The organism is Paenibacillus sp. SEL3, from assembly GCF_054602585.1.
Map to the genome: position 1 here is coordinate 6,509,213 of NZ_CM137725.1, position 57,671 is coordinate 6,566,883.

The 57,671-nt window shown below is 45.3% G+C and carries 52 protein-coding genes and 3 pseudogenes (2 of these 55 running past the window's edge); 16 read left to right on the forward strand and 39 right to left on the reverse strand.

What is annotated here, in order from left to right; all coding sequences use genetic code 11:
- From abc-f to ACYCS5_RS29335, 5 genes and pseudogenes are all read left to right on the forward strand, one after another.
- Positions 1 to 315: pseudogene (gene abc-f / locus ACYCS5_RS29315) on the forward strand (ribosomal protection-like ABC-F family protein); it begins 1,051 nt to the left of the window's first position.
- Positions 316 to 701: 386 nt separating this feature from the next.
- Complete coding sequence (locus ACYCS5_RS29320) at positions 702 to 938, forward strand: hypothetical protein (RefSeq protein WP_459760596.1); 237 nt, start codon at positions 702 to 704, stop codon at positions 936 to 938.
- Positions 939 to 1,248: 310 nt separating this feature from the next.
- Complete coding sequence (locus tag ACYCS5_RS29325) at positions 1,249 to 2,865, forward strand: spore germination protein (RefSeq protein WP_459760597.1); 1,617 nt, start codon at positions 1,249 to 1,251, stop codon at positions 2,863 to 2,865.
- 11 nt (positions 2,866 to 2,876) lie between these two features.
- Entirely contained in the window at positions 2,877 to 4,103 is a 1,227-nt protein-coding gene (locus ACYCS5_RS29330) for a Ger(x)C family spore germination protein (protein WP_459760598.1), read from the forward strand.
- Positions 4,104 to 4,132: 29 nt separating this feature from the next.
- Positions 4,133 to 5,230, forward strand: coding sequence for a GerAB/ArcD/ProY family transporter (locus tag ACYCS5_RS29335; RefSeq protein WP_459760599.1), 1,098 nt, complete (start codon positions 4,133 to 4,135; stop codon positions 5,228 to 5,230).
- Positions 5,231 to 6,101: 871 nt separating this feature from the next.
- Here ACYCS5_RS29335 and ACYCS5_RS29340 read toward each other — a convergent pair.
- Positions 6,102 to 6,854: a BclA C-terminal domain-containing protein gene (locus tag ACYCS5_RS29340; protein WP_459760600.1), complete on the reverse strand. Its 753-nt coding sequence runs from the start codon at positions 6,852 to 6,854 to the stop codon at positions 6,102 to 6,104.
- Between the two features lie 304 nt (positions 6,855 to 7,158).
- Here ACYCS5_RS29340 and ACYCS5_RS29345 point away from each other — a divergent pair, with 304 nt between their 5' ends.
- Together ACYCS5_RS29345 and ACYCS5_RS29350 are read left to right on the forward strand one after the other, a co-directional pair.
- Entirely contained in the window at positions 7,159 to 7,527 is a 369-nt protein-coding gene (locus ACYCS5_RS29345; RefSeq protein ID WP_459760601.1) for a hypothetical protein, read from the forward strand.
- A 121-nt stretch (positions 7,528 to 7,648) separates the two neighbouring features.
- Positions 7,649 to 7,786: a DUF6199 family natural product biosynthesis protein gene (locus tag ACYCS5_RS29350; RefSeq protein WP_459761358.1), complete on the forward strand. Its 138-nt coding sequence runs from the start codon at positions 7,649 to 7,651 to the stop codon at positions 7,784 to 7,786.
- 400 nt (positions 7,787 to 8,186) lie between these two features.
- Here the strand turns inward: ACYCS5_RS29350 and ACYCS5_RS29355 are convergent, their stop codons facing one another.
- The 7 genes from ACYCS5_RS29355 to ACYCS5_RS29385 form a co-directional block, all read right to left on the reverse strand.
- The gene (locus ACYCS5_RS29355; protein WP_459760602.1) at positions 8,187 to 9,644 is read right to left on the reverse strand and encodes a DEAD/DEAH box helicase family protein; all 1,458 of its coding nucleotides are present in this window, start codon (positions 9,642 to 9,644) and stop codon (positions 8,187 to 8,189) included.
- Positions 9,580 to 10,929: a terminase small subunit gene (locus tag ACYCS5_RS29360; protein ID WP_459760603.1), complete on the reverse strand. Its 1,350-nt coding sequence runs from the start codon at positions 10,927 to 10,929 to the stop codon at positions 9,580 to 9,582. The genes ACYCS5_RS29355 and ACYCS5_RS29360 overlap by 65 nt, the downstream gene beginning before the upstream one ends.
- Before the next feature lie 683 nt (positions 10,930 to 11,612).
- Positions 11,613 to 12,245: a stalk domain-containing protein gene (locus ACYCS5_RS29365; protein ID WP_459760604.1), complete on the reverse strand. Its 633-nt coding sequence runs from the start codon at positions 12,243 to 12,245 to the stop codon at positions 11,613 to 11,615.
- Positions 12,246 to 12,549: 304 nt separating this feature from the next.
- Positions 12,550 to 12,801, reverse strand: a complete 252-nt coding sequence (locus ACYCS5_RS29370; RefSeq protein ID WP_459760605.1) for an NPCBM/NEW2 domain-containing protein — start codon at positions 12,799 to 12,801, stop codon at positions 12,550 to 12,552.
- Positions 12,802 to 12,926: 125 nt separating this feature from the next.
- Positions 12,927 to 13,274: a stalk domain-containing protein gene (locus ACYCS5_RS29375; protein WP_459760606.1), complete on the reverse strand. Its 348-nt coding sequence runs from the start codon at positions 13,272 to 13,274 to the stop codon at positions 12,927 to 12,929.
- Positions 13,275 to 13,470: 196 nt separating this feature from the next.
- On the reverse strand, positions 13,471 to 13,725 hold the full coding sequence (locus ACYCS5_RS29380) for a hypothetical protein (protein WP_459760607.1): 255 nt from the start codon (positions 13,723 to 13,725) through the stop codon (positions 13,471 to 13,473).
- Between the two features lie 329 nt (positions 13,726 to 14,054).
- Positions 14,055 to 14,561 (reverse strand): MerR family transcriptional regulator, encoded by a 507-nt coding sequence (locus tag ACYCS5_RS29385; RefSeq protein ID WP_459760608.1) that lies wholly within the window; start codon positions 14,559 to 14,561, stop codon positions 14,055 to 14,057.
- 174 nt (positions 14,562 to 14,735) lie between these two features.
- Here ACYCS5_RS29385 and ACYCS5_RS29390 point away from each other — a divergent pair, with 174 nt between their 5' ends.
- A complete protein-coding gene (locus tag ACYCS5_RS29390) occupies positions 14,736 to 15,593 on the forward strand; it encodes an SDR family NAD(P)-dependent oxidoreductase (protein ID WP_165146758.1) in 858 nt (285 codons plus the stop codon).
- A 197-nt stretch (positions 15,594 to 15,790) separates the two neighbouring features.
- Here ACYCS5_RS29390 and ACYCS5_RS29395 read toward each other — a convergent pair whose 3' ends face one another.
- The 3 genes from ACYCS5_RS29395 to ACYCS5_RS29405 form a co-directional block, all read right to left on the reverse strand.
- On the reverse strand, positions 15,791 to 16,420 hold the full coding sequence (locus tag ACYCS5_RS29395; protein ID WP_459760609.1) for a hypothetical protein: 630 nt from the start codon (positions 16,418 to 16,420) through the stop codon (positions 15,791 to 15,793).
- 193 nt (positions 16,421 to 16,613) lie between these two features.
- Positions 16,614 to 17,225 carry a DUF421 domain-containing protein gene (locus tag ACYCS5_RS29400; RefSeq protein WP_459760610.1) on the reverse strand — a complete coding sequence of 204 codons (612 nt, stop codon included), beginning with the start codon at positions 17,223 to 17,225 and terminating at the stop codon, positions 16,614 to 16,616.
- A 199-nt stretch (positions 17,226 to 17,424) separates the two neighbouring features.
- Entirely contained in the window at positions 17,425 to 17,571 is a 147-nt protein-coding gene (locus ACYCS5_RS29405) for a hypothetical protein (protein ID WP_459760611.1), read from the reverse strand.
- Positions 17,572 to 18,184: 613 nt separating this feature from the next.
- Here ACYCS5_RS29405 and ACYCS5_RS29410 point away from each other — a divergent pair.
- The 3 genes and pseudogenes from ACYCS5_RS29410 to ACYCS5_RS29420 all read left to right on the forward strand — a co-directional run bounded on the left by ACYCS5_RS29410 (position 18,185) and on the right by ACYCS5_RS29420 (position 19,987).
- The gene (locus ACYCS5_RS29410) at positions 18,185 to 18,334 is read left to right on the forward strand and encodes a hypothetical protein (RefSeq protein ID WP_202984580.1); all 150 of its coding nucleotides are present in this window, start codon (positions 18,185 to 18,187) and stop codon (positions 18,332 to 18,334) included.
- A 118-nt stretch (positions 18,335 to 18,452) separates the two neighbouring features.
- A complete protein-coding gene (locus ACYCS5_RS29415) occupies positions 18,453 to 18,743 on the forward strand; it encodes an ImmA/IrrE family metallo-endopeptidase (RefSeq protein WP_445671530.1) in 291 nt (96 codons plus the stop codon).
- A 78-nt stretch (positions 18,744 to 18,821) separates the two neighbouring features.
- Positions 18,822 to 19,987 (forward strand): annotated as a pseudogene (locus tag ACYCS5_RS29420) (tyrosine-type recombinase/integrase).
- A gap of 66 nt (positions 19,988 to 20,053) precedes the next feature.
- On the opposite strand, the gene glnA reads toward ACYCS5_RS29420, so the two are convergent.
- From glnA to ACYCS5_RS29500, 16 genes and pseudogenes are all read right to left on the reverse strand, one after another.
- Entirely contained in the window at positions 20,054 to 21,382 is a 1,329-nt protein-coding gene (gene glnA, locus ACYCS5_RS29425) for a type I glutamate--ammonia ligase (protein ID WP_013310575.1), read from the reverse strand.
- A gap of 116 nt (positions 21,383 to 21,498) precedes the next feature.
- The gene (locus tag ACYCS5_RS29430; RefSeq protein ID WP_007430683.1) at positions 21,499 to 21,912 is read right to left on the reverse strand and encodes a MerR family transcriptional regulator; all 414 of its coding nucleotides are present in this window, start codon (positions 21,910 to 21,912) and stop codon (positions 21,499 to 21,501) included.
- Positions 21,913 to 21,995: 83 nt separating this feature from the next.
- A pseudogene (locus ACYCS5_RS29435) lies at positions 21,996 to 23,248 on the reverse strand (methionine gamma-lyase family protein).
- A 111-nt stretch (positions 23,249 to 23,359) separates the two neighbouring features.
- Positions 23,360 to 24,646, reverse strand: coding sequence for a GTPase HflX (hflX, locus tag ACYCS5_RS29440; RefSeq protein WP_029517891.1), 1,287 nt, complete (start codon positions 24,644 to 24,646; stop codon positions 23,360 to 23,362).
- A gap of 113 nt (positions 24,647 to 24,759) precedes the next feature.
- Positions 24,760 to 25,743 (reverse strand): AAA family ATPase, encoded by a 984-nt coding sequence (locus ACYCS5_RS29445; RefSeq protein ID WP_039271232.1) that lies wholly within the window; start codon positions 25,741 to 25,743, stop codon positions 24,760 to 24,762.
- A 115-nt stretch (positions 25,744 to 25,858) separates the two neighbouring features.
- Entirely contained in the window at positions 25,859 to 26,554 is a 696-nt protein-coding gene (locus ACYCS5_RS29450) for a YdcF family protein (RefSeq protein WP_029518114.1), read from the reverse strand.
- Positions 26,551 to 27,108 (reverse strand): ribonuclease FAU-1 family protein, encoded by a 558-nt coding sequence (locus tag ACYCS5_RS29455; protein ID WP_069010609.1) that lies wholly within the window; start codon positions 27,106 to 27,108, stop codon positions 26,551 to 26,553. Before ACYCS5_RS29455 ends, ACYCS5_RS29450 begins: the two co-directional genes overlap by 4 nt.
- A 165-nt stretch (positions 27,109 to 27,273) precedes the next feature.
- A complete protein-coding gene (locus tag ACYCS5_RS29460) occupies positions 27,274 to 29,934 on the reverse strand; it encodes a PBP1A family penicillin-binding protein (protein WP_165146788.1) in 2,661 nt (886 codons plus the stop codon).
- 190 nt (positions 29,935 to 30,124) lie between these two features.
- Complete coding sequence (gene hfq, locus ACYCS5_RS29465) at positions 30,125 to 30,370, reverse strand: RNA chaperone Hfq (RefSeq protein WP_029518117.1); 246 nt, start codon at positions 30,368 to 30,370, stop codon at positions 30,125 to 30,127.
- A gap of 20 nt (positions 30,371 to 30,390) precedes the next feature.
- Positions 30,391 to 31,371 (reverse strand): tRNA (adenosine(37)-N6)-dimethylallyltransferase MiaA, encoded by a 981-nt coding sequence (miaA, locus tag ACYCS5_RS29470; protein ID WP_029518118.1) that lies wholly within the window; start codon positions 31,369 to 31,371, stop codon positions 30,391 to 30,393.
- Entirely contained in the window at positions 31,355 to 32,203 is an 849-nt protein-coding gene (locus ACYCS5_RS29475) for a class I SAM-dependent methyltransferase (protein ID WP_318627205.1), read from the reverse strand. The genes miaA and ACYCS5_RS29475 overlap by 17 nt, the downstream gene beginning before the upstream one ends.
- 14 nt (positions 32,204 to 32,217) lie before the next feature.
- Positions 32,218 to 34,392, reverse strand: a complete 2,175-nt coding sequence (mutL, locus tag ACYCS5_RS29480) for a DNA mismatch repair endonuclease MutL (RefSeq protein ID WP_029518120.1) — start codon at positions 34,390 to 34,392, stop codon at positions 32,218 to 32,220.
- A gap of 63 nt (positions 34,393 to 34,455) precedes the next feature.
- On the reverse strand, positions 34,456 to 37,275 hold the full coding sequence (gene mutS / locus ACYCS5_RS29485; protein WP_318627204.1) for a DNA mismatch repair protein MutS: 2,820 nt from the start codon (positions 37,273 to 37,275) through the stop codon (positions 34,456 to 34,458).
- Between the two features lie 110 nt (positions 37,276 to 37,385).
- Positions 37,386 to 38,618 (reverse strand): putative amidoligase domain-containing protein, encoded by a 1,233-nt coding sequence (locus ACYCS5_RS29490; protein WP_459760612.1) that lies wholly within the window; start codon positions 38,616 to 38,618, stop codon positions 37,386 to 37,388.
- 133 nt (positions 38,619 to 38,751) lie between these two features.
- Entirely contained in the window at positions 38,752 to 39,309 is a 558-nt protein-coding gene (locus tag ACYCS5_RS29495) for an outer spore coat protein CotE (RefSeq protein ID WP_013310588.1), read from the reverse strand.
- A gap of 126 nt (positions 39,310 to 39,435) precedes the next feature.
- The gene (locus ACYCS5_RS29500; protein ID WP_459761359.1) at positions 39,436 to 40,332 is read right to left on the reverse strand and encodes a LysR family transcriptional regulator; all 897 of its coding nucleotides are present in this window, start codon (positions 40,330 to 40,332) and stop codon (positions 39,436 to 39,438) included.
- A 115-nt stretch (positions 40,333 to 40,447) separates the two neighbouring features.
- Here ACYCS5_RS29500 and ACYCS5_RS29505 point away from each other — a divergent pair, with 115 nt between their 5' ends.
- Positions 40,448 to 41,764, forward strand: coding sequence for an amino acid permease (locus ACYCS5_RS29505; protein WP_029518124.1), 1,317 nt, complete (start codon positions 40,448 to 40,450; stop codon positions 41,762 to 41,764).
- A gap of 21 nt (positions 41,765 to 41,785) precedes the next feature.
- Here the strand turns inward: ACYCS5_RS29505 and ACYCS5_RS29510 are convergent, their stop codons facing one another.
- From ACYCS5_RS29510 to ACYCS5_RS29530, 5 genes are all read right to left on the reverse strand, one after another.
- Positions 41,786 to 42,742 carry an aromatic acid exporter family protein gene (locus tag ACYCS5_RS29510; protein ID WP_029518125.1) on the reverse strand — a complete coding sequence of 319 codons (957 nt, stop codon included), beginning with the start codon at positions 42,740 to 42,742 and terminating at the stop codon, positions 41,786 to 41,788.
- Between the two features lie 119 nt (positions 42,743 to 42,861).
- Positions 42,862 to 43,695 (reverse strand): ABC transporter permease, encoded by an 834-nt coding sequence (locus ACYCS5_RS29515; RefSeq protein WP_013310592.1) that lies wholly within the window; start codon positions 43,693 to 43,695, stop codon positions 42,862 to 42,864.
- A gap of 8 nt (positions 43,696 to 43,703) precedes the next feature.
- Positions 43,704 to 44,516 (reverse strand): ABC transporter ATP-binding protein, encoded by an 813-nt coding sequence (locus tag ACYCS5_RS29520; protein WP_165146800.1) that lies wholly within the window; start codon positions 44,514 to 44,516, stop codon positions 43,704 to 43,706.
- The gene (locus ACYCS5_RS29525; protein WP_165146803.1) at positions 44,513 to 45,604 is read right to left on the reverse strand and encodes an ABC transporter substrate-binding protein; all 1,092 of its coding nucleotides are present in this window, start codon (positions 45,602 to 45,604) and stop codon (positions 44,513 to 44,515) included. The genes ACYCS5_RS29520 and ACYCS5_RS29525 overlap by 4 nt, the downstream gene beginning before the upstream one ends.
- A 128-nt stretch (positions 45,605 to 45,732) precedes the next feature.
- Positions 45,733 to 47,250, reverse strand: a complete 1,518-nt coding sequence (locus tag ACYCS5_RS29530) for a carboxypeptidase M32 (RefSeq protein WP_029518129.1) — start codon at positions 47,248 to 47,250, stop codon at positions 45,733 to 45,735.
- Between the two features lie 173 nt (positions 47,251 to 47,423).
- Between ACYCS5_RS29530 and ACYCS5_RS29535 the strand changes: the two genes are divergently transcribed.
- From ACYCS5_RS29535 to ACYCS5_RS29550, 4 genes are all read left to right on the forward strand, one after another.
- Entirely contained in the window at positions 47,424 to 47,987 is a 564-nt protein-coding gene (locus ACYCS5_RS29535) for a beta-class carbonic anhydrase (protein WP_029518130.1), read from the forward strand.
- 251 nt (positions 47,988 to 48,238) lie between these two features.
- Complete coding sequence (locus ACYCS5_RS29540) at positions 48,239 to 48,811, forward strand: PadR family transcriptional regulator (RefSeq protein WP_013310597.1); 573 nt, start codon at positions 48,239 to 48,241, stop codon at positions 48,809 to 48,811.
- A 154-nt stretch (positions 48,812 to 48,965) separates the two neighbouring features.
- On the forward strand, positions 48,966 to 49,421 hold the full coding sequence (locus ACYCS5_RS29545; RefSeq protein WP_039271220.1) for a hypothetical protein: 456 nt from the start codon (positions 48,966 to 48,968) through the stop codon (positions 49,419 to 49,421).
- Positions 49,422 to 49,424: 3 nt separating this feature from the next.
- Positions 49,425 to 49,703, forward strand: a complete 279-nt coding sequence (locus tag ACYCS5_RS29550; RefSeq protein WP_013310599.1) for a YxcD family protein — start codon at positions 49,425 to 49,427, stop codon at positions 49,701 to 49,703.
- Between the two features lie 144 nt (positions 49,704 to 49,847).
- Here ACYCS5_RS29550 and ACYCS5_RS29555 read toward each other — a convergent pair whose 3' ends face one another.
- From ACYCS5_RS29555 to ACYCS5_RS29585, 7 genes are all read right to left on the reverse strand, one after another.
- On the reverse strand, positions 49,848 to 50,762 hold the full coding sequence (locus ACYCS5_RS29555; RefSeq protein WP_341039450.1) for an STM4011 family radical SAM protein: 915 nt from the start codon (positions 50,760 to 50,762) through the stop codon (positions 49,848 to 49,850).
- The gene (locus ACYCS5_RS29560; protein ID WP_459760613.1) at positions 50,759 to 52,177 is read right to left on the reverse strand and encodes an STM4012 family radical SAM protein; all 1,419 of its coding nucleotides are present in this window, start codon (positions 52,175 to 52,177) and stop codon (positions 50,759 to 50,761) included. Before ACYCS5_RS29560 ends, ACYCS5_RS29555 begins: the two co-directional genes overlap by 4 nt.
- Before the next feature lie 69 nt (positions 52,178 to 52,246).
- Positions 52,247 to 53,029, reverse strand: a complete 783-nt coding sequence (locus ACYCS5_RS29565; protein WP_069010631.1) for an STM4013/SEN3800 family hydrolase — start codon at positions 53,027 to 53,029, stop codon at positions 52,247 to 52,249.
- A complete protein-coding gene (locus ACYCS5_RS29570) occupies positions 53,022 to 54,362 on the reverse strand; it encodes an STM4014 family protein (protein WP_459760614.1) in 1,341 nt (446 codons plus the stop codon). The genes ACYCS5_RS29565 and ACYCS5_RS29570 overlap by 8 nt, the downstream gene beginning before the upstream one ends.
- A gap of 67 nt (positions 54,363 to 54,429) precedes the next feature.
- A complete protein-coding gene (locus ACYCS5_RS29575) occupies positions 54,430 to 55,272 on the reverse strand; it encodes an STM4015 family protein (protein WP_340885669.1) in 843 nt (280 codons plus the stop codon).
- Positions 55,273 to 55,495: 223 nt separating this feature from the next.
- Positions 55,496 to 56,962 carry an efflux RND transporter periplasmic adaptor subunit gene (locus ACYCS5_RS29580; RefSeq protein ID WP_039271208.1) on the reverse strand — a complete coding sequence of 489 codons (1,467 nt, stop codon included), beginning with the start codon at positions 56,960 to 56,962 and terminating at the stop codon, positions 55,496 to 55,498.
- Positions 56,963 to 57,030: 68 nt separating this feature from the next.
- A protein-coding gene (locus ACYCS5_RS29585; protein WP_061831583.1) for a DHA2 family efflux MFS transporter permease subunit crosses the window boundary here: on the reverse strand, positions 57,031 to 57,671 show its end. Its footprint extends 877 nt past the window's final position; 641 of the gene's 1,518 nt are visible here — the last part of the coding sequence; its start codon lies beyond the right edge, outside the window; it ends in the stop codon at positions 57,031 to 57,033.

Genomic DNA, 57,671 nt, shown 5'->3' on the forward strand with positions numbered 1-57,671 from the left:
GCAGCAGAGCACAGAATTGACGAAAGCTTATTTAAGGCCGTGTTACGTAAGCTAGATTTCGCCCGCATCCAGTTTGAAAAGGATATATCGGCGTTTAGCGGCGGGCAGAAGAAGAAGGTTCTGATCGCGAGAAGCCTATGTGAGGAGGCTCATCTGCATATTTGGGACGAACCGCTCAACTTTGTCGACGTGATTTCCCGGATGCAAATTGAGGAGCTGTTGCTTGAGTACACGCCGACCATTGTATTCGTGGAACATGATCGGAAATTTCATGACCGTGTCGCCACGAAAACGATTGAACTCGGTGGAGATTAGAATTTTACAAAGTGACTTGGAGTAAGACATGATTTAAACGGCAGAAAGCTTTACACAACAACTTTTATGAAAAGGGAAGCGATTGAACTTAAGGGACACGAGAGTTCAATAGAACATCGGCAGTCTAGGATTTTATTTTCTCGTCCATGGCTGCCGTTTGTTTCTATTGGGGGCATTCTAATAGTTATTTCACTAAGACGGAGAGCTATATTATTCTACAGCGGGTTTTGCTTCCATAATATCGTCTACCCTTATAAAAGAGTAAAAAACCTCTCCAAATTGATGTGACCCCTGTCAAGTGGACAGCTATCAAAAAGCAATATTTAAGTGCTCTGCCTCCCTCACGGTAGCCAACGAAAAATGACATCTGGCAAGAATGTCTTTAAATGGTGATTTCCGGAGGACTTTTTTGTGCTTTAAATAACTTCGCAAGTGCTCCTCTTATGAGCCAGATGCTTCATTTGATTTTAATTCATTCTTTGCAACATGTATTAGAGCAGCCAACGATGGGAAAATCCACTTTTCCCGATGCCAGAGCATTTGCGCAGAAAATGATATATCCGGTAAATCCTATGGTAAAGCAACCAAATTTGTTCTCTGTGAAAGTCATCAACAATCAATGAGGAACGAGATGCCAGCAGATGATCTGGAGATACCACCATTCGAAATGACTCATCTTTCAAAAACTCTGAATGAAAGCCTTTGGCTACAACGAATTCATCCAATACAAAAACGACATCCGCAAGCCCTTCTCGTAGACTGTATCTATGCCGGCCAACATTTTTTGCCGTATGCCACTAACAGGGCTTCTACTATTTTAAACATAGTTGCAATGAATTGATATGCAAGCATCTTTTGGAAGGCCCGTACATATAAATCGTGGAATAGCAACATATTACAGTTAACCGCTATCTAGAAGGGAACTGTATTGCTATGGTTGACAAGTTAAAAAAATGGCTGTTTAAGCAGCCTTCACGATCCAAAAATGGCACGAGCTCTGAACCAGTTAATGATGAAAAGTCGACTGAGTTATCCAAGGAGCTGAGTGGCACGCTTAAGGACAACGTGACCTTGCTGAAGCAGGAAATAGGACATAGCACGGATTTCATTCTTCGTTGTTTGAACGATAAACAGGGCAATCCGGTTCTCGCTGTAGGTTTTCTTCAAGGCCTGATTGATCAGCAAATTTTAACGACACTGCTGGAGGAACTTACTGGAGGCATTCGAAATGGGGATCTCTCCGATCGTAATGTTGAAAGTTGGTTGATGGATCGTATTCCTATTGGGGGCATCACTTGCCTTAAAAATGAGAAAGCACTTATCCATGCCGTTCTTTATGGACAGGTGGTTCTCCTTGTCGAAGGCAGCACCAAGGCCTTTGCTGCTTCTATCAGCGGGGGGGCTAAAAGAGCTGTTGAGGAGCCAACATCGCAGACAGTAATTCGCGGTCCTAAAGAAGGGTTTACCGAGGATATTTCCACTAATATCGCACTCCTCCGGAGAAGGATCAAATCAACTGAACTCCACTTTGATTCTCGAATTATCGGATCATACACGCAAACGAAGGTATCGGTAGCATATGTTCGAGGCATTGCAGATCCAGAGGTGGTTAAGGAAATCTCCAGACGATTAGATTCCATTAACACTGATAGTATTCTCGAAAGTGGATATATCGAGGAATTTATTCAAGATGGGGTATGGACACCCTTTCCAACGATGGTTAACACCGAGCGGCCGGATACTGTAGCAGGCAGCTTGCTTGAAGGGTTAGTAGCGATATTGGTTGATGGGACTCCATTTGTACTGATTGCTCCCGTAACCTTTTTTCGTTTCATCGCATCCAGTGAGGACTACTACCAACGTTATGATCTAGCATCTTTTCTTCGGATCGTTCGGATGGCATCCTTTTTCTTGGCATTGCTTTTACCCGCGTTCTTTATTGCAACAACTACGTTTCACCAGGAAATGCTGCCCACAACAATGCTCATCACTTTGGCTGCACAGAGAGAGAATACACCTTTGCCAGCCCTGCTTGAAGCAATGCTAATGGAGCTGACCTTTGAGGTTATTCGCGAAGCAGGAGTACGAATGCCACGCGCCGTAGGGCCTGCAATCTCTATCGTTGGGGCATTGGTTCTTGGACAAGCTGCTGTACAGGCAGGATTGGTTTCTGCAGCTATGGTCATTGTGGTATCATTCACAGCTATCTGCAACTTTGTACTACCTGCGATTAATATGGCGGGGGCTGTTCGTTTGCTCAGGTTTGGACTCATGCTGTTAGCGGGTTTATTTGGATTATACGGCGTTTTGGCGGGCTTCGTTCCCATTCTCGTTCGATTAGTATCTGTGAATTCGTTCGGCGTTCCTTATATGATGCCGCTCGCACCTTTCTATACGAGCAATATGAAAGACCTGTTTGTGCGTGTACCTTGGTGGAAGATGAAGAAACGGCCGAAAATGATTGGGGATGTCAATCCAGTAAGACAGGCAACGGAACAGGAATCATTTGCAGAACAGGCGGGGGAACACGGCCGAGATCCTATGGCGTAAGGAGGACCGATATGTCCCAATTAGGAAGGTTTTTTATGATCTTGGTTGTGTTATTCAGTTTGGTGGGTTGCTGGAACCGAGTCGAACTGAATGAGCTGTGGGTAACTGCGGCTACAGGAGTAGATATGATGGACGATGGACAGTGGATGGTGTCCTATCAGATTATTGTTCCCTCCGCCCTTGCAAGTGGTACCGGAGGAGGAACCGGAGGGTCTTCCCAACCGGCATCCCATGTACTCTCTGTAAAGTCCAAAACCTATAACCAAGCGTTATCGTACAGTAACTTAAAAACATCAAGACAAATTTACGTAGCACATAATCGTGTTGTATTTATCGGTAAAAGAGCAGCTGAGAAGGGAATGGACCGTTTAATCGATTTTTATCTTCGTAATACGGAAGCAAGGGAGATGGTAACTATGATTGTAACGGACGGACTAGCATCCGATCTATTAAAGAAATTATTGCCGCCTGAAAAACTTCAAGGCGCCGCCATGGCTGAATTGGTCGACAAAGAGAGCGATATTTTATCGTTGTTTCCAAAAGTTAGGGTTTATGATTTCGTATTAAGCATGAACTCGGATTCCAAATCTATTGGAGTACCGGTCGCCGAGTTGACCGGAGAAAGGGACTATCAGGATGAGAAGGAAGCAGAGAGTCTGGATGTCTTCAAAAAAACCTCGGTCCCACTCAAGCTGGCATTGACTAAATTGGCGGTATTCCAAAAAGGAAAGCTCAAAGGGTTTCTCAACAAGGCAGAGAGTCTGGGTGTATCTTATCTGTCTCAAAAGGTTAAAAACACCGAAATTTCGTTCCCATGCAGCGAACAGCCCGGTAGGGATATGTACTCTTCCCTACTAGTAAACTCAGCTAATGTAAAGCTTACACCCAGAAAAACCAGTTCTCATTACACTATGCAGGTTAGAGTGAAAATTAACGGGACTTTAAATGAAACTACATGCACTAAGGATATTTCCAAGACGAAGACCATACATGATCTGGAAGAAGAGATTGCCAAAGAAGTGACCAGTACGATAAATGAGGGCTGGGCTAAACTTCAGGAACTTGGTGTAGACGCAACTGGTTTTGCTGACCGGATTCACCGGAGGTTCCCAAGGGAGTGGGAGACGGTGAAAAAAAACTGGGAGCAGGAATTCAAGAAGATAGAACTGGACATTCGAGTGGATGCACGGATTCAGCGTCCTGGCCTCCTACAGAAGCATATCGGAAGTCAAACCTAACCCATCTTGTATAAAGGGGCTTAAAAAGTATGAATAAAACCGTCACCAGGGTATCCGGGTTAGCTATCGCTTTTTCCTTGTTTCAGGTTGGCAGTACAACCTTATTTCTCTTGGGAGCTACAGCCAAACAGGATGCATGGCTTGCCATGCTGATCGGTGCACTTGTAGGCTTCGTCTTGCTAATCATGTATTTATACATGCATAAGATTGACCCACACCGGGACTTATATGAGCTCCTATGCCATTATTGGGGAAAATGGATAGGTAGTCTGGGAGGACTTTTGTTCATCGGTTACTTTGCTTATGAAGCTTCCAGGAGTGTCAGGGACATTGGTGAGCTCGGCGCTTTGACATTGCTGAACAGAACCCCTACTGAAGTCATTACGTTTATAGCGTTAGCTGTCTGTGCTGATGTGGTTTGGTTTGGACCGAGAGTCTGGTTCCTTCTATGTCATTTATTTCTGCTTCTGTTGGCGTTTGGTTACGGCATTCTACTCGTGCTTACTCCTTTTACAGGACTCATTCACTTTGAATTTTTATTTCCTGTATTGGAGAACGGTTTAACTCCCGTATTGAAGGCTGCCATTCCCGAGATCGTGTCTTTTCCCTTCGGGCAGACGGTTCTTTTTCTTGTGCTATTCAAAATCGTCACGGATAAACGTAAATTAAAGCGGTCGATCATCATTGTTTACTGGCTCACTGCTGTGTTCCTTATCGTTATGAATGAACTATCAGTCCTGGTTCTAGGTCCAGAATGGGCGGCATCAAGCACCTATCCCTTGTTTGAGGTTACTCAACTAATTCAGCTTCCAAAGATCGTTGAGAGAGCTGATGTCCTGTTTACGATGATTCTATTTATTGGAATCGGAGTCAAAACGGCGGGTTTTATGTTTGGTGCCGTCATAGGGCTTCAAACGATAACCCCCTTTAGATATAAGCCTGCGTTACTGTTGCTAAGCGTCATCATATATGCTCTTACGTTTCTCTCCCCTAGGTTAACCGAATTTTTGTGGTTTGGTCTTCATGTAGCCTTGGTTCGAGTCTGGCCTATCTTTCAGATTGCTCTGCCTGTCCTCCTTTTCCTGACCATGCTAATTCGGAAGAAAAAGAGAAGGACTTATAGTTAGCTATAGCCTTCTCAACACTGTCTAATTTCTTCTTTGTCTTAGCCACATTGGATTCTCTAATGACTAATGTTGAAGAACTTACTGATGTTTTCGACAATTTGTCAGCAATCTTTAGCTTCATGATTCAATTGCCTTTGCTGTTTTACTATGCTATGCCTTTACGCTTATCACTATGGCATTTTCAGAAAGAGAATTTCCATTTACCTTGAAGATGTCTTGGTTTATCTCACCTATGGGTCATATCCCTTAGAGCCCCAAGGGGTTTCACTATTTAGTAAAGCACAGATATTGATCACGTTCCCACTGGTGAACTTGTGTGCGATACAGATACAAGCAGTTCCAGCAAATCTTTATTAGTGTGATTCAGGTCAATTATTTACGCCCGCTGATGCTTTTTTGACAGCCAGTTAAAAATTCCCTACTCATTGGTGTTACTTGGAACTGTCGCCCTACCGATGCCGGATGGACTGCATTTGCAAAACTTCTATAAATACAGAACTACGTCTAACTTATCCAGATTTACTATTGATTTTCGAGCGAATAAACTTCTTTTTTTAATGTCACAACAAAAAGAAGGTTGGAAAAGTTTCCCAACCTTCTTAGCATTCATATTTCTATGTTTGAATAATATCATTGTTTTTTACAATTTTACTGCATATTTACCATTTTAACTTTAAAGATAGGCTTTGAAGTAGTGATAGTGTTTAATGGGTCTTATTCCTGCCACTACGTCCTCTTGCCATGCTACACAATCCCTCCCCCATAAATACGTCTGCTTACTATAAGTGAATTAGACAAACTGACGATATGAAATCGTACAGTCTTTTCTAAAGCGGCTACATATAATGTTCTATATATCATTAAAAATGGCTTAAACGGTCAACTTTAATATAGTAAGAGTAGTATTGGTAAAGTTATGAAGTTGGGCTGGGGTTGCATTTGCATTTACCAATTGAATAGTTGTAGGAACGACCCCTACAGTAATAATGACTTCTGCCGAAATTGGTCCGCCACCGTTACCCGTGAAGGGAACAGGGGTAACAGGGGTTCCATTTACGGTAAGGTTAAAGTCAGCATTGCCTTGGTTATGAATTGTAAAATCTATTAGATAGCTCCCCGTTTCGTTGATTGTTATCGTTGTAGATGGAGGAGTGAAAGTAAAAGCACCACCAACATTAGCCAAAACTCCAGTAAAGGTAATTGGTGAGTTACCTGGAACTGTGTCCGTTCCCGTACCAGGATCTGCTCGGAAAACACTTAAGAAGTCTGATATCCCGCCGCCTGCTGGCCCTGCTGCCCCCGTTGCTCCTGCTGGTCCTACCGCTCCTGCCGGTCCCACTGGTCCTGCTGGCCCAACTGCGCCTGCGGGTCCCACTGGTCCTGCTGCTCCTGCGGGTCCTGTTGGTCCGGGAATTCCTTGAAAACCTTGTAGCCCTTGCTGGCCTTGAGCACCTGGAACTCCCTGTGGACCCGGCAGTCCCTGCGCTCCCTGCGGTCCCTGAGGTCCTTGAGGTCCTCGGATCCCTTTAACAATAACTTTCGGTAAAACTTTGACCTTTTTAACTACACATCTTCTAAATTTTCTCCGATGCATTTTCTTTTGCCAATAATAATGTCTAAACATAATTAATGATCACCTCCAAAGTCTAGTCAAAGTAGCTTATTGTGCAATTAACCAAAAAGATTGGGCTGTTGACTTGATCTTGGGAAAATAGGCATAGGTCTGACCCTATCGTGTTAGATTATTACAGCTTATTCTTCTAAAGCTTAATAGCCCTACTATCAACCGATCCAGCCCCTGCACTGTATGTATCTTTCTATTTCCAGCTTGCAAATTCTTTACCCAAAAAAGGAGATGAGATAATGACTAGATTGTTAGATGCTCGAACATCTCAAAAGCAAGTTACGGCAATACGATCTCAATTCCCTTGCCAGCCAATACTCCTGTTGCCATCGCAGAGCTTGGCTTAGACGTGACGGGCGCTGGGGAAAATATGCGTGTACAATTATCAGGGATTGCTGAGCTTTCATTTCCCACTACTCCACCTTTTGACTCCGTTATTGCTATTTCTATTGTTAGAGGCACTCTCGACTCTCCTGTTGCTTACGCCTTTTACTCTGTTAGTGTCTCCGAAGCAAACCCAAACGCTGTACAGGTCGTTACCATTAATGCATCCGATTACAATGTCCCTCTACCACCATCAAATGAATTGGCGTATACCTTATATTTATTTTGCACAGCGGATGCCACCCGAATAGGAATAGAAAGTTTTAATGCGGTTGCCTATTCAGATTAACATTACACCATCATATGGAGGGCAAAGCCCTCTTTTTTCCATCTGTCCTTGAGGGACGACACTTTCCATCTGTCGTTCTTTTTTGGTATAGTTTACTTAAGGAGTTGATCAAATGGGATCCATGCTTATTTTTATTGCGATTATTTTTTTCTCACTTGGTATTTTAAGTAAACGAAACCCCACTTGGGGATGGCGTGCAAACGAAGCCTGGAAGATCAAAGGTGACTCAGAACCAAGCGACGGTTACCACGTTTCGTAAGAAATCCAGATTCGCTCTATGCAAGTAAACCCAGCAGCGTTGCTAGTAAAAAATCGTTTCTTAGTTGACCCGATGGAAAGTGCTATCACTAAGGTCCATCCCCCGTTGCCGATATAATCAAATTCCTCAGGTAGATACGTTGGATAATTTCCCTCTGCTGGCTATTCAACAGGTCCATCGCTTCAGTCAGGCCTGCATCCATCTTACGTTACCTGGCTTCTGAATCACATTCAAAATTCAATTTGTTCAGTTTGTTTATTAATTTCATTATTTAGATCCATACTCACTTGGACTGTTCCCTGCGTCACGCTTACCTCACGCTAGAAAAATACGATTTGCCGATACTGCCCAGCTATATCCTGATAAACTTCCATTACAAGGTGTGTCACTTAACATTTTATTATCTTTTTACTGCCACACTGCCTATTGAAGGAAACATAATATGTGTGTCTGGTTCCATCAAATATTCTCCAAATGTCAAAACAAAAGCGTCAACTCGGTCTGGTGACTTGAGCCCACGCTTTTTCATATCCTTCTTACTTTCAAGCAGCATTTTACCCTTGCTGGTCATGTTCCATTTACGTGCTGTAAGTTGGGTTATTAGTACATCATCATCAGGCAATTGCAGAACGCTTGGATCTCCATTCATAAAGTTGCTCATATTTTGTTCTAATTGTTCCTTAATGGATGCCCACATTTCAGTAACTAGGTTTCCATAGTGTTCATCTAATGAAGAGGAACCGTTGTTAATTGGTATGATTTCATATGGTAGTCCTTCTTCAGCTACGATTTCATTTAGTCGATCCGTTACTCCTCCACCTACACCACTATCATCAACTCTTATTCTGATTCGGTTTAAATATGGGTGAGCTTCATTTAGTTCTTTAGCTAGGCTGATCACCCAACCAGCAGTTACCATTGTGTCTTTCTTGAAATGATGGTGTTCTCCTACAACTCTTGGCCCTATACCAGCAAACATTGAGGTTTCATCATCACCAAATCGTGCAACGTCAACACCTATGGTTAGCATATCTCCGCTGGGTTCCAGCTTCACTTCTTTAGCTGCAAATTCAGCCACTTCCAACGAAATAAATGTATCCGATTCTCCACGGGGGAATTCACCTTCAACCCGGACTCTCCATACATCACTGCCTTCGCCATACTTCCGCTTGAGCATAGTGATATTATCCTTGCTAGTTCTCGGACTGTCCAAACATGAAACCTTGCGTGTTTTATAATCCGCTCTGTCCTTATTGTGTGAATCATAAAAAACACCCGACGTTTTTGTCGGGTTGCCACACATTAATATTTTATTGAATTCACCCGACAACGTACCTAAAATAGCTTCCATGATTGGATCAGCAACACCCGATGCCTCATCCACAATAAATAGCATGTAGTCCTCATGAAAGCCTTGCATATTTTCAGGCTTGGTTGCTGTCCGAGCTGTAGCGAACCAGCGTTCCTCATAGTTCTTCATGTATATTTTAGTCTTTGTCCACTTAAGGACTCGTTTCAGCACCGGACTTTTAGATTGCCATTTATTAATCTCTGCCCATAACACGTCATGTAGCTGCTGCCTTGTAGGAGCTGTACAAATTACCTTTGGATATGGGAAACAGGACAGAAACCATAATGCTGTTGCCGCTTCTAATCCCGTTTTCCCTACGCCCTGACCTGAACGTACTGAAACGCGCGGACTATTTGCTAAATCCATTAGAGTGCTTGCCTGCCAATCGTCAGGAAAGAATTTAAGCATCTCTTGGCAGAACAATGTGGGATTCTTACGATACTCAGGAATCCGTTTCTTGAATGCTTGAAGCCTCCGTTTCGTCTCCGGTGAGTCCTTCGTCTTCATTACCTACCACCGCCTCTACCCAGTCATCAATTAAATCGTCTTCTGAATTTCCTTCTCCCGTGACTTTTGCCCTTTCAAGCTCAAGTTTCTCACGCTGCATCTTAAGTTTTTCGTCTTCAACCATTCGTTTATGCTTATCTGGCAACAAATCCATATATTTAGTCAGCACGTCCAATGCCTTGGTTTTGTCGTGTAGCTTTACACTCACTCCGTCCTTACCCTGCTTGACTTCTGAAACCAGAGTTCCGTCAATTTCATCGCTGTTTTTAAAAGAGACATAATTATATCTGTACTTCTTCGTTTCCCCAGTGTCTGGATCAACTACGGGGTCTCCTTCTAAGCCAAGAACATCCTCTTCCCTCTGACCGAATTCTACGTAGTCCGTTATGTCTGCAAAAGCTATCTTCATGTACTCCATCAGTACGCGCTGAGCATTCAATCCTACTTCATCAATCATAGATTCCTTGTGCTGTCGAATAATGTTTTGAATTTCAACTTTCTTCAACAGAGCGAATCCAATCTGATAGGCAGTTTTCTTACTGTATCCTGCCGCAATCGCTGACCTGGTAGCATTGAAGTCTCGAAGGTATTCATAAGTGAATATCCTTTGCTTAGGCGTTAATCCGTCCTCATCGGGAATTTCCGTTTCAGGTTCTTCAACAGTCGCTGGAACACTCTGTACTTTTTCGGAACGTTCCATATTACCGGAGCGTTCCGGTATTTTTTTCGGAACGTTCCGTATTTCTGGAGCAGTGACTTTTAGCTCTTTAGAGAGCGCATCAACTGTAAGCGGGGTAGCATATACCTCTCTTGGCTTATCACCTTGATATGTACCAATGAATTTACGCCGCTCCATTTCATCAATCAGTCGGGCCGCTCTGGTATAACCTATCCTCATTCTTCTCTGCAATAAAGAAACCGAGGCTTGTTTGGCCTCGCCTACAATTTGGACGGCTTTTAGAAAAAGATCATCAGGATATTCTATTAGGTCTTCATCCTCATTTGGAGCTTCTTTTTTATGAAGCGCTCCATTTTCATTGGAACGTTCCGTATGTTCCGCTTCTCCAGCAAGTAAACTCTCCCACTTATCTTTAGCCTTCCATCCTCTTACCGTACCTTCAGATACACTAAGTTGAGAGGCTATATCTGTGAGACGTATATTTCCGGAACTTGTTTTGTATAAATCGAATGCTTCATCCCGTTTTGGATCTCTTTTTCGTCCCATAATCTTATTATTCACCCCTTTTGATAATGTATCTGAATCTAAGGAAAAGTTTCCTGACATACAAAAGAAGCCGCCTATTGGCGACTTCGACTTAACTGATACCCCACCATATTCGACTGCTAATATAAATCGCAGCTACTGAACCGATCACTACAGCAACTATTAAAAGAATCCTATATATTTCTCTTGTTAGACCCCTCGGTATGAATGTACACAAAATTTCACCTAGAATATAAATTACTACCGCTGTAATCGCTCCAATAATGAACGGGCCTGCATTGTCCCATATTCCTGTCCAAGTCATCATTTTATCCCTCCTGTTCTTTATTTCGTCAGGAGAGTAATAATTCATTAGTTGGTTATTAATTCAATAAAAAAGCCGCCCATTGGCGACCCGTATCTCTAAACATATCATTAGTAAAATTATCGACTGCACTTGATCTGCAAAAGTCTTTGTATCTTGCTTGACTTCTATCCAATCATTCATAAAGTTCCCTTAATTAATAATTTCTTCTGTACCATTATGCGTAATTTTAATCCCCGCATAAGCCGCAGGACTCCATTCATCGTAAATAACCGAAACAATCGGCAAGTCCATCAAAAATTACTCAACGTGATAACCAACTTAGCTTCATATCCCCCCTCTTTCTATTTGTCACCAATTATTTGGTGAACTTCTCAGGAGTAACAATAAACCATCCTGCATCGGGTGGCTTAAAAAAACTTTATATGACTGATCGTTACTATTTAATAGTAGGGTTAATAAAATCTATGACGCCATATCCGTCTCCTGTTATTTCAATGACAAGTTTTTGAACCCCTGTTAAATTAACAGCTATGTTTTCTTGAACACTTCCTCCGCCCAATGAAACTTGTTTTAGAACATCCCCATTTTCATTTTTAAAAGAGATATTCCTTAGCATTCCAGATTTTCTTAGTTCCTTATTATCATCTATACCCAAAGATAATTTTAACTCAGAATATTGATTGTTTAATGCATAATTTAGCTTAATATAATCAATTCCTCTTCCGTAATAATAAGTGCTATTTATTTTAAAACCCAAAGACCCGTACGATTTCCCGTTTATCACCATGCTTTCGTTACTACTAAGAGAAGGCTTATTCGAATAAGAAAGGTGGGAGTCTAAAAAGTCAGGAGTCCCTAAAGATTTGCCCTCGCCTTTTTCTCCTATTATTACACTTCTAGTATTTGAATCCCATGTAGTTTGAATCCCTACAAGGTCACCAACAACGGATAAAGGAACATACGTATTCCCATTTGCAATAAAAGGTTTTGCACTCCCAGTAGGAGTTTTGTCGATGCCATTCTGTATTAATTTAATCCCGTAGCTGACCTCTAGTTTTACCGTATTCATAGGCAACCCCTCCTGTTAGGAGCGTGGCACAAGCAAGGCCCAACACAAAGCCTTTAATTTCTTTTTTCAAAAGAATTTCCTCTTATTTTAAAAAACATCGGATAATAGTACCTTTTTCCAGATCGAATTATAGAAGAAAAGACTCATTTAATCCAGTATTTATTTTCCAGAAATTATTTTCTATCATAGATTTACAAAAGCTTTTTAACTTGCCGCAGTCATTCATGACAAATAGACCCGTGTATCCTACTTAGCTGTCACATATAAATAAAGCCGCTTTTCAGCGGCTTTATTTAATAATTTATTATTGCGTCAACATAGGATCAAAGAAACCGACCTGAACTGATCCGCTACCTTTTCTCTCAATCTTAATTTTCAACTTTAGTGCATTACTAACATCTAAGTTTAAGTCTTCTGGGAGATTACCTGGAGTGATTTCTTTAGAATAAATCTCTTTTCCATCAGCAGATATCGTTACTTGTGCAACACCGCCTTTATCTTTAAATTCATCTGTTACCCCAAGTTTTGCTTTGAACATTTTCATTTTCCCATTCAAAGGGTACTCCACATACTGCCAGGAATTTTCCTCAAGAGAATATGAGTACAATGTCATGAGCAAATAACTTGAATGTTCATTACCTACATTATCGGTAACTTTTTTACTACTCTTGTATTGAGCATCTAAAGAAGTTGTAGAGTCTCCATATTGTTATACTTTATATCTTTATCTAAATACAGCGTTTTGCTTTCTCCTGTTTCCCCACCAATATAAATAGTTTTAGAGATTCCATCCCATTTTGCACTTTGACCAAGAGCATTTGAAATGAAACCTAAAGGAACATAAGTTGTCCCGTTATACACGAATGGTCTACTGTCATCAGTTTTCATTTTTGAAACATTATTAATCTTAATATCTTTGACATTGTAGAAGACCTCAATCATTGATCCACTAGCAGCAAAAGCTGTAACACCAGTCATTAATGATCCTGCCACAAGTCCTAATACAAGCCCTTTTAATTTGTCTTTCATCTAAATATCCCGTCCCTTATACAGTGAGTTAGACCTAGTCTTAAAGTCATAATATAGGTTTCTCTTCCTCTCTGTACAGGAATTTTTTAACATCATTTTCTAATAACCCTTCACAGTAGGCGAATGACACACAGCGGAATCGAACCACTATAATCCTCTATGTGTCGTATATCCCGGACTAAGCCGGGAAAAGGTGTTACTTAAGTTGATCAGCAAGCTGCTTGAGTACGTTTGGTACCGCAATACTCTGGCCTCTAGCTTTGTTGCCTTTGATGTAGGCTGTACCTTCATTGGGATAATAGATTACACCTTCACCACCAATGATCGGGAAGCCGCTTTCGTCGTAAGCCAGATTTGTGCCTACATACTTGCCATGCTTGGCTGCTTCGCTTTCCAACGGATGAAGATGTAAAATACCTGCGTTGTCCAAGTAAGCATAACTTTGTGCCATATTTATTGCCTCCTAGAATGGATTTAATTTGTTCCTGAATAAAGTGTAAATCCTTTCTACTCCGTACCTACTACGGATTTGCTAGTTCCTACTATCAGCAGAAAATAAAGTAGTAGACTGAGCCTAGAAATTGAAACAGCGACAACCAAGGACGAAAAAAAGTCCTAGACTGTCGCTGTTCCATTGAACTAACGTACCCGATAGCTTAACGGTTTGCGGTAGGAAGTAGGCGCCTCGCATCGAAAACTAGAACACTTTCAAACAGACATTTTCACTAACGTTTTCCAGTGGTGCCAAGCCTCGTTGGTACTCCCTTAGGTATTGCGTGCTTATCTTACGGAAATCGGTGACTTACCCCCATTAGCCGATGCGGAAAAATAACTCATCTCAACAGGTGAGACGGGCTTCGCTTTCGGTTCTCCCATCATTTTCTCTGACATGCCGTCCTGAAATTCTTCCGAGCAGTCCCCTCGGTATCTCCCCTCCTCCAATTTCATGTCGATAAAATCGACGACTTGCTGCAGAGAGGCGATTTGGCTGACCATATTCTCCCGGTGGCTCCTTAAGTGTTTCACCAGTTCGGGATATTCCGCGGGATCTGCATCAGCGGAGACCGCCAAAAAAGGCCGCATTTCTTCCAGTGGCATACCCGTTTTTTTCAGGCAAGATATCAGCCGGATCGTATTGATATCCTCCTTCCGGTAGATGCGGTGCCCGTTATCCTTCCGGTCTGCCCGAGGCAGTAAAGCGATCTTTTCGTAATAACGGATCGTATCTTCAGAAATTCCGGTTTGCTTAGCGGTTTGCTTTATCGTAAAAATGTGCTCTTCCTTCATCCTGTCCCCTCCCAGAGATTTTTTTATGTGCATTATACATCTTGGTGCTGGCTCTAAGTCAAGTCCTTATCCTTAGGACAAAACATCTGTTTTCCCAGCTTGACTTGGAGCCGACTCTAAGTTATAGAATGTGCAATATCAGTGGAAATACCCGATATCAGGAGGAGACGTGCAATGAACAAGAGACAACATGAGAATATCGCATTAATTACAGGCGCAAGCGCTGGAATCGGGTTGGAATTAGCCCGGAAATTGTTGTCGGAGGACTGGCAGGTGGTTGCTTTAAACCGTTCCGACTTTCCGCCGGACGATATGAGAATCCAAAAAGCAGTCAAGAGTGGATGGCTTCGAATTTATAAAACGGCCGATCTTGCCGATTATGCCAGCTTGAGACGGACTTTGGAAGAAATCAAAAGCAAGGAGCAGCGGATCGATATTTTGTTCAACAACGCCGGCGGGTCCTTTCCCGAGCTGAGCTATTCGAAACAAGGACGCGAAATGCATTATGAACTGTTGACGATCGTTCCATATATCATTCTGATGGAATTGAAGGGACTTATAAAAAGCGGTCACTTTAAAACGGTAATCAATACCTCTTCTTCAGCGCTAAATTTCACGAAAAAGTTTAATATCGAAATCCTCGAGCGCCCCAAAATCTTCCGCAAGCTACTTGGTCCTTACGCTACCTCAAAGCTAGCGCTTTCACTGTGGACTCAGGCCATCGCGCTGCAGCTTTCCAAGGACGACATCAAGATCCGCAGTGTTGACCCGGGTAGCAACAATACGCTAAGAAAAGGGAAAAATTCCGGACTTCCCATATTGGTTAAAACGTTGATGAAGCTGTTTTTCTCTCCGCCTACTCACGGCGCCAACAAGCTGTATGAGGGTGCTCTCGGGGAACACCGTAATGAGACCGGCGTCTTTTTACTGAAAGGTCAGGTTGCGGAATTAAAATTTAAAGATCAAGCGCGGAACGTTTTGGAAAGGATTAATACGATTTACGAACACGAATTTTTACAACGTAATTGTTAACCTTACGGCTGTATTAACCTGCTGCCCGTTACTTCAAAAAAAAGGAGCAGCTGCCGGCCCCGCGGTAAACTGCTCCCTTACTTTGAACTAACGTACCCGTTAGCTTAATGAAGCATTGTCAAGAAAATAACTTTATTTTCCAGTCTAGAACTCTAGACACCTACAATAAAGACCGCAAAGGCTTAAGCCCTTACGGTCTAATTTACTTCTGGCATCCTCAGTCCAATTTCACCCTCTTTGTTTCGCCCCCGACCATAGTCGATGGTGACAAAATCCAATGTACGGTTTGTTTTTAGGCTGTTTGCTATGTTGACAATAACCCTACGCCGTTTATCTGCAAATGTAGTTGCTGAGATAGGAGGAATGTCCTTGCGATAACCTTTTTCCAAATATTGTTGAGCTTTGAGATATTTCATACCATCCATAAATAACAGCTTTGCTATCAATCCCTCGTGCTTATCACGCATATTATTTATTGCAAACTTAATGTTATTCGTAAGGAATTGATAGAATTTATAGTTCACATGTCGCTGGTCTTTGAGTAGCACGGCATTTGCTGTCACATCTGCTGTCAATTCTTGTCCCGTAACTCGTTTAGCAACCGATCCCTCTGCCGAAAGCAAATCATATGCAGCCATGCCGTTTTCCAATTGTAGAAGTGAGTATTCATAGTTTTTGATTACATCAATTAAGTCAGTATATTTGTCTAGCAGCCACTTTGTTTTTCTAATATCATCCTGTTCGATATCGTCGAAAAAGTTTACCTGAATAATTTTGTTATTGTCTTCAATTTCACCTTTTGTTTGTAGTATTTCATTACGTATCATCACAAAATCACTCCAATAGGATTAAAAACAATAGAAAAATTTTAACCAATATAATTTATTGCTTCATTCAGCAGGGACACCCGGGACATTATTCTCTATGTTCTCTACTGTAAGACTGGACAGGCACCGTGCGGACGCGGCACAGACGTAAACCGTTATGATTTTCTTCTTGTTTGGAGGAGGCTGTAAAGTTTTACTGTAATTCCTCAGGTGGGCGAGAATCATGCCCTCCTTTAATTACTTCGGTAAACAGATTATTAGTGTCTTCCTTCTGACCTTTCTCTATAACACCATCACCGTGCTCCCACTTTGTTTCGATAAGATTGATAAGTTTCTGAATATCTGCTTTAGTCGCTGGCTGTTTTTCTGCATTCAGTTGATACCCAAGCTGTCCACTAACTTCTAGTGTCGCCCACTCTACATCTGTGATATTGGCTATACCAGCTTGTCTAAGTCTTTGCTCCAGTTTATCAACTGATAATTTAACTTTCTTCATATTTTCCAGTATTAACTGTCCGTCTTGAATTACTGCTACCGCTTTACCAGTAACTAATGTTTCAAAAGCATCAAATTTAATTTGCGTATACTCTGTCACGATTAATAGCAAAGTTAATAATGCAGCTGCTCCAAACGTTACCCAGAGACCTTTCCCAGTTACAGGCTGAATGAGTAATGTTCCAATTGCAATCATCATTACAGTTACTGGTATTGACATTTGTGAAATGGACCTGCGTCCAGTTATACGTAAGAGAAGAACGCCTACAATAAAGATTAAAATTGTCTGCCATATCCATTCGTATTCCAAACCTGAAGACTCCTTTTTCATAAAATCATGTTTCCAGATTTATCTTTACCGAAATGGAGAAAAAATATCCTCAGTTTGGCTTTAAACATACACAATTTAGCCCAATCGTAATTGTCCATAGCTGTTTTCTTCCACTCATTATGAGAGTTCTCAAGTTGCTCATAAGTCATTTTCGGATACTTCTGTGGTAGTTTATCTGTCATTGTTGTTCCTCACCGCGCTTTACCAGTTCCAAAAGCTCTCTAAGCTCATTCGTTCCAAATACGTTTCCAAATTCACTCATTTCCGTTTCCCCTTCTTCCAGATCATGAATAAACGATTCTAGCACGCTGATCACCTGTGGCATCTATATATCCTCCCTTAGTGGGTGTAGGTCCTACACCCTGTATTGGTTTAATCCTCAAGTAAATTTATAAATCTAAGCCCCAAAATCAGGTCATTATGGTTAACACTAGTTTCAACGGAAGTCCATTCAGTGCTATAACCATGAGCCATCAATATAGACTGGATTTCCGCTATAAGTCCTCCTTGTTTATCTTGTGAGTTTGACATATCTATCATCCTTCCTTAGGCTTAATCCTTACTATCCAAATGCCTGAAATAATCAGGGTAGCTTTTGAATTTACCGTTCTTTATCAAATCATCTATTGCATCCCACCGCTCTTGCGTCAGGGTTATTGTAACGGATTTCTTGAGTCCAAGAGATTTGCGCCCTGCTCCTTTTCGGGCGCCACCTCTTTTTTCAACCTTTGCATCCTCCGCCTCGCGCCTTTTGTTGAATCCTATTGGATCAGCGCGAAAAACAGCGTAGTCTTTAAAAAACTTATCTTTTTGGCTTATTAAGTTGGAATACTTTGAACGAAGCGAATTAATCTTTACATCTTTATTTTTTACTTGGTAGAGACGAAAGCATTATTCCAGCATGGGCATCTTCCAAAGACAAAAGAGATTTTAAAACAATGCTGGAGGAAGATAGACCTGTAATGTTTGATGGAGTGCCAATCTCGGATGATGACAAAGAGAAAATAAAACGAGTCATGGAGGCCATGTTCTGGGACGCTAAGAAGAAAAACAAAGAAACCTACGGCCGAAAAAAGACAGAGGACTGACGTATGGACAAAACCATACAGACTCATTCGACGCCACAAAACTAACTGCCCTTTTGAGATAGCAGATAGGATGAATATACAGATATGGCATTGTGATTTAGGGGATAGCACACGCGGCATGTATTACCGTAAGCTGCGCAGGCGCTTTATAGTAATTCATTCGAAGTTGAGTGAACCTTGGCAGAAATTCATCTGCGCACATGAACTTGTCCATGATCGACTTCATCCAGGTATCAGCCGATTCTTTCTGGACGAACGGTCGTTTTCCAATGCCGGAAAATACGAGAGGCAAGCAAAACAATTTGCTGTCAAGTTACTCACGGCTACGTCCTCACCAGATCCGGGCGAGACTATAGAGCAATTCTTACGCAGATGCTCTATCCCACCTGAACTACATACATTCTTATGATAACTTGCGCTTATACCGCTGCGAGGCGGTTTTATATACACAAAAATAGGAACACACGTTCTTATTAGAGATATAAAGATGGCTAATTACAAGAAGCTGAAAAGTGGATGGAGATATCGGTTAAAATACACCGACCCTTTCACACAGCAGCAACGAGAAAAACTCAGCTAAACCTGAAGCGGAATTAGCGGCAGCTGATTTTCTAAAGAAGCTTAATCAAGGTTATGAACAAACCGATGTTGCTCTGACAGATTATATACGTAATTGGATTGATAACTATAAGAAAGGAGTTGTAAGAAAAAATACTATTAAACAGCACGAGAACAGCCTGAATACACACATTAAGCCTTATTTCAAACAACTAATGCTAAAGGACTTGAAACCGGATATGTACCAAAAGTTTCTAGACTCATGTCTCGAAAAAGGGCCAGAGCAGAAGATCTGTTGAAATTATTAATTCAACGGTATACGGGGCGATGGAACACGCATTGATACAAGGCAAATTAGAGCGCAACCCTTGTAAGGGATCAGTCATCAAAGGAAATAAGAAAAAGAACTCTATTGAGTTCATTGATTCAGGGGACATCCCTAAGTTCCTGCACGCCGCTAGGGGGTACGGATACGTGCACTGGATTTTTTATAAGACGCTTATTGAGACGGGGATGCGAAAAGGAGAAGCCGCAGCATTAAGATGGTCTGACATTAATTTTGATGAGAAGACAATCCATATTGACGAGACTCTCGATTTTCAACCGGATAGTGAAGATGAAATGTTTGGCGATACCAAAATGTTCAGATCAACTCGCACAATTACTATCAGTAGTACACTTGTTAACGATCTTAGGTATCACCAGGAGTGGCAGCAGCAAAACAAAGCCAATCTAGGTGAAGCTATGTACCGGCATGATCTGAATCTGGTCCTTTGCCGCAATGATGGAAGTCCTATGCCCAAGTCAACGCTGTTTAACTCATTCCAGCGTATTTTGAAGCGGGCAGAACTGCATGACGATTTACGCATCCACTCACTCCGCCACACTTATACTGTACTTATGCTTGAAGCTGGTGCAGACATTAAGTTTGTTCAGGAGCAACTGGGTCACGGCAGCGTACAAATTACATCCGATGTGTATGCACACATCTCTAAAAAGTTGGAAAAGCGCAGCATGGATAAATATGAGCAATACACAGCGTCTATTCTCGGTTCAGAGTTGGGGGATAAAAGGGGGACGCCTCAGAAGAATTAACACTCACTTCTAAAACGTCCCCCGAATTAACACTCCAAAATCCCTGTCACTACAGCATCTTGCATTTTAGTAAAGCGTCAGATATTGATCACGTTCCCATTGATGTACTTGGGTGCGATACATATCCCATTCAATTTCCTTAAGCTCATAGAAGTAGGCCAATGCATGGTCACCCAGTGCGTCAGAGATAACTTCGCTACGAATAAGTTCAGACAAAGCTTCTTTCAAGTCTGCAGGCAGACTTGGAATGCCTTCTTCAATCCGCTCTTCCTCAGACATCACGTAAATGTTACGATCAATCGGAGCTGGGAGAGCCAACTGACGTTTGATCCCATCCAAACCAGCTCTCAGCATCACTGCCAAGGCTAAATAAGGATTCGCCGCCGGGTCAGGGTTACGAACTTCGACGCGAGTGCTCAGACCACGAGACGCAGGAATCCGAATCATTGGACTGCGATTGCTTGCAGACCAAGCCACATAACAAGGCGCTTCATAACCAGGTACGAGACGTTTGTAGGAATTTACTGTTGGATTCGTGATCGCTGCCATTGCACGTGCATGTTTCAGAATACCAGCCATATAGTGGCGGGCCGTCTGGCTTAATCCGAGTTCGTCCGTTTCATCATAAAATACGTTTTCATTGTCCTTAAACAACGATTGATTGCAGTGCATACCAGAGCCATTTACACCAAACAAAGGTTTTGGCATAAAGGTAGCATGCAAACCATGCTGACGAGCAATCGTCTTAACAACGAGCTTGAACGTTTGAATCTGGTCCGCAGCTTTAATCGCGTCTGCATATTTAAAGTCAATCTCATGCTGACCAGGTGCAACTTCATGATGGGATGCTTCAATTTCGAAGCCCATCTCTTCAAGCTTAAGTACAATTTCACGACGGCAGTTTTCACCCAGATCCATCGGAGCCAGGTCAAAATACCCGCCCTGGTCATTCAGTTCTGTAGTCGGCTCGCCTTTTTCATCCGTTTTGAACAAAAAGAATTCAGGCTCGGGTCCGACATTCATCGAAGTGTATCCCAGCTCTTCGGCTTCCTTAAGTACACGTTTCAAGATGCCCCGTGGGTCACCTGCAAATGGGACTCCATCCGGCTTGTAAATATCGCAGATCAAACGAGCTACACGATCTGAGGTTACCCAAGGGAATACCACCCAAGTGTCCAAATCCGGATATAAATACATATCAGATTCTTCAATACGCACATAACCTTCTATAGAAGATCCGTCAAACATCATTTTATTATCCAATGCCTTTTCCAATTGACTAACCGGAATTTCAACGTTCTTAATAGTACCCAGCAAATCTGTGAATTGCAAACGAATAAAACGAACATTTTCCTCTTTCGCAATCCGAAGGATATCTTCTCTGCTATAACTCACTCTAACCTCTCCCTTTCTGTAATGACTATATACGAATCAGTTGTTCTATAAATTACTTAAATGATGAGACCAGGTTTTAAAGTAAGGCAACCTTATACAAGAGGTAAGTCAAGACATTATCTCTTATTGAAGAACCGTGATAATTCACCTTGGATCAGGGATACCTGTCCTGGTCTTTTGCCTGCAACAAGTTGTTGTTTCAGCAAGCGGTGAAGCTGAGTATCAGACATTTCACGGCGTTTAACTTCCGTATCTGCAGTAATAACCGTAGCTTCCTCCGATTCCTTGGTAACCGGATTCATGACTTGTTTAATTCCCGCAATGTTAACACCTTTCTCGATCAACGCCTTAATTTCAAGCAGACGCTCTACGTCATTAAAAGAAAAAAGACGTTGGTTTCCCGATGTACGGGCAGGAACTATCAAGTTATGCTGTTCATAATAACGAATCTGACGCGCTGACAAGTCCGTTAGCTTCATGACAATACCTATTGGAAATAAGGCCATATTTCTGCGAATTTCGTCGCCCATTTGTCATCAACCTTCCAGTGATCTATTATACACCTTATTGTACATTTAGCTGATGCAAAGTGTCAATGACATGTTAGAAAAACTCACAGTAATTTACGTTCTTTCATCGTTTGCAGAGCCATAAGCACTCCAAATTTAACATGAGAGTAGGTTAACCCCCCTGCATGTAACCAATATAAGGCTCACGAATAGGAGCATCTGCGGATAGTTCCAAACTTCCCCCTTGTATGAACGTACCTGCAGCCATGATAACTGGATGCTCATAACCCGGCATATCCCACGGCTCCGGCACCACATGGCTATCCACAGCAGCCGCACGCTGAATGCCCTGTACAAAAGCAATTAGATGCTCTGGTCCACTAAAAGAAATAGCCTGAATCAAATCCGTACGCTCTTCATGCCAGGCAGGTTTGGTCTCAAATCCCATCTCTTCAAAGACCGCAGCTGCGAATACGCTCCCTTTAACCGCTTGCCCAACCAGTGTTGGAGCAAGGAATAGTCCCTGAAATATGCCTCGTGTAGTACCTAGCATGGCTCCTACTTCTCCACCAATTCCAGGTGCAGTTAATCGGTAGGATGCCAGTTCTACATACTTTTGTTTGCCGCAGATATATCCACCCGTTTCTGCAATGCCACCACCGGGATTTTTAATCAACGAACCTGCCATCAAATCGACACCGACTTGAGTAGGTTCCAGCTTCTCGGTAAATTCACCGTAGCAATTGTCAACAAAGACAATGACGTCAGGTTTTATTTCCTTCACACGTGCTGTCATTTCTTCAATATCTGCTACACTAAACGAAGCTCTCCAATCATAACCGCGTGAACGCTGAATACCGATCACTTTGGTATTGGCATGGATCGCAGACTCCACCGCTTCCCAGTCCACTTTACCTTCCGCTGTTAGTGCGGTTTCTCCATAAGTAACGCCAAAATCCTGTAATGATCCTGTTCCGTCGCCGGGCTTACCAATCACTTTGTGCAGTGTATCATAAGGCCTCCCAGTAATGTATAACAGTTCATCCCCTGGACGTAGCACACCAAATAAAGCAGTGGCAATTGTATGAGTACCCGAAGCAAAATGCGGACGCACCAACGCTGCCTCCGCACCGAACACTTCCGCATAGACTTCTTCCAGCACCTCACGTCCCCGGTCATTGTAAGCATATCCCGTCGAACCCGCAAAGTGGAAATCGCTCACTTGCTTCCGCTGGAATGCCTGAATTACCTTCCACTGATTTGAATCTACAATATGATCTATGTGCTGTATACGTTCTTGTATTTTATGTTCTGCCGTTTCCTGAATTTGCTGTATTTCTGGACTAAAAACTACCATTTACTTTCTTGACCCTCTCTCTTACGCAGCCTTAGGCTATTCATGTTATATTATTGTTCACTTTGAACGATGAGCATTATCATTTTATTGACCCAAAAACATCATTAGATGTTAACCTTCTGTGAACTCGCTGAGCGCATGACCATACTTTTCGTACTCGCCTCTTTGAATTTCAACTTCATAAATGACATCATTGCCATCATACTCTGTCAGTAGTACATCTCCAATTCGATAAAGCACCGATGTTAAATCTCCACGTTCCGCAGGAATACGAAATCTCAGCGTATCACCACTCAGATGCTCTTGAATCAGTTCGCGAATGCCCAGCAAATCCCCTTCATCAAAAGCGCTGATTTTCAAATAACCCTCCCCGGAAGGAAGCATTTCGAGTTGCTCAGGAGTACAGGCATCTTTTTTGTTAAATAATACGATCTGAGGCTTGTCCGCAGCCCCTAGCTGCTGCAAGATCGTCTCTACAACTTTCATCTGTTCGTCTCGCATATCCGAAGACGCATCCACGACATGCAAAATGAGATGTGCCTCATTCGCCTCCTCCAAAGTAGCCCGGAAGGAAGCCACCAAATCATGAGGAAGATTTTGAATAAAACCGACCGTATCCGTAAGAATAACTTCTTTTCCACTCGGAAGTTCCATTGTTCTGGAGGTAGGATCCAGCGTCGCAAACAGTTGGTTCTCAATATATACATCGGCTGCTGTCAGTTGCTTCAACAGCGTCGATTTGCCCGCATTGGTATAGCCAACAAGTGCAACCTGAACAATACCGCTCTTTTGTCTGCGCTCCCTGTGCAAATACCGGTGACGGGTCACTTCCTCCAATTGGCGTTTCAGATCACTGATTCGGTCACGGATATGACGACGGTCTGTCTCCAGCTTGCTTTCACCAGGACCACGTGTTCCGATTCCGCCGCCAAGACGCGAGAGGTTTTTGCCATGTCCAGACAAACGGGGGAGTAAATATGACAACTGCGCCAGTTCAACCTGAATAATACCTTCCCGGGTTTTTGCACGTTGAGCAAAAATGTCCAGAATCAACTGTGTACGGTCAATAATTTTGAGATCCAGACTTTCTTCCAGATTCCGTACTTGGGCCCCCGAGAGCTCCTGATCAAAAATAGCTGTATTCGCTCCCAATTCTTCAGCAACTGCACGCAATTCCTCTACTTTTCCTTTACCAATAAACCATTTTGAGTCCTTGGCTTCCTTATTCTGTGTCAGGACGCTCAGTACCTCAACTCCCGCTGTCTCAGCCAGTTTCACCAGCTCATCCAACGAGTATTCCGTATTAATACCAGATCGTTTGACTTCATCCGTAATCAGACTGACCAGAACCGCCTTGTCCTGCATTTCGGTTTGTGTATCATGAGTGGAGTTCGCCATATTGTTTGCTCCTTTATTTTCATGTCAACTCTCGAACAGAGACCGACCTGATGTTCAGGTCGGCCCCCGTTCCATGTCATACCATTCGATGTGATTCAGATTCCTATTATCGCCTATCTTTTGTCCATTTTCAAATCCTCTGGACGCAGCGTCATCAATTCCTGTTTGCCGGGTTGCCCGCTCCTGTACTGATTAAGCAACCTGACAGCTTGGTGCCGAATCGCTTTTTCAATCACATTACGAACATAGCGTGCATTACTAAATGCATGAAGACTGTCATTACGCTCGTTTAGCAAATGCTCCTTCATTTTAATTATGGACTGAGGCATGAGAATATAATCCCGCTCCTTGGCCATCATCTCGGAAATTTGGATGAGCTGATCCACAGTATAATCAGGAAAATCCAACTGAATTGGAAAGCGAGAAGGAAGACCAGGATTCGTTCGTAAAAAAAAGTCCATTTCCCCCGAGTATCCAGCGAGAATCAAAATAAATTGATTTTTTTGATCTTCCATGGACTTTACCAAGGTATCAATCGCTTCTTTTCCAAAATCCTTTTCCCCTCCGCGTGCCAAACTGTAAGCCTCATCAATGAACAACACGCCGCCAAGAGATTTCTTTACCAGATCTCGCGTTTTTTGCGCCGTGTGGCCAATATACTCACCGACCAGATCAGCCCTCTCCACCTCAATCAGATGACCTTTGCTCAGTACCCCCATTTTTTGCAGCATTTTAGCGATAATGCGGGCCACTGTCGTTTTCCCTGTACCTGGATTTCCTTTAAAAATCATGTGATACACGTGGGCATTGCTCAACAGTCCTGCATCCGTGCGCATATGGGCGATCTGCAAAAAGGCATATACCTCAAATACCAGGTCTTTGATGTTATCCAAGCCGACGAGATGATCGAGTTCTTTCTGAATTTCCTGATAAAGACTGAGATACTGCGGTAGCGCCTGTGACTTGGTTGAAGCCACTACTTCCGTCTCGTCCACAGTCACCGAAGCTATCGGCTCCGGGCTACGCAGCACGACATTAATTTGTCTGGAAGGTCTCTCCTCCGACCGCTTGCCCGCGGCGATTCCCCGTCCGTTCATGCATCCATCACCTCAACATTTCTTCAGGCACAGCTTACCCTATTAATGTATTCGGTCTGGCATGTCCTTATTAGCATAAAAGCAACGGGAACGTGCACAAAGCCTTTTCTTTAATTCAGGCAACCCAAGTTTGAGCGCTGATCCACCACCGTTGCAGCGTCCATTTAGCGTATGCCAATACTTCTCTTGATTGATGAATTGGCATATTCAGCACTTTAGATTCCGTCAGAGCCATCTGAGGATGATCAAACTTTAAGAATTGAGCAATCTCCATCGCCCGAGGGCCATGATAGCTATGTGTGATGATCACGGTAGAGGTCCATCCATATTCCTTCATAATGCGCTGGCTATAGAGCAGATTTTCGTAAGTACTGGTCGCATGGTTTTCCAACACAATATGCTGTACAGGGACCCCTCTATCTACCAAATAGCGTTGCATGCCCTCAGCCTCCGTATACGGAAAATCGGGTTTATCCAGTCCACCACTTACAATTAGATGCTGTACCGTCCCGTTGCGGTATAAGCGCAAGGCTTCTTCCAGCCTTTCCTTCAATCCAGGACTGGGCTCAGCCCCCCACATAGAAGCACCTAATACGATACCAATTTGCACTTGCTGGAGCGGAGTGGTAGAGGCGGCCGTATTCATGTTCCACACTCGGATTCCTGCCCATACCAATCCGATCAAAATGAAAATTATCAAAGAAAGTACAAGACGCTTGGTTACCATAGATATTTTCTTAAGGCGACTCTGCCTGCTTTTCAACTCAGGGCGTTGGGGCCCGATGTCTTTAATCCACTGCAAAACTTTCACCGTTCTCTCTTGAAATCACCGTTGTGAAACCATTCTGATCGGTGTTTCAGCGACATTTTAAAATAAGGGAACACGTGGGCATCTATCTGATGTAACACATCAGCCGCTGTACGGTTAGCCAATTCTGCCTCTTGCGTTGAGATATGCCCCCGTTGTAATGCCTCCTCCAATTCATCCTCATCCACCAGGAAGATTTCACCGTTTTTAAGCACCACAACATCCAAATACAGATCGTCAAACCAAGGGACTCCTTGATCAGTCACACCCTGATTTCGGCAGGTATCAATATACCATTCAACGATTTGCTCCCGATTGTCAAACATAGCAGTCACCACATAGTGCTCACCTTTTGGATAATATTGCAGCCAGGAATATCCTTTATCGGCTATGCAAAACGTATGACCACCGTAACTCTTCCATAACGGCTCCTTGAGACTCAAAATGGTATACAGGGTCATATATCCTGTAAACGCGTCACTTTCTACATACCGGCAAGCAAACTTGCGATTGGTGATTCTGCGCCAGTTGGCCCGGTCTCCGAATTTGCGCTTCATAAATGATGTTCCTCTCCAACATTGGTAAAACCAGCTTACCATATTTAAACTGTACACTCAAAAAGAACCCCTGTATTACAGCAAAAAAGGTATTTTCAGACTGTCAAAACAGTCCGAAAATACCTTTGATTTGAAGCCAATATCATCTTACATAAAACATATTTGCTAATCCCGGTTGTGACGTCCACGATTGGAGTTTGAATGACCGTTGGATTTGCTTTCCTGACTTCCATCCATAATAGCACCTGTGGTAGATGCATCTGTATTTTCTGGATTGGTCATAGTATTTTCATCAGTTATACCTGAATCCGGCGTAGTCGTCTGACCATTCCCCGTATTTGTATCGTTTCCGTTCCCAAAATTGTCGTTACTGTTGCCTGTGCCTCCAGTACCATTTCCATTGTTACCTCCAGGAGACGTTGGTACTTGGTCAGAACCAGTACCGTTATCAGTACCTCCAGGAGTCGTATTCCCCTGGTCTGTGCCGTCCTGACCATCTATATTCTCGCCATTATCCGGTACAGTTCCATCCTGATTAGGATCATTTCCTAGCTGCGGATCTATCGGAGTAGTCTCTGTCGGAATTTCTACACTAATCGTATTCGAAGCTGCGGATTCTTTACCATCCGTTCCATAAGCTACGACATAGTATTGATACGTTTTTCCAGCTACAGGAGACGTATCTTCGCCACTCGTGCCTCTCATCGCCTCCATAATCGTCCTGAAGCTTCCTTCGGAAGACTCTTTACGATAAACACGGTATTGTACATTGTCTCCCTCTGCCGCATTCCAGGACAACGATACAATTTGGGTGTCCTGACTATAAGACCCGCTCAGTCCGCTTGGAGCGGTAGCCTGAACCGGCTCTTCTGGCTTCTGCTCAACTGGTGGTTCATATCCCTTCGGCTCGCTGAATTGCGTAACCGGATGCCCCTTGAGAGCTTCACCCATGACCCTTCCGAAAAAGGCTGCCGACTGCCCACTATAGTTTCTGAGCATATGTTTACTGTCCGGCTTATCATAACCCATCCATACTGCTCCGGTATATTCTGGCGTATAACCGACAAACCAGATGTCCCGGTTACCACTATTACCGCTAATTCCACTTTGGGTCGTACCCGTTTTACCGGCTACAGGCCAGTCAATGCGTGCTTTGCGACCTGTGCCGCTATTGACTACATTTTGCATCATTTTTGTCATTTCATAAGCCGTTTTTTCACTCATTACAGATTTAGTTTCCTCTTCATGAGTATAAACTACTTGATCATCACTATTGTTAATTTGCTTAATAGAATAAGCCTTTTGGAATTGTCCTTTATTGGCAAATGAGCTGTACGCCTGCGCCATTTCAAGGGTATTCGTCCCTTTGCTTAATCCACCCAATGCGATAGCAAGTGAGTGATCGTTTTTGTCCATCGGAATGCCTACGCTCTCGGCAAATTGAACCCCTTTTTCCACACCGATTTGGTTCAGCAACCATACAGGCGGAATATTTTCAGACTTCGTAATCGCGTCGAGCATGCTGATGGTCGACGAGTAACCATGCAAGTTTTTCGGACTGTATCCGTTAAAGCTCTGGCGTTCGTTACTCAAAGGAGTATCCATCGTAAATTTACCGGATTCGAGAGCTGGCGCATAGGCTACAATCGGCTTGAAGGCCGATCCTGGCTGTCTGCGGCTCTGTGTCGCACGATTGAAGGTTCCCTTTTTGTAATCCCGTCCGGGTGCCATAGCGGCAATTCCACCTGTCTGGTTGTTAATAATGACCATCGAAGCTTGAACTGGCTGATCGTCAGGACTTTTTTCGAACATGTCATCATCTGCCATCGCCTGATCCAGCGCATTTTGAGCCTGGGCATCCATTGTGGTATGAATTTTGTAACCGCCAATAATCAGATCATTGCCGCTAACTCCTGGCAGTGCATCCTCTGCCTCATCCATGACGTATTCCATAAAATTTTGATACTTTTGAACTTTTTCTGGTTGTTTGTAATTGTAATTTACAGCCTTGGCCTCTTCCATCTCTTGCTTTCCAATCATCCCCTGCTCAAACATCAGCTGGAGAACCACCGCACGTCGTGCCTTCGAGTTCTCCGGGTTACTGATCGGATTATACTTGGATGGCCCTTTCGGAATAGCTGCCAGTGTAGCAATTTGCCACAATTTTAATTCTTTTAAGTTGGTTTGCCCAAAATAACCTTCCGACGCTGCCTTAATTCCAGAATAGGAGCGTCCAAACCAAATCCGATTTAAGTAGAGAGTAATAATTTCATCTTTAGTCAACCTCCGCTCCAGCGCCATTGCGATGGATACCTCTGTCGCTTTACGGAAAAAGGTTTTGTCACGTGTCAAAAACAAGTTTTTGGCCAGCTGCTGAGTTAGCGTACTGCCGCCCTCCACTGCCGAACGGGCCACGATATCCTTAACGGCTGCCCGGCCGATAGACCAAATATCAACTCCTTGATGTTCCATAAAACGCTTATCCTCGGTTGCAATAAAAGCTTTTTTGAGCAAGTCTGGTATTTCTTCACTTTTGACAGGATCACTTTTTTGCACAGACAACTCACCCATGAGCACACCGTTGCGGTCATAAACCTTTGATGTCTCATTCACTGTGATTTTGTCCTTGTTCGCATCGTAAATTTTTTCGCCATTTACCATGACAAATAAATAGCCACCAAGTGCGCAAAATATAGCTACCGCCGCGGTAATAAACAGCGTCCATCCAATTCGCTTACCTGTAATTTTCTTTTTCTTGCCCTTCGGCTTCTCTTTAGATGTGTTTCTATTGCGATTGCCGGATCTGGACAATGAATCGTTTGGCATTCCCCTGACTCCCTTTCGCGAATAATCATATGGTACCTAACATAAGCTTAAAGCTTGCTGTCGGCAACTTGAAAGTAAACGGAATGAAAAGAACAACCCTGATCAGGTTGCTCCCGGTCACATTCCTATACAGTTAGACGAGACGGACGCCTGAAAAGTTTCATGTACCCGGACGACCGTCAAGCCGTAATCAGTTATCGCTAGCGCTATCCTGTTGCTGTACAAGCGATACATTGCGTTGCGGTGTAAAGGTGGAGATGGCATGCTTGTAAATCAGCTGCTGCTTTCCATCCGAGTCGATCACAATCGTAAAATTGTCAAATGCTTTAATCGTCCCTCGCACCTGAAATCCATTGATGAGGTATACCGTTACAGGTATAGAATCCTTGCGCAATTGATTCAGAAACGTATCTTGGATATTAATGGACTTGTTCATTTTAGCCGTACCCCCAATAATCATTTGGATTGTTTTGAAGTATATTCAAGGTCTGTCCGGAACTTTCCTGCTATAATTTCGTGTATTTGGGCTGCATGAGCAGAAAAATTTCCGAAATCAGTGACATCTACCCACTGGATATCCTTCATATGGCGAAACCACGAGAGCTGTCGCTTCGCAAAATGACGCGTATCCCGTTTTAGCCAAGTCACCGCCTCTTCCAAAGACACCTCTCCCCGCAGGTAGGAGGATATCTCTTTATAGCCTAGACCTTGCATGGAGATGGCATCGCTTCGCACTCCCCGTTCCATTAAGGAGGTTACCTCAGCAACAAGCCCTTGATCGAGCATCCCGTCAATTCGGTCTTCAATACGTTTATATAGCATTTGCCTATCCATTGTCAAACCTACGATGCAGAGTTGGTAGGGAGATTCCTTTTTTTGACTGGCAAGTTGAGAGCTAAGTGTCGTTCCGCTAACATGGTAAATTTCCAGTGCCCGAACGACACGACGACGATCATTAGGATGCAAACGAAGTGCACTTTCGGGATCAACCGCCTGTAGTCGCGCATGAAGCGCGTCAGCTCCAAACTGTTCGGCATAGTCCAGCTGCTCCTGACGAAAAGCTTCGTCAGCCCCTACCTCGGAAAACTGGTATTCATAGCAGACTGATTCTACATATAAACCTGTTCCGCCTACGATAAACGGTAGCTTTTCTCTAGATTGAATATCAGGTATGAGACGACGACAGTCCTCCTGAAATTGGGCTACTGAATATGGGTATTCAGGCTCATGAATATCAATTAAATGGTGCTTGATTCCTTCCATTTCCTGTTCGGAAATTTTGGCAGTTCCAACGTCCATATGACGGTATACCTGCATGGAATCCCCGGAAATAATTTCCGCGTCAAATTGTCGAGCCATCTCAATGCTTAGTTTCGTCTTGCCAACCGCAGTCGGGCCAACAAGAACGAGTAGTTTAGGCTTAGGTGCCACTGTCAATATCGATCACTCCGTACACTGTTTTCGTTGTGCCCCGCTGCTCTACACGGAAGCCGAGGCGGGCAAATTCCCCGCTACCCCGTTTTTCTTTTAATACAATTTTTTTTCGTGCAATCCGTTTCGCATGAACAATACTTTCCTCACTCAACGCGTCTGGATTTGCCAACCCTCTCAATGGACCAATTGCGCTGGAATCGAGCAACGGATCACGAAACATAGGGTCAAAATAAATAATATCTATACTGCGATCCGGCAAACTACGCAAATAGTCCAAATGATGACCAAAACGAACGTCAATGTTGGAAAAGGCTTTATCTACTTCAGCGTTGCCGGAACGGTAATGCCTCATTCCATCCTTGATTAAAGCGTAGACGGGGAAAGAACTCTCCACAGCCGTGACTTGTCCAGAGCTTCCCGTTCCAATTGAAAATAGAAGAGAATCCGTACCAAGTCCTGCAGTGCAATCCAGCACGGTATCACCCGGGACGATCCGGGCAGCCGTCAACATCGGGTCAGGTTCACCCTTTAATACCCGTTTGGCGCGAATGAAGCCCATACTGGGGTGAAAAGCCATCGGTGGTTGTTCTGGGCTAATCAGCCTTACTCCGCCCTGCACCAGAACCAACGCTTGACGGACTCTGTGAGCCGCAATTAGCTTAGCTACCGATATGCCACGACGAGGGGCATACAGCGCCCCTAACTCGGCTGCAAGCAACTTCGCTCGCTCCACAACCTCAGCCGAGGGGGAATCCCCTGTCGTGACGAGTAATTCGACTTGCTTTTCCCGTAGGCTCGACTGCTCTTCTTCACGGTTTTCCCGATCCTGCAACATATATATATACTCCCTTACATTACTCTTTTAAACAGCTTCTCTAAATCATATGTGGAAAAGGAAACCACAATAGGTCGCCCATGAGGGCAAGTATAAGGTTGTTTGCACGCTGCCAAACGCTCTAGCAGCACAATAGCCTGCCGATCAGTCAGCTTCTGGTTTGCTTTAATCGAAGCCCGGCAGGAGCACATGATTGAGGCTGCTTCCCGCAGCTTAGCAAGATCAATGGCTCTTTCCTCCAGCACCCATCCGGCCATTTCCTCAATGACATCCGCTTCTTCCCCTTGGGGAAGCCAGTACGGGTAAGAGCTGACACGGAAGGTTTGACCGCCAAAATGCTCCAGATACACCCCTGCCTGTTCAAACCAGTGCAGCCTTGTTTTCAACTTTTCCGTTTCGGAAGGCGTAAAATCCAGTGTAATTGGCAGTAGCAGCTCCTGCGATACTGACTCGGGATTGCCGAATTTTTCATAATAAAATTCATAATTGACTCGTTCATGTGCGGCATGTTGATCAATTAAATACAAGCCCTGGTCGTTCTGCGCAATCAGATATGTCCCATGGTGCTGACCGATTAAATTCAGTTCAGGAAAAGTAGGCAGCTCTGGAACTTCTCCCGACACTGCTGCCAATTGCTCCGCATCCAGACGTTGCTGGCGCGGCTTCTGATCCGCGAAATGACGGGAATCCGTAGCTTGTCCTGCAATCGGCGGCATAGAAGATGGGTAAGCAGCAGAAGCAGCTGTTTCCTGTATCCCTCCGCTGTATAAGGTAGTTGTGCCTATTGCGGCATTATCTCCTTCGGACGACTGTACGGTCGCCCCATCAGGAAGCGGCACTTCCCCTTTAACTTCACTCCCGTTGTTTTCTTCCACAAAATCTGCATCCAGTTCATCATCATTAATACTTTTACCTGAAAGATTGTTTGCCCGTCCAATGGCTGAGAGACTATCCCTGCTCGGACGTTGCTCACGCTCCTGGCTACCCCTGTTATTCTCTTCGTTCCTGTTCAAGTAATTGGATTGGCGCGATTCCTGGCTCTCCGGCGAAGTCACGGAAGGTGGCAGTGCTCCCCCCCGGTCTTTGCCGGAAGGAGCATCCCCTTCCGCACCATTTCCCTTCGAGAAGTGAAACTGCTCCTGCACAAACGAGCCACTGTCCTTGCCACCGATCTCGCGCTTGACTGCCTTCGGAATCAGCACTTGCTGCCCTAAGACAGCTTTTACCGAATCTTCAACCAGCTGAAACAGTTCTGCTTCTTTACTGAACCTTACCTCCAGCTTGGCAGGATGAACGTTAACATCCACCAGAGAAGGATGCATTTCCAGTTGGATCACAGCCAGCGGAAAACGATTGATCGGCAACAAGGTATGATACGCCTTGAGCAACGCCTGATTAAGCCCGTAGCTTCGTACAAAACGTCCATTCACTACTGTCGAGATCGCATTGCGATTTGATCTCGTCCACTCTGGGCGACTGACATAGCCACTAATTCGGTAATCCAGGCTCTCTCCTTCTAGCAGCAGCATGGATTTCGCCGCAGAAGTTCCGTAAATAGCGGCAATCACCTGCAGCAAATCACCATTACCCAGCGTTTGCAGCAATGTATTGCCATTATGCCTCAATGTGAAGGCCACTTCCGGGTGCGAAAGCGCCATTCGGTACAATACATCCGAAATGTGTCCCAGCTCGGTCTGGATTGTTTTCATATATTTCAGCCTAGCAGGTGTATTATAAAACAGCTCCCGTACGGTAAAATCCGTCCCTTGCCTACTAGCAGCATCCTCGTGAAGCAACAGCTTACCGCCTTCAATCACTAATTTACGGGCACGCCCGTCATCTCCGGCTGCTGTAAGCAACTCTACTTTCGATACTGCCGCAATACTTGGCAACGCCTCTCCCCGGAAGCCGAGACTTGTGATCTGAAACAGGTCGCGACCATGTCCAATTTTACTTGTCGCGTGCCGATAGAATGCCGTTTCCACGTCTTCAGGCTCAATGCCACTTCCATTATCCGTCACCCGGATACTTTGCAAGCCGCCCTCTTCTACCCATACGTCCACCCGCGTACCGCCTGCATCAATCGCATTTTCCACCAGTTCCTTCACGACGGAGGCTGGACGCTCCACGACCTCACCGGCAGCAATCTGGTTCGCAATATGTTCATCCAGTACCCGAATTTTAGACATCCTTTTAACCTCCTCCTGACTTCAAAGTGTGATGAAAAATAAGAATAATGTCACTTATTTTAACTACAGGCCATTGGCCTTATTTTTAAGATCATTTAATAGCTGCATTGCCTGTAAAGGAGTCATATTCATGACATCAGCATTCTTCACCTTGCGCAAAATTTGGCGCACAATTGGATTCGTCTCTATTGTCTCTGCGTGGGGCTTGGAGGTGGCAAGCTCCTGCTCTCCAAAAATGGACAGCTGTACCACTTCGGTTGCTCCTTGCTCCAACCTGCTGGAATCCTCCACAGTCTGTAGAGTATCTTCTTTTACCAGGGTCGCCTGCTGTGATAAAGACTGAGCTGATGATGCAGTTTCTCCGCTTTCTCGCAATGTCTGGCCTGAATTATATTCGGTCAAAGAAGAAATATCCTCTGTCCCTGAAACTGTACGAAGATCAGTCCCTTCCTTCCCTCCTACTACTATCTCGGTACCTGCCGTTACTTGAGCCGCTGCCTGTTCAAAACCATTCAGCAGTCCATTCGCTCGCTCAATAATGTTATTGGGCAAGCCTGCAAGCCGAGCACAATAAATACCATAGCTACTGCTAGCCGCTCCCGGTATGAGCTTGCGCAGGAAATTTACCTTGTCGCCGCTTTCCTGCACGGCCATAGAGTAATTTCGCAGCGAAGACAGGCCTTGCTCCAAATGCGCCAGCTCATGGAAATGCGTGGATACCAGTGCCTTACAGCCGATCGTGTCATGGACAAATTCGATGACTGCCTGTGCAATTGCCATTCCTTCACTGGTAGACGTACCTCGTCCCAGTTCATCAATAATGATCAAGCTTCGCGGAGTTGCTTTGTCCGTCATTACTTGGATATCTGCCATTTCGACCATAAACGTACTCTGCCCACCGATGAGATCATCCGCTGCGCCGATCCGTGTGAAAATGCGATCCAGCATCGGCACCTTGGCACGTGCAGCAGGGACAAAGCAGCCAATCTGAGCCATAATTGCAATAAGTGCGACCTGACGCATATACGTACTTTTCCCAGCCATGTTCGGCCCGGTGATAAGTAGAATATGCGCATCCGCTTCCTCCAACACCGTGCTGTTGGCGATAAAACCGCCATCTTTCATTACGGCCTCCACCACGGGATGACGACCTTGCTCCACTACGAAATCATATCCTGTAGTCAGCTCAGGTTTCACGAATCCCCGTTCCGCGCTAACCGATGCCAGCGACTGATACACGTCAATTTCAGCCACTTGCTCTGCCAGCTTTTGCAAACGGGGAATTTCAGCGTTTAGTTTACTGCGAAGCTCAGAGAAAAGTGTGTACTCCAGATCAACCATTTTATCCTCGGCTTCCAGAATTAGAGATTCCTTTTCCTTCAACTCCGGTGTAATATACCGTTCCGCATTCGCCAACGTCTGTTTGCGTTCATATCGACCTTCTGGTAATGAAGCCAAATTGGATTTGGTCACCTCGATATAATAACCAAATACTTTGTTATATCCAATTTTAAGTGATCGAATGCCGGTTGCTGCACGTTCCTTGGCCTCTAGCTCAGCGATCCAACGCTTACCGTTGACACTCGCCTCCCGCAGTTCGTCCAGACGCTGATGGTAGCCTTCCTTAATAAGACCTCCATCCCTTACGGAAATCGGCGGTTCATCAGCCACCGCTTCCTCAATCAATGTACACAGGTCTGTACAGCTATCCAACGTTTGTGCAATCCGTCTCAGCGTCTTCGAAGGAGATTCAGCACACAATTCGCGTAAAGAAGGAATTCGGGCCAACGACAGCTTGAGAGCGATCAGATCACGTGCATTAGCACTGCCAAAGGCGATCCGCCCAACCAGACGCTCCAGATCGTAAATCTCTTTAAGCTGAGCACGTACATCCTCTCGGAAAATAAACTGGTGGTACAGCTTGTCCACTGCTTCCAAGCGTTCCTCAATAAGACTGCTGCTCAACAACGGTTTGTCGATCCAACGACGCAACAGACGCGCTCCCATGGAAGTCTCTGTGCGATCCAACAGCCACAGCAGCGAGCCTTTCTTGGAGCGTTCACGTACTGTCTCCACCAGTTCCAGATTCCTGCGGGTAAATGGATCCAGAATCATAAAATGGTTTGGCTCATATACGGAGATTTGGGTCAATTGGCCTAACGATCTTTTTTGCGTTTCATTCAAATAGGAAATCAAGCGTGATACGCACCGTCTGCGTTCCTCCGTAAGCCTTGCCCACGTGGCTTCGCCAAATTGATCCCGAACCAAATCATCCTTGGATTTGTCCCAGGCCGTATACACAACACGCCGTCCAACGGGGGACATACGGGAAGCCACAAAATCAAGCAGATGACCATCCCCCAACATTTCGGACGGCTCATAAATGTTTATTTCATCTAGTAGCCATTCTTTCGAATCAGGCACAGAGGTCACATACAATTCACCTGTTGACAAGTCGCACGCCGCAAGAGCCAGCATCCCGTCCGTCTCTGTGACACATACCATGTAGTTGTTGGATTTATCACCCAGCACCTTGCCTTCCATTACTGTACCCGGGGTCACAACGCGGACAATATCCCGCCGCACCATCCCCTTCGTAGCTGAGGCTTCCTCCATTTGCTCACAGATGGCCACTTTATAACCTTTCTCAATGAGGCGCTGTATGTAATTTTCCGCTGAATGATAAGGCACGCCGCACATCGGAATTTTTTCCGTGGCGCCACCCTCACGACCCGTAAGTGTAATTTCCAGCTCCTTGGATGCAAGAATTGCATCATCGAAAAACATCTCGTAAAAATCTCCCAGACGGAAAAACAAAAATGCATCTTTAGCCTGCTCTTTTATGGATAAATACTGCTCAATCATCGGTGTATATTTAGACATACCGTTTACTAACCCCCACACTTTGTTCCGTTTAAACTTATAATTATCTCTCATTATATCAAAAATGACAGTCGATAACATGAAACCATTCCTGGTGTCGACACTTGATTTTACGTAAGCTTCCAAAAGGGGCGCAAATCCCGTGATTCATCCCACTGCTTCCCCTTGCGGAGGCTGTCCAGCAATGGCGCTACATAAGCTTCATATTGCGAGTATATTTCCAGTGAAACCATATCCAAAATAAGAGGTTCCATATACTCCTTAAGCACAAATTGATTTCCTTCATAAAAGGCTCTGTGAGCCTCCTCTTCACCCAGCGGCCTACGTTGCAAACGCGGATATTGAGTAGCAATGAGAAACGCCATACCAATCACCCCTTTAGCTAGCTGTGGCGAGATAAGAAAACTGGGCAGTGTACGATATTCAAAGCCTCCATACGACTGACGTCGAAAATCACCCAAATTGCCATAATGCGGTCTGCGCCGGGCCGCACGCTTGTCTTCCAGTAGCGCCAAAGGCAGTGCCAAATAGTTATCCAGTGCCCGGAGCAAGGCACCGTTTAGCGCAACCCCGCTGAAATGCAGATGTCCGCCCAGTGGAAAACCCGGTTGCGGCATCCCCCCCGCCTGCCAGATGAGTGTGCGGTCGGTAATGCGCCGGGCTGCGGTTGCAAAAGCTTGACGCAGGTGCTTCAGCAGACGGTCCGGATCTCCACTCGGCGCTGGACGAAGCTCAGCGACTGGATACAGCGTTCGTCCTCGACGCGTAACAGCATCGCAGCCGGCTATGCCGAGACGACCCAAATATCTTGAGGCCGGCACGACCCGTCCCTCTGGCATACGAATCAGCACAAATTCAGGGTCCATTCCGATGAGTAGTCGATCTCTCCCTCGTTGCGCTGAAAGATTCTCACCCTCAACATCCCCTTCGCGCGCAGCAATTTCATATAGCGCGGCCAAACGTCTATCGTTCAACCATGGCTGTGCCGAGACTTCACGCACCTGACAGCTGCGCTCCCCCAGCGGCGTCAGTATCACCTCACCACTGTCCAAACCCAGTGTATACAACGCACGTACAGCTAGCCGCTCCATCCGGACATAGAGCGCTGAATGTTGATCCAGTTCAGACAGATCGTATGCGCGGACTTTGGAAGGGCCTTCGATGGCACGCCTACGAATCTCCAACACTCGCAGTTGATGGATTTGCACCGCGTAGCCTATCGCAAAATCTGCTATACTGCTATCCATCCACTGCACCGCTATGCCTGAACGCTCCAGTCTACGCTTTTTTTCATCATTTGGCATCTGCCTGAAGCGTATGAGCGCCTGTCCTGGCTGCTGCATTATATCCCCCCTACGAACTACGTACGGATTTCAATCCAATTTCAACCCGCAACAACAAAAAAGGAGGGCCTTTGCCCCCTGCGCAGAATCAGCCGGCGCAAGAGTAAAGCGGCCCTCTTTTTGGTTGCTTCTGTCAGAGCTCGTCGTCAATGAGGTCGGGGTCGAGCTCCTCATAGTCCCCCTCTTCCGCTCCAAAATCAAAGTCTTTGTCAAAATCATCGCTGCTGCCATTCGGGAATACTTCTACAACAATCTTCGTTTCCGCCACCAGCTCCACCGCAAATTCCCGCTCGACCCGGATCATTACGCTGCCACCTCCAGAAGACACACTGGCCTCGACGCAACTCGGCTCCTGTGTAGCTTCGGCGGATACTTCCACTGTAGACGCCCGGTGCTTCGGATCAAGATACGAGAGCGGCACATTTTCTACGTACGACACCGTTTCCTTGGCAACATCGGTCTGCGAGTTTTTATCGTATGAGTACCAAATATTGATATCATACGTCCCGACGACCTCAATGCCGTCCCCCGCCGCCACAGCTTCATACTGGTGGTTAATAATCCATGCCCCTAAAATGCTCGTCGGATTATTCGGCGGAGTTACGGTATGGGTTACGGTAGAGAATCTGCGACCTTTACCACAGATCGCTTTGGTAATAATCTCTCTACGATTTTTATGACTTAATGCCATTCTTGAACCTCCTCCATACAATCAATCATTCCATACATATGTATGCAGGTTGTGGGCGAATGTTGAGTGAATAGGCGAAAAGGAAAAAATATTATTTGTATAAGCATATGCCGTGATGGCTTGAACTCATGCACGCCAATGTGTTACATGCTGCTCAACGATCTGTAAAAATTCGCTAAGAGCCGGGGATTTCCACTTTTTCGTGTGATAAGCGACCTGAGTAGCCACCTGCTGTTCACTGTCATCCCAGGCTAAACGCGCCATTTTACCTTCTCGCAGCTCATTTTGTACCGTTACTAGCGGGAGCAACGCAATACCCAGCCCAGCCATGACACACTGCTTGATGGCTTCAATACTCCAAAATTCCAGGCTAGGGTCTGAAAAAATACCGTGTTTATTCAAATACTGCTCAAAAAGGATACGGTACGTACATCCTGCCTCTGTATGCAAAATGGTTTCATCCTTCAAGTCGGCTGGCTCTACCTGGGTATAGGTAACCAGCGAATGCTCGAGTGGCGCAACCAAGGCCATCGGCTCGTGAATAAGCGTGGTGACATTTAGTTCTCTATCCTCCGTCTCAGGTTGAAGCAAAAAAGCCAAATCCAGCTCACCAGAACGGATCAAATCGCGTAATTCCCAGCATTCGCCGGGTTTCAGGACAATTTTAACCTTCGGATACCGTTCTCTGTACTCACGGATCAGACTCGGTAGACGAAAAGCGGCCAGAGACTCTGGTGCTCCTATTTTCAGCGTGCCCGCCAATTCCGTTTCTGAACGAAGCGCATCCTTAGCCATAGCATGCATCTTGGAAATTTCCTGCGCATAGGGCAGCAGACGTCGCCCGGCATCCGTCAGCATGATTTTCTTGCCAAAGCGATCAAAAAGCGGCGTACCCAACTCAGTCTCCAGCGTTTGAATTTGAGCAGTGATACTCGACTGTGCATAATCCAGTATACGCGCTGCTCGCGTAAAACTACCTGCCTCAACTACATTTAAAAAGGTAAACAAATGCCGCGATTCCATAATCCGCTCCTTCAATCGTTTTTTTCGATGCAAGCAATCGTTATATTCCGTTTTTCCGATAGATTGATTATCTGATAAGCTGGAGAAAATAACAATAGAAAGAAGGCTTTTCTGCATGACAAGTGAAAGTAAACTTCAATCCACCATTGGTCTTCCACAGGCCATTGCACTCTATATCGGAGCTGTACTGGGTTCGGGAATATTGATTGTGCCTGGTCTTGCCGCCCAAATGGCGGGACCGGCATCGCTGCTGGCATGGGGTTTTATGACCCTGCTCATCTTGCCAATGGCACTTTCTATGGGTCTTCTATCCGCCAAATTCCCGAATGCGGGTGGGGTATCACATTTTGTCACGTTGGCCTTTTCACCACGTGCCGGTGCTTATATCGGGTGGTTTTTTCTCATGTCAGTTCCGATTGGGGCACCTGTTGCCGCACTCACCGGAGCTGGCTATATGACCGCAGCCATGGGCTGGGGAGAGGAAAGCCGCATGATGTTAGCCGCTGCTATGCTGGCGGTGGGCTTGATCATCAATTGGATCGGCATGAAGGTCGCGGGACGTATTCAGATCGCAGTCGTCATAGCTATCGTTGCTGTCCTTATATTCGCCATTGCCGCAGCACTTCCTCAGATGAAAACAATCCACTTCACCCCGTTTGCTCCACATGGCTGGCTCTCCGTCGGTCAAGCGGCCGCGATTCTGTTTTGGTGCTTTATCGGTTGGGAGGCCGTGTCCCATATGTCAGAGGAATTCACTAATCCCCGGCGGGCGGCCGTTAGAGGTGTGACCATTGCAGCCGTCATTGTTGGTTTGCTTTATTTCTTAACAGCGCTGGCTACTGTGGGCACACAAAGTTACCTTGCAGGGGGTTCGGATGCTTCGCTCGTATGGGTGATTAGCCGGGCTATTGGGCCATGGGGCGCGATAATTGCAGGCTTGACGGGTATCTTTATTTGTACCGCTACTATTATTGCTTATGTGGGTGCCGCTTCACGTGTCGCTTATGCTTTATCCCGGCAAGGACAGGCCTTTCGCTGGATGGGCATGTTATCCCAACGATTCCACACCCCTATCGGAGGCATTGCTTTTCTTAGCGTCTGCTTCGTGATCATTATGGTGTTGTACGGTAGTGGTACTGTTTCACTCACTAACCTGATCCAGTTCCCGAACGCCACCTTTATTCTGACCTATCTCGGCGGTTGCGCAGCAGGAATTAAACTTCTACGTGGTAGTCGCTGGGGCGTTGCCATTAGTTGGATATCGTTTATCTCTACAGCGGTCGTTTTCCCCTTTGTCGGATGGGCTATGCTGTATCCTTGCCTGATCACCGCTGTCTTATGGATCACAGACCGAATTCGGCACAAACGGACTTTAAACCATCCGGCTTCTACCGACACTGAACAAGAAAAGGCTACTGTCCGTCATGGATAGTAGCCGCTCAAGGCCTTTACTCTAATTTCTTACTGGAGTAGGGGCCTTGTCCTTTTTCGCAATTTTCAAATACTGATGAAGCTCATGTGTAAGCTGTAATAATGCCGAACGAATCTCAAATTCCTCCCGGGTTGCGGGAAGCTCCATGGCTTTAAATTCTTCACGAACCTGCTCCAGCAGCTTCTCGGTCTGTCCCGTATAATGTCCAGCCAAAACGTCATTGCTAAGCTGGTCGAACAGCTCAGCCAGAAGCTTGGCCTGCGGCATATGCTGATACATTTGTGCGATCAACTGCATCATGTTTTGGATCGAATCCAGCTGTTCTTTTCGCATATAAAAATACACATTCCAGCCCTCTTGGGGACGAAGCATCTGATTTTCCAAGGAACGCCCCGCCTCAGTGACCCCTTTGGCTATCACGCTGTTCGCTTCAATAACTTCCTTGCCATCCCATATGTATGCTGGACTACGCAGCGTATTGGCCATATTTCTGAATATAACAGAAAATGTCCGATCTACCTCCTGCCGAATTTGTTGCATGGTATTATCAGAACCCGGCATATAGGCTAAATTGACAATCATTGCGGAACCCAGTCCAATCACTAGCAGACCTAGCTGGGTCAGCAGTACCTCCATATCAATCACGCCGCCGCTGAATACGCGAAAAACCACGACCGAACCGGTGACAATCCCTTCTTTAAAGCCCACCCGTACAATGACTGGAAACGCCGTTAAAATATATAATGCCAGTACCCAATCATGGAATCCGAATACTACAAACAAAACACAAGCAAAAAGAAGCCCCACGACGGATGCAAAAAATCTCGCCGAAATAGTACGGAGACTTCTCTTGCGTGTGACATCCACCCCCAAAATCGCTAAAAGCCCTGCTGAGGTAGCACCATGAATGCCAAAACCCTCCGCAATAAGTACGGCCATTAATGCGGCAATAGCCGTTTTAATCGTACGAAAGCCCATGAAAAAATTCTGTCCTCTCTGGATGAAATCTGTTTTAGCATTTTCATAAATTTTAAGTATTTTCATTTTTCATGGTACTTTATTTTCACGTTTTACACAAATGTTCAGAACTTTTATTATTACCGATGAGGACGACCCGAAAGCAGGCGATGCTCCACATACACGACCGCCTGATACATCAGAGTAGCTACGACAGCAATGATCAACAAACTGGACATAACCAGCGTGAAATTGAATACCTGAAAACCATAGATAATCAAATAGCCTAAGCCGTTTTTAGCCACCAGAAATTCACCAACAATCACGCCAACCCATGCCATACCCACATTCACTTTCAGTGTAGAGACAATTGCAGGAAAGGATGCAGGCAAAATCACCTTTTGAAACGTATCACGGCGTGATCCGCCAAACGTGCGAACCACTTTGATTAGATTCGAATCGACTTCCTGAAAGCTGTTGTATACGACTAGTGTCGTAATGATGACCGTAATGGAGAGGGTTGTCATTAGAATAGCAGTAAATCCCGCCCCAAACATAACGATAAAAATTGGACCTAGCGCCACCTTAGGCATACTGTTGAACACGACCATATAGGGGTCAAGCACCCTCGACAAAAACGGTGACCACCAAATAAGTACAGCCAGCAACGTACCTAACAGTGTACCGAGTAAAAACCCCGCCATCGTCTCTCCCACGGTGACACCTACATGTCCCCATAATTCACCACTGACCGCATCCTTACCGATCTGGGTGAAAATTTTGCTCGGATAGCTGAACAACAGTACATCAATCCACTTCAATCGACCTGCAATTTCCCATAATACAAACAAAAGCAGTAAAATAGCTGTCTGTACCCCTGTCACTAACCATCGTTGCGAACGCCTGCTGCGTAAATACGCCTGATGTAGTCCTTGAATCCAACGTTGCTCAAGCTGATCCGCTTCGTCCTTCATACGTTAACTCACTCCTTTGCTCCCGAAGCCTCCAGTTCACCCCATATTTCATGAAAAAGCTCATTAAAACCCGGCTGCTCGCGTGCATAAAAAGGCTGAGCTTCTCGGATGCAACCCGGAATCTCGAAGGTACGTCGGACATGACCAGGATTTCGACCCATCACTATAATCCGGTCACTGACCGCAATGGCTTCGGCCAAATCATGTGTGACTAAAATAGCCGTCTTCCTCCGCTCGCGCAAGGTTTCCGCAATCAGATCTTCCAGCTGTAGCTTGGTTTGATAATCCAGCGCGGAGAACGGCTCATCCAGCAGCAGCAATCCCGGATTGGTCGCCAGCGTCCGTACCAGCGCCACGCGCTGGCGCATTCCCCCAGACAACTGGGATGGATGCAGATGCTCCTTCCCTCCCAGACCCATGCCTTCCAGTAACAGCCTTGTCTGCTCACGTGCAGCTTCATCTACTCTGTTGGCTAGTTCCAGACCCAACAATGCGTTCTCCATGATCGTCCGCCACGGGAACAGATAATCCTGCTGCAGCATGTAACCGACTTCTGGACTCGGCCCACTTACCGGCTGACCTTGCAACATGACTTGGCCTGCCGCTGGACGCAGTAGCCCTGCGATCATGGACAGGATCGTCGTTTTGCCGCAGCCGCTTGGGCCGACCAAGCTGACAAACTCCCCTGTCTCTATGGAAAAATCAATATTCTCAACCGCCAGCGAAGCTTCACGATCCGTTACATAGACATGCGTCACTTGCTCCAGTCTCACCATCGGGCTTGTCGCGTCCGAAGTTAGATCACTCCGTTCCTCCATCATGACGTACCTCCAGCATCGACACCTGCATCCGTAGATTCAGTTGTGCTCTTTTTCACAGGCGGTTCAGTTTTCCCGATAGAGTTTGACGAAATCGCTTGTTGTGCAAAACTTGGGTTCACTAGCTTATCCAGTGCAACTGGATTTTTAAGCTCCCCTGCCGAGGTCATGACATCCTGTAAGTTCTTCCATTCCTTTTCCTCAATCATCGGGTTCAAAGCATAGGTGCTCTGTTCCTTATATCGCTTGATACTACTTGTCAAAATAGCTAAATCTGTATCTTTAAAATAGGGCGTGATTGCTTCGGCAATCTGTTCAGGTGAATGCGTAGCAATCCACTGTTGTGCCCGATATACAGAATTTGTAAATTTCTGTGCAGCCTCGCTATTTGCCTTCAGGTAGCTTTGCTTAGCCATATATACCGTATACGGCAATTCGCCGCTCTCCACACCGATAGAGGCAACTACCCGCCCACGACCTGCCTTTTCAAAAATAGATGCCTGTGGCTCAAATAGCTGTACATAATCCCCTGTACCCGAGCCGAAAGCAGAGGCAACATTAGCAAAATCAATATTTTGAATCAGCTTCAGATCCTTATGAGGATCAATGCCGTGTTTGCGAAGCGTAAATTCAAGTGACATTTGTGGCATTCCGCCCTTGCGTTGCCCCAAAAAATTTTGTCCTTTCAGCTTTTTCCATGCAAAGTTATCCTGCGTTTGACGGGCAAACAAAAAGGTTCCATCCTTCTGTGTCAGTTGGGCAAAATTAATGATAGGGTCCTCTGCTCCTTGCTGATACACATAAATAGATGTTTCCGCGCCGATGAGCGCGATATCCGCCTGGTTGGACAACAACGCCGTCATCGCCTTGTCCCCCCCGGGAATCGTTGCCAATTGGACATCCAGTCCCTCCTGAGCAAACATTCCCTGGCTCAAGGCTACATACTGCGGCGCATAAAAGACCGTACGGGCTACCTCGCCTAGTCTGATCTCAATTGTCTGCTCCCCCCCTTTGGGGGTGCACCCACTGAGCAACAGTAATCCGAGTAGTGCCGCAGCCACCACAGCTTTGAAACGAGCGCCGTTTTTCATCCTTATTCCCTCCCCACCTTTTTACATCCGTTGACTTCATATATTGTTATGCGGTTGTCGATATATTGGTTAATTGCACAAAAAAAAAACCACGTTCGCCCGGGAACGTGGGGAAGATGGCATATGATTTACAGCTTGTATATGGAGGTATATTTCTCTTCCAGGTAGTCGGCGAGATAATCCGGGTTCAGATCTTCACCTGTAATGGCTACAATCAACTCGGAAGGCGTCCGGCTCTTGCCGTAACGGTAAATACGTTCGGTCAGCCATTGCTTGATCGGCTCAAGTTCTCCAGCAGAGATTAATTCATCTAGATTTGGTAACTCTTTGCGTAATGTCGCCAAAATTTGTGCTGCATACATATTGCCAAGCGAGTAGGAAGCAAAATAGCCAAAATCACCACCGGACCAGTGAACGTCTTGAAGTACGCCCAGTCCATCATTCGGTGGAAGTAACCCTAGGTATTCCTTATATTTCGCATTCCACACCTCAGGGAGACGCTTCACATCCAGCTTTTCATTAAACAACATTTTTTCAATTTCATAACGGATAATGATATGTAAATTATATGTTAGCTCATCCGCTTCAATACGAATCAGTGAATTTTCCACACGGTTGACTGCCCGATAGAATTGATCTGCCGTAACCTTTGCCAAGCGATCAGGAAAATGCTTTTGCAAATCATCGTAATACCGATCCCAGAAAGCACGACTGCGTCCGATTTTATTTTCCCACAAGCGGGACTGGGATTCATGAATCCCCATAGAGGTTCCTCCCGACAGTAGTGATCCTGCTAGCTCAGGAGCAATATTTTGTTCGTACAGCGCATGGCCTCCTTCATGCAACGAGCTGAAAATAGCACTAGTTACATCATCTTGCAGATAATGTGTTGTTATACGCACATCACCTGGATTTAATCCTGTTGCGAAAGGATGTACGCTCTCATCCAAGCGACCTGCGTCAAAGTCATACCCCATCTGACCTAATATGAACAGGCTGAACTTCTCCTGCTGCTTCACATCAAACACACCATCTAAAAAGCTCTTATCCGGCTGGTTCGGTGAAGCCTGAATTTTAGACAATAGTGGCACAAGGCGCTTTTTGAGACGATCAAACACAGCATCCAGTTTTTCAACCGTCATCCCCGGCTCATATTGATCCAAAAGCGTGTCATACTCTGTATCCTTAATCCCCCAGTAGCCGATAAATTCACGCTTCATGTCTACGATTTTAGACAAGTAGGGTTCAAATCCGACAAAATCGCTATGTTCCTTTGCGTCCTCCCACTTGCTCTCTGCCTGCGCTGCGAGAATGCTATAATCCCGGTATCGGTCTGCCGGAACCGAACGATTCAGGTCATAATTTTTACGGCATTCCTCCACCAATCTGCGATCATTGTCTTCCAGTTGCTCCAGCTTATCTACTGTGGCAAAAAATTGCAGCAATTGTCCCATTTCATCCGAGATCATCAGCTTGAACATTTCAGTGGACAGCATACCCAACGTCTCCGACCGAATGTCAACACCCTTGCGCGGAGCACCAGTTCGTAAATCCCAGTGCAGCAGACCTACTGCTTCGCCATAACTACTGATTTTGTGTGAAAGCTCCTTTAAAGCCGTCAATTGATCCAACGTCTGTTGCGCCATATTTGAGGTCACCTCTTTAACTTAAAATGGATAAAACTTTACAATACCTATACTTGATGATACTTATATTAAAAAGTATAATCAACACACAACATGTACGACCAGCTCCTAAGACCTAAAATAAACGTTGGGCTGTACATATCAAACTTTAATAGAATCTGGAGGGAACAATCGTGAATCACATCAAAGAAATTTTAGAGTACAATCGTGTTTTCGTAGAAAACAAAGAATACGAGGCCTATAGAACGGGCAAGTTCCCCAATAAAAAAATGGTCATTATCACTTGTATGGATACACGGCTAACGGAGTTACTCCCGAAAGCCATGAACCTGCGCAACGGTGATGTGAAAATCATCAAAAATGCGGGTGCTATTATTTCACAGCCCTTTGGAAGTGTAATGCGCAGTGTGCTAGTCGCCCTGTATGAGCTGGGAGCAGACGAAGTCGTCGTTGTAGGTCATTATGAGTGCGGCATGGCTGCATTAAATGCAGACCACATGGTCAATGAAATGCTCGATCGCGGAATTTCTCAGGAAGTGCTGAATACATTAGAAAATTCAGGAATTAAGCTAAATAAATGGTTAAAAGGTTTTGACAACATTGAAGAAGGGGTAAGAACTACCGTGAAGCTTATTAAAAATCACCCGCTTCTCCCTCCTAATGCCCCCGTTCACGGCATGGTTATTCATCCAGATACAGGAGCGTTAACACTTCTCGTTGATGGAAATGAACAGTAAATAGGATACGCTTCGGCAGAAGGTTACCAGGGTAGTTTAAGCTCGTACATACGAGCTTAAACTACCCTTTTTTATGAAAAAAAGCACATATACGTGGAGAATGACAAGAGTCAATTTTGGCTAACCTGTGAACGACCTGACTGAAAGTTGTCAAACCATACAGTTTCAGTGTACACTTTTCATGAAGCTGCAGAATAGCTGCCGCAGTGCTGTTACAACCGTTACTATGATGGATGAAGGAGATAAGATCTATGAATTTACTATCGTATGGTCTGTTGGGGCTTCTCGCAAGAGAGGAATCCTCCGGCTATGATCTGATGTTGCGTATCCAGCCTTTTTGGCAGGCCAAGCACAGTCAGATCTATCCGCTACTGGCCCGTATGGAGAGCAAGGAACTGCTAGCCTCCCGTTGGATTCAGCAGTCCGACAAGCCTGATAAGAAAATGTATACCATTACCGACAAGGGAATCCATATGCTTCAGCAATGGTCCCAGGAAGCGTTAGCTGCTCCGGTTACACGGGATGAATTAAGTCTTCGACTGTTCTGTCTTTGGTTAACGGACAAAAGTAGTGCCAATCGTATGCTGGAGGAACGCAAACGTCATTTTATTCAGAAAATCCAGCATCTTGAGGATATCCTGAACGATATTCCTGCAGAGAATTTACATTTTGGCAGTAAGAACTTTGGTGACTATATTTTAGTACAAAAAGGACTTTTGAATGCTAAAGCAGGTCTGGAATGGTGCCAAATGGTTCTGCGTATGCTGCTTGCCGGTGATGTCAGTGCTGACACTAATCCGTTTTCACTTAAGCCGCAAAGCTGAATGTTTTAGCCAATCCATGCATAGGATTTATGGGACGTTATTATTTAATTTTTTAAAAATTAAAATTCTTTGAAACCCTTTTCCATGCCATTCGTATTACTGGTAAGCGGTTGTTTAACCTATAAACAAATTTACTAAGGGGGATTATATTTACATGAAAAAAACATTCACTTTGAAAAATATGATGATGCTGATGATGGCTTTTACCCTACTCATTGCTATGATCGCACCATCTACAGCTGATGCAAGGCGAGGCGGCGGGTTTAAATCCGGACCTAAATCATACCAATCTACACCAAGCAAGGCGAATGACAGCAATGGCATTAATAAGTCAGATAGCGGAACCAAGTCAGGGGCAACTGCTGGTAATACAAGCAGAACCGGTGGATTCCTTGGCGGTGGCGGCGGATTTCTGAAAGGTATGATGCTGGGCGGTTTGGCAGGTATGCTCTTCGGCGGATTGTTCGGCAACATGGGCGCATTGGGCAGCTTGCTTGGCCTTGCCGTTAACGTTCTGGCCATTTACGTCCTGATCATGGTCGGAGTAGGTATCTACCGTGCTATTAAAAATCGTCGCAGACCAGATGATTCCCGCGGAGGACGTTACTAAGCTATGATTTTGAGTATGGATGAGATTGTCAACGCTATTTGCTTGCATATGGCTGAACGTAAAGGTGTCCAGCCCACGGATGTGACAGTAGAACTAAGCTGGGAAGAGGATACAGGTTATTCAGCAGAAGTCCATGTACAGGGCCGCAGTCAATATCTGGTGGAAGCCAATATGATAGAAGCCATTCTGAGATACCTATATTCCGAATACAATATTCGTGCCTATCGCGAACAAATCAGATTGGATCTGGATGAAGAAATTACTGCTATTGTCCAAACTTGATTATTTCGCATAGAACAGTCGTATAGAGTTATTATAAAACAAATGAACCGACCTTTGCTTGATGGCAAGGGTCGGTTTTTTGTTGATCGTTTCTCTAATAGATCAAGGTGCTGTAGTATTACATTTAGAAGTGGACAACCCTTGCTATATGGATTCATTATCTCTATGAATAGCCTGTCTGCTAAATGATGGAACCGGAGATACCTGTACTTGCGGCACTCTTTCGAGTAAGCTACTACCGTACATTTCCCGAAACGGCTGCTCTTCCATATGAATATAGCCGATATAGCAGCCGCATTCTCTCATCCGGCACGGACGTTTGCCACTCAGACCCTCAAGACCATCCCTATATAAGTGTCCAAGCACCCGTCGATCCTGATAGCAGTGTTTTACTCTTCCGTCACCCTGGACATAAAATACATCTTCACCGGCGCGACATGCCCGTCCCTGACTGCTATAATCCTTTAAATTCCATTGAAAATAGGGGTCGATCGCAGTTAATTCAGTGACTTCAGCATCTGTATAATAATGGGGTCGATCCTTGTAGGCGTTGACCCACAAATAAACATCCCTTGGAAGTTGCGATCTTAAGGAACGAATAGCTGGGAAGGCTTGTCTTAACCCGACGGTACCGACACTATAGGAAATACCAAGTTCATATAGCTTCATAGCCTGCGATATAAAAACTTGCTCTTTCGTCTCTCCAGGGTGATATGTAGCCCACAGCGCAGCAGTCTCCGCGTTCAGTTCTTTCGTCCAATCCAGCTTCGTCGAGAGATTCGTCTGTACCGCCACTTTTTCCACATGCGCCATGTGGGAAAACTCAATCATGGTCTTGCGATACCAGGAATGAATCAAGGCTTCTCCATACGGATTAAAAAAAATAGAGAGACGATGCCCCAAAACGCCCTGTTCCCGTACCCAATCAGCAAAACGTTCCAACTGGACCCGATCCTTGTTCAACGTTTCCCGACTATCAACGTTTTTACTGAACGGGCAATAAGGGCAAGCATAGTTACACGAGGTCAACGAACCACGATAATATAAGGTCGCTCTCATGCGCCTACATATCCTTCCATACGCTCACGTACTGACGTGGAGATCATCCAGTCCCCAATCGCATCGGAATAGGCCATTCCTTCCTCTGTAAGTCGCAGCGTGCCCTCCTCGACGACAGCCATACCGGATTCCAGCAGCAACGACATTCCTGTAAAATCGTCCGACAGGGATACACCGAAGCGCTCTGCATAGGCTGATAGCTCCAAACCTTCCCGATGAAGAAGCGCCTTTAAGATAAAGCGTCGCTTACTCTCATCCACATTTAAAATAAAGCCGTAGTCAGCCAGATCATGACGTTCCGCAGCAACATAATCTGCGATAATGCTACGGGTAGCTGCTGCACTAACCCCATAACGGCTGGCATAGTGGACATTGCGTGTATAGGAGCGTGCACCACACCCCAGACCAGCCATACCTTCCTCCTGGCAACTGTAGGGCAAAAGCTCTTTGCTGGATATACCATCATTTTTTGCAAAACGGCGCATGGAGTATTGTACATATCCTGCTTGTTTGAGCCGTTCGCGCGCCACTTCATACAAGCTAAGGCGAATATCATGATCCAGCCCGGTATAGCCTGGCTTTAAAATCGTATTTTCTCGAATATATAACGGATAAAGAAATATTTCTCCTGGCGAGTAAGACAGGGCTTCCTCTAAAGAATACAGCCAGGTTTCCACCGTTTGACCAGGCAAGCCATAGATCAGATCTACGTTCAGCAAAGGAAAGTTGTATTCCACCAGCCGCTCAAGTGCTTCTCTAACAAGTTTGGGCTTCTGAGGTCGGTATATGGCGGCACTTTCTGATTCCTCAAAGCTCTGAATTCCCATACTGACACGATCTGTCCCGCGGCGCTTGAGCACCTCCAACCTGTCTTCAGTCACAGTATCGGGAGAGGTCTCCACCGAAATAGAAGCTCGCTTAGGGTCCAGTCCCATAATATTTTCCGCAATGTCAAACAAGCGCTCCACCAAAGGAGCCTCCAGTAAGGTCGGTGTACCGCCGCCGATCGCAAAACGTGAAAAAGGTCGACGCCCCATAATGGGTGTCCATTGCTTGGCTTGTCTTTCTAGTGCATCCACATACTCCTTATGTACATCCAGACGCTTGTCCGGCAAAGTGAACAGGTTACAAAACCCACAGCGAGCCGCGCAAAATGGAATATGCATATACAAAAAATAGCTTTCTAACTCCTCCTTCTCCCACAACTCCTGTAATAAGACTGGTGTATCAAACGGACGATAGGCCGTTTTATGCGGGTAAGAGTACAGATAGGAGCGGTAAGGAGCTTCACGGATTGTGCTTGCCCATTCAGCAGGAGTTTCAGGCCACTGAAACCTAGACGGTGCTAAGTTTGTGTCTATCTCCGGGGCTGGCGCATCCGCTGGATGCGAGTGATTCAGATTTATGGCTTTCATTTCTGCTCCTTCCTCACGCTGGATTGATTTCTTGATATTTTACCAGTGCAATCTATACTTCTATTTGCTCTATAAAATAAATTCGCGGTAAGGCACATTCCAGACTACCTCATGCGCCAGACGATGTCCTTCATAGCCGTCTTCCCCATAAGCTGTACCATGATCGGAAAAAACCATGCAAAACGTCTTGCCCCGATTTCGCAAAGCATCAAACAAACGTCCAAGTTCACCATCCACATACCGCAAGGCTGCCCGTTGAGACTCCACTGAATCTTTGGCTGCGCCCTTCACAAAATAATGATTAGGCCCATGGATCGCTGATACATTCAGAAATAAAAACAAGCGCTGTGACGGGTCTGCATTTTCCAACAGTTTCAGAGCATGATTCACCTGATTCTCCGTCGAACGGGGGTTGGTAACACCAAAGTTCATACGCCAGTAGCTTTCTTGGAAATATCCAGGCAGCACCTTGGCAAGCTTATTTTTCTTTGTGAAAAAAATAACGCCGCCGATACAGATGGTCCGATAACCTTCACCCTCTAGCCCGGACACAATATCCGGGGCATCGAACAGCCACGTATGTGAATGCGTACGCAATCCCGTATCCTTGGTGTGGAACAGACGAATATGTGAAGTCTTATCTGTATTCGCTGGAGTCGGCAAAAATCCGCCAAAAAAAGCATGATGTGCAGCATAGGTAAAGCTACCCGGTGTATGGCGCTTTTCCCACGACCCGGAGCCGCACAAATTCGGACAGTTCTCTTCTTCCAGCTTTGCTACGTCATAACGCAGAGTATCAAGCGTAATCATGACAATATCATGAGAGCCGACAATTTGATTCATATCAGTCATATCTGTTTTTCCTTTCCGTACCCACGCTCCTATTAGCGAGGTGCTGCATTTCCCATTCATACGGATTCCAACCCTGATGCTCAACCCGGTACAGCAAATCACCGAACGGATTAACATCCAACACATAGGGATGACCACCATGAGCCGGAACCAGCACATCCAGTCCAGCAACCATGGAGGCTGGAAAAACACTCATAGCGGCTTTCGCCGTAAGCTGGACCGATTCCACCGTATTCTGCGGTAATCCGGCTTCCTTCAGCGAGAGCCGCTCATTACGCAAATGCAAATTCGTAATAGGGCTGTGGCTCAAACGTAAAACCGCATGGCAAGCTTCTGATCCGCACACGAGTTGGCGCACATCATAAACACGCCCATTCAAGGTCGCTTTGGGAATCCAGCGCTCCACATGTACCCCTTCCAGGCATAGCCAGTTAAGGATAGCATGAATGTCCTGCTTATCCGTATAACGACGCAATCGTCCGGCATTATAATACACGCGCTGTCCGTGTATGATTTCCGTTCCAATCGTGGTCACTGCCAGTTCCGCGTGTGTGTGGGGATGTACCTGATAGGCCATGACACCAGAAGCACCGGACCCACAAAATATTTTCACAAATACGCGGTGAAACCCGCTCTCCTTCATTGCCATGTGCAGATCGACAACATCACGAAATGCACCACCTGAAGATGCAAGCACTGGTGGAACCCTTATATCTGCCTTGCCTAAATCGGCGCTACAACGCCGTTTGTCGAACATCACGGCAACTTCCGCCGGGTCGTTCATCCAGTGTGACGAGGGCCAGAGCAGAGCCACTTCATCCCGTAGCCAGGCCAGCAGACGGCAATAGCCCCGGAACCATTGTGCCGGGTGCCAAATACGACCGTGCTGCTCCTGCAGACATCGCGCTTCTGCCGCCGATATACCTGTGCCTTGTGTCCATTCCGGACATGGCAACAGAGAATCGTCTCCCTCAGCATCCGGAGCGCCCAAAGCAATCAACTCTCGCTCTACCTCAAAGCTTTCGCCCGGTGCATCCAGGCGAAGCAGCGGGCCACTGTCCATCTGCCCCGCCAGTAACTGATCAATGCTCTCTTGCACAAAGGAACTGCCATTCACGCTATCTTGCGTAGCTCGTGCAGCTATTCGCAACATCAGCTCGCTCAGACCTTGTTTCTGCCGAATAGCTTCCAGCACATTCTTATAGGAAACCTCCAGAGCGGGCGGAAGCATTAATCTGCTTCTCGCCTCCTGCAGCCCAGTAGTTCGACGATTTCCCGGATTACCGAACAAGATAAACGGCTCGCTGACATTACAGTCTGACATCCTAACCATAGAGCCGCCTCACTTTAGATCAATTTAATTTTGAAAACAGTCCGTTTTAGAAATCCATTTGTACAAATTACTCAGTCAGTGATGGATAGCGCCAATCATCTTCCTCATCCGCTTCTTGTTGATCTTCCACGTTCACAGATAGACCTGAGTTTTTCCAACGTTGCATCATTTCACTAGACATATAATGATAGCTCAAATCCAGATGCTTCAGCCCTTTTATACTTTCACTAGCCAGTAGTGCTTCTGCACCTTTATCAGACAACGTACCTTGTGAGAGATCCAGCACTTCCAATTGTCCAATCACAGGGGCATTAGCTGCTGCAATTGCAATTTCATCCTGTATTTCACTATCTTTGAGTCCCAAGTATGTAAGTTTGGGAAAAGGATTGCTGTCTAAAAACGGCAAAACATCTTTCAGGCTACCGTCAAAGCCATAGTTCTCGACACCCAAATACAGTTCCAACTTGCGCAGTTCAGGCAGTTCAGCATTACGTATTTGCTCAAGAACGCTCACAGGCAGACCACCACAGATAATAACCAATTCTTGAAGATGGTTATGACGAAGCGGCTCCAAGCTCAGGTCCTGGCTACCTTTGATATGAAAGGACTCCAATGCTGGAAACGCTTCTAACAATGGGGACAGATTCGTCTGGTTAATCCAGGAAACCTCACACTCATCGTATTCCATATCACCAATAAACAGTTTGCGTATCTTAGGGAATTGATCTTTGAGTTTCACTAACACTGGGATAAAATCCTCTGGTGAACTTTCATAGGCGCCGCCCCAATCTCCAATGATGAGATCTGTAACTTGCGCGCTCTCCGGCTTGGCTGCCAGTTCCTCAATAGATTTAGCCATCGTTTGGCCATTCTCATAAGCTTCATAATCCACTACCAATTTCACTTCCATCTTACAATTCCTCCGATCGCTTGTCTGAGATCTCGTAAACTATCTATTTCCAATTTAGTCTATCCTATTCTACCAATGTTCGTCAAAAATAGTCCCATATCGACATTAATCCTATGTAAAATTTGCTGAATGAAATAAAAACAAGACAGCCCGCTAAGCAGGCTGTCTTTGCATATTCATAATAAACTTCTACTATTATATAGTACGTAAGTTTAGAGCCTAATTATTGGCTAATTGTAATCGGTGAGTTATCGGACAGCAATGCCAGATTATTCACGATCACATTCTCCTCATTGCTCAAGCCACTGGTAACGAGTGTTTGTGAACCTGCCGTCTGAACAGTCTTCACTTCCTTACGTTTCGCATGGTCTCCGTTTACAACATATACATATTCTTTACCTTGATCCTTTTGAACTGCCGCAGTAGGAACCACAATGCCCTCTTGTGCATTGGCAGCGACAAAGCTGATATCAGCCAACATGCCGGATTTCAGTTTCGTGTCTGGATTCGCTACTGAGATTTTTACAGGATAGCCTTTTCCACTTGCATCCAACGGGCTTACATTTTTAACTGTACCTGTTGTTACAATGTTGGAAGCTGCAACACGAACCTGTACCTTGTCACCTGCTTTTACATTGTTGATCTGCTCCGCTGGAACATAGATCAATGTATTGACCGTACTCAGATTAGCGATGACCAGCGCAGGAGACTGAGCGGATACCATTTCGCCCACTTCTGCATTTTTCGTGCCCACAATACCATTGATCGGTGATGTAACAACGGTGTCATCCAATGCATCCTGAGCAATGTTCACATTCAGCTGAGCCTGCTTAAGAGATTGTTGGCTGGACTCGATAACCGCAGTATTTTGAGATACTTTGAGCTGATTTTGCGCATTACTGTAACCGCTATTTGCATTACTGTAGCTATTTTTTGCTGAATCATAGCTGTTGCGAGCTGTAGTTAGAGCCTTCTGCGCAGCTACCAGCTGATCTTGCGCGTTAGCCTGCGCATTTTGTGCATTATTGTAAGCCGCTTCCGCATTCACGACTGCTGTTTTGGCTTGTTCTAATTGAGCTTGGGTGCTCGCACCTGCATCAAATAGACTTTGTGTACGTGTTACATTCTTCTGTGCATCTGCCAAAGCTTGCTGCGTTTGTTTCACCGTATTGGCTGCCGAGGAGACACCATGTGTTGCTTGTTCTACGGCTGTAGTGGCTTGATTAATAGCTCCCTGTGCCTGATTGATTGCACTTTGGGATTGAATCACGCCACTCTTGGACTGCACTAAGCCCGAGTTTGCCTGAACCATCGTAGATTCGTGGGATGCTTGAGCGGTGCTTACTCCGGCTGCTGCCGCAGCTGCTGCGGCGCGGGCTTTCGCAACATTATTCCGCATGTCCTTATCATCAAGCTTGAACAGTACTTGACCCTTTTTAACCTCGGAGCCAATATCCACAGGCAGTTCAACCACTTTACCGCCCACTTTAGGCACGATGTTCACCGTCTCCGATGGTGTAACCGTTCCTGTATAAATATTCCCCTGTCCGATAATTCCCTGCTGTGCTTGGCTGATTTTAACCGGAACGACCATATCCTGAGCCGCCCCGCTATTACTGGAGCAGCCTGCCAGCACTGCGCCGCCGAGCACTAAAGCCGCTAATGTACTTTCTACTCTCAATATTTTCATGATAATTCCCTTTCTTTCTGTCCGTGGAAATAATGTAAGCCATCCAGTCGTATTTTATAGTTCCTTGATTAAGCTTCCGGCTGTGTCTTTGCTTTCTTCCTCTGAATAAACAAAAAGATTAGTGGAATCGTGCAAAACAGCGGTATGGATGAAATGAGGAACGTATCCCCAATCCCTCTTGATGTGGCATCTAGTGTGATTAAACTACTTATGGATGACATCCATGAGCTGCCCAATGTCGCTTGTAGCGTATGAGCCGAGTCTGGTGTAATGGACTCCGAAATTTGCTGGGCATGAGCAGCCGAACGGCTTTGCATAATGGCGGTTAGCACTGCAATCGCCATAGATGCAGCTACAGTACGTACCAGATTGGATGCTGTAGATGCATTGGCTACCTTGCTCGGATGAACGGCATTCATACCGACCGTGGATAATGGCATCATGCAAATACCAATTCCCAGACCCCGTAATGCCATTACGGTTTCCAACCAGGCATGCGAAGTATCTGGCGTAAGCTGGTGAAGATGATAGGTCATAAAGCTGGTTAGCGTCAGGCCCACAAGCCCCAAAGGCACAATTCCGAACTTATCGAACAGCTTCCCGGCAATAGGCATCATAGCCGCCATGGCAATGGCCTGTGGAATGAGGATAATACCAGTATCAATCGGTGACACACGCTGGATATTTTGCAAAAACAACGGTGTTAGGA

Bases quoted from the DNA above. Each gene is read 5' to 3' on its own strand.
- ACYCS5_RS29320 (WP_459760596.1), top strand. From the start codon at position 702: ATGGTGATTTCCGGAGGACTTTTTTGTGCTTTAAATAACTTCGCAAGT.
- ACYCS5_RS29325 (WP_459760597.1), top strand. From the start codon at position 1,249: ATGGTTGACAAGTTAAAAAAATGGCTGTTTAAGCAGCCTTCACGATCC.
- ACYCS5_RS29330 (WP_459760598.1), top strand. From the start codon at position 2,877: ATGTCCCAATTAGGAAGGTTTTTTATGATCTTGGTTGTGTTATTCAGT.
- ACYCS5_RS29335 (WP_459760599.1), top strand. From the start codon at position 4,133: ATGAATAAAACCGTCACCAGGGTATCCGGGTTAGCTATCGCTTTTTCC.
- ACYCS5_RS29340 (WP_459760600.1), bottom strand. From the start codon at position 6,854: ATGTTTAGACATTATTATTGGCAAAAGAAAATGCATCGGAGAAAATTT.
- ACYCS5_RS29350 (WP_459761358.1), top strand. From the start codon at position 7,649: ATGCTTATTTTTATTGCGATTATTTTTTTCTCACTTGGTATTTTAAGT.
- ACYCS5_RS29355 (WP_459760602.1), bottom strand. From the start codon at position 9,644: ATGAAGACGAAGGACTCACCGGAGACGAAACGGAGGCTTCAAGCATTC.
- ACYCS5_RS29360 (WP_459760603.1), bottom strand. From the start codon at position 10,929: ATGTCAGGAAACTTTTCCTTAGATTCAGATACATTATCAAAAGGGGTG.
- ACYCS5_RS29365 (WP_459760604.1), bottom strand. From the start codon at position 12,245: ATGAATACGGTAAAACTAGAGGTCAGCTACGGGATTAAATTAATACAG.
- ACYCS5_RS29375 (WP_459760606.1), bottom strand. From the start codon at position 13,274: ATGAAAGACAAATTAAAAGGGCTTGTATTAGGACTTGTGGCAGGATCA.
- ACYCS5_RS29380 (WP_459760607.1), bottom strand. From the start codon at position 13,725: ATGGCACAAAGTTATGCTTACTTGGACAACGCAGGTATTTTACATCTT.
- ACYCS5_RS29385 (WP_459760608.1), bottom strand. From the start codon at position 14,561: ATGAAGGAAGAGCACATTTTTACGATAAAGCAAACCGCTAAGCAAACC.
- ACYCS5_RS29390 (WP_165146758.1), top strand. From the start codon at position 14,736: ATGAACAAGAGACAACATGAGAATATCGCATTAATTACAGGCGCAAGC.
- ACYCS5_RS29395 (WP_459760609.1), bottom strand. From the start codon at position 16,420: ATGATACGTAATGAAATACTACAAACAAAAGGTGAAATTGAAGACAAT.
- ACYCS5_RS29405 (WP_459760611.1), bottom strand. From the start codon at position 17,571: ATGCCACAGGTGATCAGCGTGCTAGAATCGTTTATTCATGATCTGGAA.
- ACYCS5_RS29410 (WP_202984580.1), top strand. From the start codon at position 18,185: ATGCTGGAGGAAGATAGACCTGTAATGTTTGATGGAGTGCCAATCTCG.
- ACYCS5_RS29415 (WP_445671530.1), top strand. From the start codon at position 18,453: ATGTATTACCGTAAGCTGCGCAGGCGCTTTATAGTAATTCATTCGAAG.
- ACYCS5_RS29430 (WP_007430683.1), bottom strand. From the start codon at position 21,912: ATGGGCGACGAAATTCGCAGAAATATGGCCTTATTTCCAATAGGTATT.
- hflX (WP_029517891.1), bottom strand. From the start codon at position 24,646: ATGGCGAACTCCACTCATGATACACAAACCGAAATGCAGGACAAGGCG.
- ACYCS5_RS29445 (WP_039271232.1), bottom strand. From the start codon at position 25,743: ATGAACGGACGGGGAATCGCCGCGGGCAAGCGGTCGGAGGAGAGACCT.
- ACYCS5_RS29455 (WP_069010609.1), bottom strand. From the start codon at position 27,108: ATGAAGCGCAAATTCGGAGACCGGGCCAACTGGCGCAGAATCACCAAT.
- ACYCS5_RS29460 (WP_165146788.1), bottom strand. From the start codon at position 29,934: ATGCCAAACGATTCATTGTCCAGATCCGGCAATCGCAATAGAAACACA.
- hfq (WP_029518117.1), bottom strand. From the start codon at position 30,370: ATGAACAAGTCCATTAATATCCAAGATACGTTTCTGAATCAATTGCGC.
- ACYCS5_RS29475 (WP_318627205.1), bottom strand. From the start codon at position 32,203: ATGTTGCAGGATCGGGAAAACCGTGAAGAAGAGCAGTCGAGCCTACGG.
- mutL (WP_029518120.1), bottom strand. From the start codon at position 34,392: ATGTCTAAAATTCGGGTACTGGATGAACATATTGCGAACCAGATTGCT.
- mutS (WP_318627204.1), bottom strand. From the start codon at position 37,275: ATGTCTAAATATACACCGATGATTGAGCAGTATTTATCCATAAAAGAG.
- ACYCS5_RS29490 (WP_459760612.1), bottom strand. From the start codon at position 38,618: ATGCAGCAGCCAGGACAGGCGCTCATACGCTTCAGGCAGATGCCAAAT.
- ACYCS5_RS29495 (WP_013310588.1), bottom strand. From the start codon at position 39,309: ATGGCATTAAGTCATAAAAATCGTAGAGAGATTATTACCAAAGCGATC.
- ACYCS5_RS29500 (WP_459761359.1), bottom strand. From the start codon at position 40,332: ATGGAATCGCGGCATTTGTTTACCTTTTTAAATGTAGTTGAGGCAGGT.
- ACYCS5_RS29505 (WP_029518124.1), top strand. From the start codon at position 40,448: ATGACAAGTGAAAGTAAACTTCAATCCACCATTGGTCTTCCACAGGCC.
- ACYCS5_RS29510 (WP_029518125.1), bottom strand. From the start codon at position 42,742: ATGGGCTTTCGTACGATTAAAACGGCTATTGCCGCATTAATGGCCGTA.
- ACYCS5_RS29515 (WP_013310592.1), bottom strand. From the start codon at position 43,695: ATGAAGGACGAAGCGGATCAGCTTGAGCAACGTTGGATTCAAGGACTA.
- ACYCS5_RS29520 (WP_165146800.1), bottom strand. From the start codon at position 44,516: ATGATGGAGGAACGGAGTGATCTAACTTCGGACGCGACAAGCCCGATG.
- ACYCS5_RS29525 (WP_165146803.1), bottom strand. From the start codon at position 45,604: ATGAAAAACGGCGCTCGTTTCAAAGCTGTGGTGGCTGCGGCACTACTC.
- ACYCS5_RS29530 (WP_029518129.1), bottom strand. From the start codon at position 47,250: ATGGCGCAACAGACGTTGGATCAATTGACGGCTTTAAAGGAGCTTTCA.
- ACYCS5_RS29540 (WP_013310597.1), top strand. From the start codon at position 48,239: ATGAATTTACTATCGTATGGTCTGTTGGGGCTTCTCGCAAGAGAGGAA.
- ACYCS5_RS29545 (WP_039271220.1), top strand. From the start codon at position 48,966: ATGAAAAAAACATTCACTTTGAAAAATATGATGATGCTGATGATGGCT.
- ACYCS5_RS29550 (WP_013310599.1), top strand. From the start codon at position 49,425: ATGATTTTGAGTATGGATGAGATTGTCAACGCTATTTGCTTGCATATG.
- ACYCS5_RS29555 (WP_341039450.1), bottom strand. From the start codon at position 50,762: ATGAGAGCGACCTTATATTATCGTGGTTCGTTGACCTCGTGTAACTAT.
- ACYCS5_RS29560 (WP_459760613.1), bottom strand. From the start codon at position 52,177: ATGAAAGCCATAAATCTGAATCACTCGCATCCAGCGGATGCGCCAGCC.
- ACYCS5_RS29565 (WP_069010631.1), bottom strand. From the start codon at position 53,029: ATGACTGATATGAATCAAATTGTCGGCTCTCATGATATTGTCATGATT.
- ACYCS5_RS29570 (WP_459760614.1), bottom strand. From the start codon at position 54,362: ATGGTTAGGATGTCAGACTGTAATGTCAGCGAGCCGTTTATCTTGTTC.
- ACYCS5_RS29575 (WP_340885669.1), bottom strand. From the start codon at position 55,272: ATGGAAGTGAAATTGGTAGTGGATTATGAAGCTTATGAGAATGGCCAA.
- ACYCS5_RS29580 (WP_039271208.1), bottom strand. From the start codon at position 56,962: ATGAAAATATTGAGAGTAGAAAGTACATTAGCGGCTTTAGTGCTCGGC.